This is a genomic window from uncultured Tateyamaria sp. (genome assembly GCF_947497045.1).
Taxonomy (GTDB): domain Bacteria; phylum Pseudomonadota; class Alphaproteobacteria; order Rhodobacterales; family Rhodobacteraceae; genus Tateyamaria.
Genome location: NZ_CANMEU010000009.1, coordinates 1 through 55504, shown reverse-complemented (window position 1 = coordinate 55504; position 55504 = coordinate 1). Strand labels below are relative to the sequence as shown.

Annotated in this window: 59 protein-coding genes (1 of these 59 cut by a window edge); 41 read left to right on the top strand and 18 right to left on the bottom strand. The window is 61.2% G+C overall.

Annotated features, from left to right (window positions below):
• Positions 1-312: the 3' portion of a MarR family transcriptional regulator gene (locus Q0859_RS16385; protein WP_299153147.1), read on the top strand. The gene continues 138 nt to the left of window position 1, outside the view; only the last 312 of its 450 coding nucleotides appear in the window; the start codon falls outside the window, past its left edge; the stop codon is at positions 310-312.
• Here the strand turns inward: Q0859_RS16385 and topA are convergent.
• The 3 genes from topA to tldD all read right to left on the bottom strand — a co-directional run bounded on the left by topA (position 304) and on the right by tldD (position 5802).
• Positions 304-2895, bottom strand: coding sequence for a type I DNA topoisomerase (gene topA / locus Q0859_RS16380; RefSeq protein ID WP_299153144.1), 2592 nt, complete (start codon positions 2893-2895; stop codon positions 304-306). The two genes, Q0859_RS16385 and topA, sit on opposite strands and share 9 nt — an antisense overlap.
• A gap of 100 nt (positions 2896-2995) precedes the next feature.
• Positions 2996-4144, bottom strand: coding sequence for a DNA-processing protein DprA (gene dprA / locus Q0859_RS16375; protein WP_299153141.1), 1149 nt, complete (start codon positions 4142-4144; stop codon positions 2996-2998).
• Between the two features lie 236 nt (positions 4145-4380).
• On the bottom strand, positions 4381-5802 hold the full coding sequence (gene tldD, locus Q0859_RS16370; protein WP_299153139.1) for a metalloprotease TldD: 1422 nt from the start codon (positions 5800-5802) through the stop codon (positions 4381-4383).
• A gap of 184 nt (positions 5803-5986) precedes the next feature.
• On the opposite strand from tldD, the gene coxB reads away from it, so the two are divergent.
• The 11 genes from coxB (at position 5987) to Q0859_RS16315 (ending at position 15874) form a co-directional block, all read left to right on the top strand.
• Positions 5987-6868 carry a cytochrome c oxidase subunit II gene (coxB, locus tag Q0859_RS16365; RefSeq protein WP_299153137.1) on the top strand — a complete coding sequence of 294 codons (882 nt, stop codon included), beginning with the start codon at positions 5987-5989 and terminating at the stop codon, positions 6866-6868.
• Between the two features lie 61 nt (positions 6869-6929).
• On the top strand, positions 6930-7868 hold the full coding sequence (gene cyoE / locus Q0859_RS16360) for a heme o synthase (protein WP_299153135.1): 939 nt from the start codon (positions 6930-6932) through the stop codon (positions 7866-7868).
• Positions 7865-8026 carry a cytochrome C oxidase assembly protein gene (locus tag Q0859_RS16355; RefSeq protein WP_299153133.1) on the top strand — a complete coding sequence of 54 codons (162 nt, stop codon included), beginning with the start codon at positions 7865-7867 and terminating at the stop codon, positions 8024-8026. Before cyoE ends, Q0859_RS16355 begins: the two co-directional genes overlap by 4 nt.
• Positions 8023-8619 (top strand): cytochrome c oxidase assembly protein, encoded by a 597-nt coding sequence (locus tag Q0859_RS16350; protein WP_299153131.1) that lies wholly within the window; start codon positions 8023-8025, stop codon positions 8617-8619. The genes Q0859_RS16355 and Q0859_RS16350 overlap by 4 nt, the downstream gene beginning before the upstream one ends.
• Before the next feature lie 11 nt (positions 8620-8630).
• Positions 8631-9485, top strand: a complete 855-nt coding sequence (locus tag Q0859_RS16345) for a cytochrome c oxidase subunit 3 (RefSeq protein ID WP_299153129.1) — start codon at positions 8631-8633, stop codon at positions 9483-9485.
• Positions 9486-9564: 79 nt separating this feature from the next.
• Positions 9565-10248, top strand: a complete 684-nt coding sequence (locus Q0859_RS16340; RefSeq protein WP_299153126.1) for an SURF1 family protein — start codon at positions 9565-9567, stop codon at positions 10246-10248.
• Between the two features lie 3 nt (positions 10249-10251).
• On the top strand, positions 10252-11640 hold the full coding sequence (gene thrC, locus Q0859_RS16335; RefSeq protein ID WP_299153123.1) for a threonine synthase: 1389 nt from the start codon (positions 10252-10254) through the stop codon (positions 11638-11640).
• 19 nt (positions 11641-11659) lie between these two features.
• A complete protein-coding gene (locus Q0859_RS16330) occupies positions 11660-12922 on the top strand; it encodes a pitrilysin family protein (protein WP_299153120.1) in 1263 nt (420 codons plus the stop codon).
• The gene (locus Q0859_RS16325) at positions 12922-13506 is read left to right on the top strand and encodes a GNAT family protein (RefSeq protein WP_299153118.1); all 585 of its coding nucleotides are present in this window, start codon (positions 12922-12924) and stop codon (positions 13504-13506) included. Before Q0859_RS16330 ends, Q0859_RS16325 begins: the two co-directional genes overlap by 1 nt.
• A 51-nt stretch (positions 13507-13557) precedes the next feature.
• Positions 13558-14388: an MBL fold metallo-hydrolase gene (locus Q0859_RS16320; RefSeq protein ID WP_299153115.1), complete on the top strand. Its 831-nt coding sequence runs from the start codon at positions 13558-13560 to the stop codon at positions 14386-14388.
• Between the two features lie 70 nt (positions 14389-14458).
• The gene (locus Q0859_RS16315; protein ID WP_299153113.1) at positions 14459-15874 is read left to right on the top strand and encodes an FAD-binding oxidoreductase; all 1416 of its coding nucleotides are present in this window, start codon (positions 14459-14461) and stop codon (positions 15872-15874) included.
• Here the strand turns inward: Q0859_RS16315 and Q0859_RS16310 are convergent.
• Genes Q0859_RS16310 through Q0859_RS16300 form a run of 3 tightly spaced genes read right to left on the bottom strand, consistent with a single transcriptional unit; the run spans position 15871 to position 17945 of the window.
• Positions 15871-16404: an adenine phosphoribosyltransferase gene (locus Q0859_RS16310; RefSeq protein WP_299153111.1), complete on the bottom strand. Its 534-nt coding sequence runs from the start codon at positions 16402-16404 to the stop codon at positions 15871-15873. The two genes, Q0859_RS16315 and Q0859_RS16310, sit on opposite strands and share 4 nt — an antisense overlap.
• Positions 16401-17036 carry a LysE family translocator gene (locus Q0859_RS16305; protein WP_299153108.1) on the bottom strand — a complete coding sequence of 212 codons (636 nt, stop codon included), beginning with the start codon at positions 17034-17036 and terminating at the stop codon, positions 16401-16403. Before Q0859_RS16305 ends, Q0859_RS16310 begins: the two co-directional genes overlap by 4 nt.
• 27 nt (positions 17037-17063) lie before the next feature.
• Positions 17064-17945: an S-methyl-5'-thioadenosine phosphorylase gene (locus Q0859_RS16300; protein ID WP_299153106.1), complete on the bottom strand. Its 882-nt coding sequence runs from the start codon at positions 17943-17945 to the stop codon at positions 17064-17066.
• A 416-nt stretch (positions 17946-18361) separates the two neighbouring features.
• Between Q0859_RS16300 and Q0859_RS16295 the strand changes: the two genes are divergently transcribed.
• The 3 genes from Q0859_RS16295 to Q0859_RS16285 all read left to right on the top strand — a co-directional run bounded on the left by Q0859_RS16295 (position 18362) and on the right by Q0859_RS16285 (position 20563).
• Positions 18362-18610: a hypothetical protein gene (locus Q0859_RS16295; protein WP_299153104.1), complete on the top strand. Its 249-nt coding sequence runs from the start codon at positions 18362-18364 to the stop codon at positions 18608-18610.
• On the top strand, positions 18607-18741 hold the full coding sequence (locus Q0859_RS16290) for a hypothetical protein (protein WP_299153102.1): 135 nt from the start codon (positions 18607-18609) through the stop codon (positions 18739-18741). The genes Q0859_RS16295 and Q0859_RS16290 overlap by 4 nt, the downstream gene beginning before the upstream one ends.
• A gap of 214 nt (positions 18742-18955) precedes the next feature.
• Positions 18956-20563, top strand: a complete 1608-nt coding sequence (locus Q0859_RS16285; protein ID WP_299153389.1) for a SulP family inorganic anion transporter — start codon at positions 18956-18958, stop codon at positions 20561-20563.
• Between the two features lie 47 nt (positions 20564-20610).
• Here Q0859_RS16285 and Q0859_RS16280 read toward each other — a convergent pair whose 3' ends face one another.
• The 3 genes from Q0859_RS16280 to Q0859_RS16270 all read right to left on the bottom strand — a co-directional run bounded on the left by Q0859_RS16280 (position 20611) and on the right by Q0859_RS16270 (position 22133).
• On the bottom strand, positions 20611-20796 hold the full coding sequence (locus Q0859_RS16280) for a hypothetical protein (protein ID WP_299153100.1): 186 nt from the start codon (positions 20794-20796) through the stop codon (positions 20611-20613).
• 100 nt (positions 20797-20896) lie between these two features.
• Positions 20897-21535, bottom strand: a complete 639-nt coding sequence (locus Q0859_RS16275; protein WP_299153098.1) for a CatB-related O-acetyltransferase — start codon at positions 21533-21535, stop codon at positions 20897-20899.
• Positions 21528-22133 carry a flavin reductase family protein gene (locus Q0859_RS16270; protein ID WP_299153094.1) on the bottom strand — a complete coding sequence of 202 codons (606 nt, stop codon included), beginning with the start codon at positions 22131-22133 and terminating at the stop codon, positions 21528-21530. The genes Q0859_RS16275 and Q0859_RS16270 overlap by 8 nt, the downstream gene beginning before the upstream one ends.
• Before the next feature lie 101 nt (positions 22134-22234).
• On the opposite strand from Q0859_RS16270, the gene Q0859_RS16265 reads away from it, so the two are divergent.
• Both Q0859_RS16265 and Q0859_RS16260 read left to right on the top strand, forming a co-directional pair.
• Complete coding sequence (locus tag Q0859_RS16265; RefSeq protein WP_299153092.1) at positions 22235-22720, top strand: N-acetyltransferase; 486 nt, start codon at positions 22235-22237, stop codon at positions 22718-22720.
• A gap of 31 nt (positions 22721-22751) precedes the next feature.
• Positions 22752-23510 (top strand): EcsC family protein, encoded by a 759-nt coding sequence (locus tag Q0859_RS16260; protein ID WP_299153089.1) that lies wholly within the window; start codon positions 22752-22754, stop codon positions 23508-23510.
• Here Q0859_RS16260 and modC read toward each other — a convergent pair.
• From modC to modA, 3 genes are read right to left on the bottom strand one after another with little or no spacing between them, the layout of a single operon-like run.
• Complete coding sequence (gene modC, locus Q0859_RS16255; protein WP_299153087.1) at positions 23482-24582, bottom strand: molybdenum ABC transporter ATP-binding protein; 1101 nt, start codon at positions 24580-24582, stop codon at positions 23482-23484. The genes Q0859_RS16260 and modC overlap by 29 nt on opposite strands.
• Positions 24579-25271, bottom strand: coding sequence for a molybdate ABC transporter permease subunit (modB, locus tag Q0859_RS16250; RefSeq protein ID WP_299153084.1), 693 nt, complete (start codon positions 25269-25271; stop codon positions 24579-24581). Before modB ends, modC begins: the two co-directional genes overlap by 4 nt.
• Positions 25268-25993, bottom strand: a complete 726-nt coding sequence (gene modA, locus Q0859_RS16245) for a molybdate ABC transporter substrate-binding protein (protein ID WP_299153082.1) — start codon at positions 25991-25993, stop codon at positions 25268-25270. The genes modB and modA overlap by 4 nt, the downstream gene beginning before the upstream one ends.
• Before the next feature lie 180 nt (positions 25994-26173).
• Here modA and Q0859_RS16240 point away from each other — a divergent pair, with 180 nt between their 5' ends.
• The 5 genes from Q0859_RS16240 to ptsP all read left to right on the top strand — a co-directional run bounded on the left by Q0859_RS16240 (position 26174) and on the right by ptsP (position 31642).
• Entirely contained in the window at positions 26174-26638 is a 465-nt protein-coding gene (locus Q0859_RS16240; protein ID WP_299153080.1) for an NUDIX hydrolase, read from the top strand.
• Between the two features lie 46 nt (positions 26639-26684).
• Positions 26685-27140, top strand: a complete 456-nt coding sequence (locus Q0859_RS16235) for a DUF1178 family protein (RefSeq protein ID WP_299153077.1) — start codon at positions 26685-26687, stop codon at positions 27138-27140.
• Between the two features lie 4 nt (positions 27141-27144).
• Positions 27145-27786: an SDR family NAD(P)-dependent oxidoreductase gene (locus tag Q0859_RS16230; RefSeq protein WP_299153075.1), complete on the top strand. Its 642-nt coding sequence runs from the start codon at positions 27145-27147 to the stop codon at positions 27784-27786.
• A gap of 224 nt (positions 27787-28010) precedes the next feature.
• Positions 28011-29249: an aspartate kinase gene (locus Q0859_RS16225; RefSeq protein WP_299153074.1), complete on the top strand. Its 1239-nt coding sequence runs from the start codon at positions 28011-28013 to the stop codon at positions 29247-29249.
• A 152-nt stretch (positions 29250-29401) separates the two neighbouring features.
• Entirely contained in the window at positions 29402-31642 is a 2241-nt protein-coding gene (gene ptsP / locus Q0859_RS16220) for a phosphoenolpyruvate--protein phosphotransferase (RefSeq protein WP_299153071.1), read from the top strand.
• Between the two features lie 336 nt (positions 31643-31978).
• Here ptsP and ugpC read toward each other — a convergent pair whose 3' ends face one another.
• Both ugpC and Q0859_RS16210 read right to left on the bottom strand, forming a co-directional pair.
• Positions 31979-33040: a sn-glycerol-3-phosphate ABC transporter ATP-binding protein UgpC gene (ugpC, locus tag Q0859_RS16215; RefSeq protein ID WP_299153068.1), complete on the bottom strand. Its 1062-nt coding sequence runs from the start codon at positions 33038-33040 to the stop codon at positions 31979-31981.
• Between the two features lie 31 nt (positions 33041-33071).
• Entirely contained in the window at positions 33072-33860 is a 789-nt protein-coding gene (locus tag Q0859_RS16210; protein ID WP_299153066.1) for an IclR family transcriptional regulator, read from the bottom strand.
• 200 nt (positions 33861-34060) lie between these two features.
• On the opposite strand from Q0859_RS16210, the gene Q0859_RS16205 reads away from it, so the two are divergent.
• The 11 genes from Q0859_RS16205 to arsJ all read left to right on the top strand — a co-directional run bounded on the left by Q0859_RS16205 (position 34061) and on the right by arsJ (position 46704).
• A complete protein-coding gene (locus Q0859_RS16205; protein ID WP_299153063.1) occupies positions 34061-35293 on the top strand; it encodes an extracellular solute-binding protein in 1233 nt (410 codons plus the stop codon).
• Between the two features lie 137 nt (positions 35294-35430).
• Positions 35431-36417, top strand: coding sequence for a sugar ABC transporter permease (locus Q0859_RS16200; RefSeq protein ID WP_299153061.1), 987 nt, complete (start codon positions 35431-35433; stop codon positions 36415-36417).
• Between the two features lies 1 nt (position 36418).
• Positions 36419-37267: a carbohydrate ABC transporter permease gene (locus Q0859_RS16195; protein WP_299153059.1), complete on the top strand. Its 849-nt coding sequence runs from the start codon at positions 36419-36421 to the stop codon at positions 37265-37267.
• Complete coding sequence (locus Q0859_RS16190) at positions 37264-39348, top strand: alpha-galactosidase (protein WP_299153057.1); 2085 nt, start codon at positions 37264-37266, stop codon at positions 39346-39348. Before Q0859_RS16195 ends, Q0859_RS16190 begins: the two co-directional genes overlap by 4 nt.
• A 25-nt stretch (positions 39349-39373) precedes the next feature.
• A complete protein-coding gene (locus tag Q0859_RS16185; protein ID WP_299153055.1) occupies positions 39374-40144 on the top strand; it encodes an SDR family oxidoreductase in 771 nt (256 codons plus the stop codon).
• Positions 40144-41034, top strand: coding sequence for a 2-dehydro-3-deoxygalactonokinase (locus Q0859_RS16180; protein ID WP_299153052.1), 891 nt, complete (start codon positions 40144-40146; stop codon positions 41032-41034). The genes Q0859_RS16185 and Q0859_RS16180 overlap by 1 nt, the downstream gene beginning before the upstream one ends.
• Positions 41031-41633 carry a 2-dehydro-3-deoxy-6-phosphogalactonate aldolase gene (locus Q0859_RS16175; protein ID WP_299153050.1) on the top strand — a complete coding sequence of 201 codons (603 nt, stop codon included), beginning with the start codon at positions 41031-41033 and terminating at the stop codon, positions 41631-41633. Before Q0859_RS16180 ends, Q0859_RS16175 begins: the two co-directional genes overlap by 4 nt.
• Entirely contained in the window at positions 41633-42466 is an 834-nt protein-coding gene (locus Q0859_RS16170; protein ID WP_299153048.1) for an SMP-30/gluconolactonase/LRE family protein, read from the top strand. The genes Q0859_RS16175 and Q0859_RS16170 overlap by 1 nt, the downstream gene beginning before the upstream one ends.
• Positions 42463-44394 (top strand): beta-galactosidase, encoded by a 1932-nt coding sequence (locus Q0859_RS16165; RefSeq protein ID WP_299153045.1) that lies wholly within the window; start codon positions 42463-42465, stop codon positions 44392-44394. The genes Q0859_RS16170 and Q0859_RS16165 overlap by 4 nt, the downstream gene beginning before the upstream one ends.
• Positions 44395-44452: 58 nt before the next feature.
• The gene (locus Q0859_RS16160) at positions 44453-45445 is read left to right on the top strand and encodes an ArsJ-associated glyceraldehyde-3-phosphate dehydrogenase (RefSeq protein ID WP_299153043.1); all 993 of its coding nucleotides are present in this window, start codon (positions 44453-44455) and stop codon (positions 45443-45445) included.
• The gene (gene arsJ, locus Q0859_RS16155) at positions 45442-46704 is read left to right on the top strand and encodes an organoarsenical effux MFS transporter ArsJ (protein ID WP_299153040.1); all 1263 of its coding nucleotides are present in this window, start codon (positions 45442-45444) and stop codon (positions 46702-46704) included. Before Q0859_RS16160 ends, arsJ begins: the two co-directional genes overlap by 4 nt.
• Here arsJ and Q0859_RS16150 read toward each other — a convergent pair.
• The 4 genes from Q0859_RS16150 to Q0859_RS16135 form a co-directional block, all read right to left on the bottom strand.
• Positions 46670-47428 (bottom strand): TIM barrel protein, encoded by a 759-nt coding sequence (locus tag Q0859_RS16150; RefSeq protein ID WP_299153038.1) that lies wholly within the window; start codon positions 47426-47428, stop codon positions 46670-46672. The two genes, arsJ and Q0859_RS16150, sit on opposite strands and share 35 nt — an antisense overlap.
• On the bottom strand, positions 47425-48330 hold the full coding sequence (gene ltnD / locus Q0859_RS16145) for an L-threonate dehydrogenase (RefSeq protein WP_299153036.1): 906 nt from the start codon (positions 48328-48330) through the stop codon (positions 47425-47427). The genes Q0859_RS16150 and ltnD overlap by 4 nt, the downstream gene beginning before the upstream one ends.
• Before the next feature lie 104 nt (positions 48331-48434).
• Entirely contained in the window at positions 48435-50612 is a 2178-nt protein-coding gene (locus Q0859_RS16140) for a molybdopterin cofactor-binding domain-containing protein (protein ID WP_299153034.1), read from the bottom strand.
• Between the two features lie 3 nt (positions 50613-50615).
• Positions 50616-51080: a (2Fe-2S)-binding protein gene (locus Q0859_RS16135; RefSeq protein WP_299153032.1), complete on the bottom strand. Its 465-nt coding sequence runs from the start codon at positions 51078-51080 to the stop codon at positions 50616-50618.
• Positions 51081-51278: 198 nt separating this feature from the next.
• Here Q0859_RS16135 and Q0859_RS16130 point away from each other — a divergent pair, with 198 nt between their 5' ends.
• From Q0859_RS16130 to Q0859_RS16095, 8 genes are all read left to right on the top strand, one after another.
• A complete protein-coding gene (locus Q0859_RS16130; RefSeq protein ID WP_299153029.1) occupies positions 51279-52202 on the top strand; it encodes an SMP-30/gluconolactonase/LRE family protein in 924 nt (307 codons plus the stop codon).
• A complete protein-coding gene (locus Q0859_RS16125) occupies positions 52202-52627 on the top strand; it encodes a heme-binding protein (protein ID WP_299153026.1) in 426 nt (141 codons plus the stop codon). Before Q0859_RS16130 ends, Q0859_RS16125 begins: the two co-directional genes overlap by 1 nt.
• Positions 52628-52722: 95 nt before the next feature.
• Complete coding sequence (locus tag Q0859_RS16120; RefSeq protein ID WP_299153024.1) at positions 52723-53553, top strand: formylglycine-generating enzyme family protein; 831 nt, start codon at positions 52723-52725, stop codon at positions 53551-53553.
• Between the two features lie 55 nt (positions 53554-53608).
• Positions 53609-53977, top strand: coding sequence for a hypothetical protein (locus Q0859_RS16115; protein ID WP_299153022.1), 369 nt, complete (start codon positions 53609-53611; stop codon positions 53975-53977).
• A complete protein-coding gene (locus Q0859_RS16110; protein ID WP_299153020.1) occupies positions 53958-54290 on the top strand; it encodes a hypothetical protein in 333 nt (110 codons plus the stop codon). Before Q0859_RS16115 ends, Q0859_RS16110 begins: the two co-directional genes overlap by 20 nt.
• Before the next feature lie 51 nt (positions 54291-54341).
• Positions 54342-54671, top strand: coding sequence for a type II toxin-antitoxin system RelE/ParE family toxin (locus Q0859_RS16105; RefSeq protein ID WP_299153017.1), 330 nt, complete (start codon positions 54342-54344; stop codon positions 54669-54671).
• 1 nt (position 54672) lies between these two features.
• Positions 54673-55002, top strand: a complete 330-nt coding sequence (locus Q0859_RS16100) for a transcriptional regulator (RefSeq protein ID WP_299153014.1) — start codon at positions 54673-54675, stop codon at positions 55000-55002.
• A gap of 117 nt (positions 55003-55119) precedes the next feature.
• Entirely contained in the window at positions 55120-55467 is a 348-nt protein-coding gene (locus Q0859_RS16095) for an AAA family ATPase (protein WP_299153012.1), read from the top strand.
• The last annotated feature ends 37 nt before the right edge of the window (positions 55468-55504 follow it).

Below are 55504 nucleotides of genomic sequence, written 5' to 3'. Positions count from 1 at the left end.
CCGGGTGTGCGCGCGACTGCGGTGGCCGCGCAACTGGGTGTGGCGCCCACGACAGCCAGCAGTGTGATCGCGCGTCTGGTGAGCCGCGGGTTGATCCAGCGCCAGCAATGCAGTCAGGATCGCCGGGCCTATGAGTTGGACCTGACAGATGAAGGGCGCGCGGTTGCGGATGCCATCCACACGCAGGATCTGCGCAATATGGCTCTGTTTCTGTCGGCACTGAGTGCGCGCGAACAGACCCAACTCGTCGCGTTGATGGACAAGGTCGTCGAACGGGTCGCAGCCCTTGAGGCGGGCACCCCGTCAGGCTGACTTCTTTTTCGCCGCCACTTTCTTCTTGGCCGCCGGTTTCTTGGCGGCAGCCTTCTTCTTTGCGGGCTTCTTCTTGGCCGGTGCCTTTTCCTCGATCAACTGCACCGCCATGTCCATCGTCACATTCTCGGGCTCGGTCCCTTTGGGGATGGTTGCGTTGACCTTGCCCCATTTCACATAAGGTCCGTATTTGCCCTTCATCACATTGACGGGCCCGCCCTCAGAGGGGTGCTCGCCCAACTCGTGCAGCGGTTTGGCTGCCACACCGCGCCCGCCACGGCTGGCCACTTTTTCGGCGAGCAGTTGCACGGCCCGGTTCATGCCGACGGTAAACACCTCCTCGATGCCTTCGAGGTTGGCGTTGGTGCCGCCGCGATCCGACGTGGATTCAGCGTGTTTCAAATATGGCCCATAGCGTCCGATATTGGCCCAGACCATGATCCCATCCTCGGGGTGGGGTCCAATCTGGCGGGGCAGGGACAGCAGGCGCACCGCCTGTTCCAGGTCCACCTCGGTGGGCGGCCATTCCTTGGGGATCGACTGGCGGGGCGGCTTTTTGTTGTCGTCCGTGACCTCGCCGCGCTGCACATAGGGGCCAAAACGGCCCTTGAACGCGTAAATCTTGTCATCCTCATCCTCGCCAAGCAGTTTGCCTTCGGGCGGGATGCCGCTGTCGTCTTCCTGGCCGGGCGGGCCAAAGGCGCGGGTATAGCGGCATTCGGGGTAGTTTGAGCAACCGATGAACGCCCCACCCGAGCGGGCCGTGCGCATGCTGAGCCGCCCGATCCCGCAATTGGGGCACAGGCGCGGATCGCCTCCACCGTCAAGCGGCGGAAACAGGTGCGGTTCCAGCACCTCGTTGATCTTTTCGAGCACTTCGGTGATGCGCAACTCGGAAGTTTCGGCAATCGCGGCGCTGAAATCCTGCCAGAACCGGCCCAACACATCCTTGTAGTCGCGGTCGCCTGCACTGACATCATCCAGCTCTTCTTCGAGGCTGGCGGTAAAATCATAGCCCACATAACGGCGGAAGTAGTTTTCCAGGAACGCGATGACGAGCCGCCCTTTATCCTCCGGGATCAGACGATTGCGGTCTTTGCGCACATAGCCGCGATCCTGAATGGTGGTCACGATGCTGGCATAGGTTGACGGGCGGCCAATCCCCAATTCTTCCATCCGTTTGACCAATGTCGCCTCGGTATAGCGGGGCGGGGGCTGGGTGAAATGCTGCTCGGGCGTGACCGACCGCTTGTCGGCTGGATCCCCCTCGCTCAGCTGGGGCAGGCGCTTGTCATCATCATCGACGACGTCATCATCGCGCCCTTCCTCATAGACACGCAGGAACCCGTCAAACAGCACGACTTGCCCCGTGGCGCGCAGGCCAACTTGCCCATCATCGCTGCCGATTTCGACTGTGGTGCGTTCAAGACGGGCCCCCTCCATCTGGCAGGCGAGGGTGCGTTTCCAGATCAGATCATAAAGCTTGCGCTGATCATCATCGGTGATTTTCAGGCTGGCCGCATCGCGCGCCATATCGGTGGGGCGAATACATTCGTGGGCCTCTTGGGCGTTCTTGGCCTTGTTCTTGTAAACGCGCGGCTGGCCCGGCACATATGCGTCGCCGTAGCGGTCCTTGATCGCGTCGCGCGCCATGGTGACGGCCTCAGGGGCCATGTCGATGCCATCGGTCCGCATGTAGGTGATATAACCCGCCTCATAGAGCCGCTGCGCAGAGGACATGGCCTGACGCGCGCCCATGCCGAACTTGCGGCTGGCCTCTTGTTGCAGGGTCGAGGTCATAAAGGGGGCGGATGGGTTGCGCGACGCGGGCTTGGCCTCGACCGACTGGATTTTCAGATCGCGGCTGGTGATGGCGGCTTGAGCCATGTCAGCCTGCGTCTGGTTTTCAAGGTCGAACTTGTCGAGCTTTTTGCCCGCCAATGAGGTAAGGCGCGCCTCGTATTCCTGACCCCTTGGGGAGGCGAGCACAGCCTTGACTGACCAGTATTCGCGGTTGCGAAAGGCCTCAATCTCCATCTCGCGCTCGGTCAGGATGCGCAAACATACCGACTGCACGCGACCCGCAGACTTGGCACCGGGCAGCTTGCGCCACAGCACGGGCGAGAGGTTGAAGCCTACCAGATAATCCAGTGCGCGGCGTGCCAGATAGGCTTCGACCAGGGGCATATCGACCTGGCGGGCGTTTTGCATCGCCTCGTCCACGGCGGATTTGGTGATCGCGTTGAAGGTGACGCGGCTGACGGGGGTGTCTTTCTTGATCGACTTGCGCTTGGTCAGCGCCTCTTGCAGGTGCCAACTGATCGCTTCGCCCTCGCGATCGGGGTCGGTTGCGAGGATCAGCGCGTTGTCATCCTTGAGCGCATCGGCAATCGCCTTCATGTGCTTTTTGCTGGCGCTCGCGATTTCCCAGACCATCTCGAATTCGTTGTCGGGGTCAACCGATCCGTCCTTGGGGGGCAGGTCGCGCACGTGCCCATAGCTGGCCAGAACGGTGTAATCATCCCCCAGATATTTGTTGATTGTCTTGGCTTTGGCTGGGGATTCGACAACGACGACGGGCATTTACGGGGGCTACCTCGGACGGGGACATATGTGTGCTCTATGGCGGCGCAAGATGTGGGGTGCAAGCGGCGATTGTCAACCGACCCTCAATCGGGTGCGCCTAACTGGCGCGGGTCAGCAGGCCGCCGGGGGCGCGATCAATGCTGCCATCCAGTTCCAGTTCGACCAGTGCCGGAGTGATCGTGGCCGTGGGTGCGCCAAGGTCGCGGATCAGTTGATCTTCGGCCAGCGGTGAGGGGCCCAGGCGCGACAATATCTGGCGGTGCAGGTCCGCCGTCTGGCGCAGGGATCGCGTGTCAGGCTGCGGAGCGTGTGGTGGGACCAGTGGCAATTCGGGGGCGGCAGGGGCGAGGGGCGCAAGTGCTTCGATCACGTCATTTGCATCGCGCACAAGGGTCGCGCCATCCCGGATCAGCATGTTGCATCCCGAGGCACGCGCATCCATTGGATGCCCCGGCACCGCCAGCACGTCACGGCCCAGATCAAGCGCGTCGCGCGCGGTGATCAGGCTGCCGGATTTGGCCGCGGCCTCGACCACGACCGTCGCCGCGCCAAGGCCCGAAATGATCCGGTTACGCGCCGGGAAGTGGCGCGCCATGGGTTGCAGCCCCATGGGTTGCTCGCTGATGCGCAGACCGCGCGCGCCGATGTTCTGGGCGAGTTCGGCATTTTCCGCAGGGTATATCGTATCGACGCCGCCCGCCTGCACGGCGATTGTGCCTGTGTCGAGCGCGGCCAGATGGGCCGCTGCGTCAATGCCGCGCGCAAGGCCGGACACCACAACATGACCCGCCGCCCCCAGGTCACGCGCCAGGGCGCGCGCCATCCGGGTGCCAAGAGAGGATGCGTTGCGCGCGCCCACCATGGCGATCATGGGTTTGTGCAGCAGGGCGATATCACCGATCACCCACAGGAAGGGCGGTGCATCCTTGAGGTCGTTCAGGGCAGCGGGGTAGTGGGGCGATCCTTGAGCCACAAGGCGTGCGCCTGCGGCACGGGCGGCTTTGAGTTCGCCGTGAATGACCCCTTCGGGACAAACCTGATAGGATGAAACGCCGGCGGCACGCGCTACCTCAGGTAGCGCGGCCAGCGCATTTTGCGCGGTGCCGTGTTCAATCAGCAGACGTTGATACGTCGCAATGCCGACCCGGCGTGACCGCAACAGACGAAGACGCGAAAACTGGTCGTCTTCCGAGGTGGGTGGGAGTGGGGGGTGAGTGGAAGAAGGATGGGTATCCCTTTCAGTCATCCGAGGCTCCGTCTGTTGCTGTCCCTGTTGTAGAATCAGCAAGGTTAACAACGCATGAACATAGGCGACTCAATGCGAGACAACTCTGCCTCCAGCTGATTCTAAAAGGAAAAATCCGGTCAAAAACCAACGCAGAACAAAGTGAAAACCCATGGGCACACCCGCGCCTCCCCAGATATAGCGAGGGTCTGGCACCGTTTCTGGTTCTCAACCGGACTGAAACAGAATCGCCCGCCTCAGGCGGCTGATCCGCCCACCGTCAATCCGCCGATCATCAGGGTCGGCTGGCCCACGCCCACCGGCACCCACTGACCCGCCTTGCCGCAATTGCCCATGCCGGGATCAAGCGCCATGTCGTTGCCGATGCCGTGGATGTGCTTCAGCGCCGTTGCCCCGTCCCCGATCAGGGTCGCGCCCTTGACCGGCGCGCCGACCTGGCCGTTCTCGACCCGATAGGCTTCGGTGCAGGAAAACACGAACTTGCCATTGGTGATGTCAACCTGCCCGCCACCAAAGCCCACCGCATAGATCCCGTCCCTGAGGTCGGCCACGATATCCTCGGGGGCGCTGTCACCGCCCAACATATACGTGTTTGTCATGCGCGGCATGGGCGCGTGGGCATAGCTTTGCCGCCGTCCGTTGCCGGTGGCGGGCACGCCCATCAGTCGGGCGTTCTGACGGTCCTGCATGTAACCGACCAGCACGCCGTCCTCGATCAGAGTGTTCGTGGCGGATGGTGTCCCCTCGTCATCGACCGAGATCGAGCCGCGCCGGTCGGGAATGGTGCCGTCATCCAGCACCGTGACGCCTTTTGCGGCGATCCGCTGGCCCATCAGCCCGGCAAAGGCGGAACTGCCCTTGCGGTTGAAATCCCCCTCAAGCCCGTGGCCTATGGCTTCGTGCAGCAGGATGCCGGGCCAGCCGGGGCCAAGGACCACGTCCATCACGCCTGCCGGGGCGGGGACTGCGTCAAGGTTCACGACGGCCACCCGCAGGGCCTCGCGCGCCTTGGCCTGCCAGTCAGCGGGCAGCATCAGCCCGTCAAGGCCGACCCGTCCGCCGCCGCCCGCCGTGCCGCTTTCGCGCCGTCCGTCCTGTTCCACGATGACCGAGATGTTCAGTCGGGTCATGGGGCGGATGTCGCGCACCGACAGCCCATCGGGGCGCAGAATTTCAATCTCTTGCAGGGAGGCCCCGATCGAGGCCGACACCTGCACCACCCGCGAATCAAGGTCGCGCAGGAAAGTGTCGATCTCCTTGAGGGTGTCGAGCTTGACCGCGAAGCTGGCCCCGGCAATCGGATCGTCGGCAGTATAAAGGTGGCGGTTGGTGGCTTGGGGCGCGTCTGCCAGCGTGCCGCCACCGGACCCCACAGCCAGACGTGCGGTGTCTGCCGCGCGGCGCAAAGCGGATTCAGTGATCTCTGTGGAATGCGCATACCCGGCCACTTCCCCGCGGACGGCCCGCAGACCAAAGCCTTGTGCCGCATCATAGCTGGCTGTTTTGAGCCGCCCGTCATCATATACCAGCGATTCCGAGCGGCGGCGTTCAAAGAACAACTCTCCGTCATCCGCCCCCGCCGTCGCACCGCGCAGCACGTCCAGCGCCACATCTCGGTCGATTTCGGTTTCCAGTGGCGCAAAGGGGGCGTCAGTCATCGGTGTCTCCTGTCGGCCGGGGGCCTGAAAATGCGGGTGAGCGTCCGTTTGACGCGCCTCTTAAGTCTTTATCTTGGGATAAAGATATGATTGTAAGTCGCGACAATACAACGGGTGGCAACCGGCAGTGCGTGTACGAGCCCCCATGGACCGATCAGCGATCCATCAAGATCAGGACGACCAGATGAAAAAGCTTCTTTCTATTTCGGGCGTGCTCAGCGCTCTTGCTGCTGCCCCGGCTTGGGCCCAAGACGGGCTTGAAGTGATCGGGCGCCCCGTGGATGGCGCGATGGGCTTTCAGCCTGCTGCGACCGAGGTGGCCCGCCGCCTGCAATGGCTGGACGGCATGATCTTGGTGATCATTACGGTCATCACTCTGTTCGTGACCGCGCTGATGGCATGGGTCGTGATCCGCTATAACGCGAAACGGAACCCGAACCCGGCCAACTTTACCCACAACACGCCGGTTGAGATTGCGTGGACGGTCATTCCGATCGTGATCCTTGTGTTTATCGGTGCATTCTCGCTGCCGACGCTGTTCCACCAACAGGAAATTCCCGAAGCGGATGTGACCATCAAGGCGACCGGTTACCAGTGGTTCTGGGGCTATGAATATGTGGACGAGGGCTTTGGCTTTGACAGCTACATGATCGGCGCGCCCGCCACCGGTGGGGACAACTCGCTGACCCCCGAAACCGAAGAGGCATTGGTTGAAGCGGGCTATGCGCGCGAAGACTTCCTGCTGGCCACTGACAATGCCGTTGTGATCCCGGTCAACAAGACTGTGGTTGTGCAGGTGACGGGTGCCGACGTGATCCACGCCTGGACCATCCCGGCCTTCGGGGTCAAGCAGGATGCGGTTCCCGGACGTCTGGCGGAATTGTGGTTCAAGGCCGAGAAGGAAGGCATCTATTTTGGACAGTGTTCCGAACTGTGCGGGATTGCCCACGCCTATATGCCCATCACGGTCAAGGTTGTGTCTGAAGAGGCATATGCCGCTTGGCTTGCAGAGGCCAAAGCCGAGTTTGCCGGCGTGCCGCAGTCCTTCAACGTCGCCTCGAACTGAGATGTGAGTGGGGCGGAGGACACCTCCGCCTTACCAAACCACCCCAACCCGCAGGATGCAGATGACCGACATCAGCTATCAGCCGCAACAGCAAGAGACTGAAGCGTCCCTGGGCGATTATTTTGCGTTGATGAAGCCGCGTGTGATGCAACTGGTTGTGTTCACTGCGCTGGTTGGCCTTTTGGCCGCTCCCATCAGCGTGCATCCGGTGATCGGCTTTGCGTCGATCCTGTTCGTAGCCATCGGGGCAGGGGCCTCTGGTGCGCTGAACATGTGGTGGGATGCTGATATTGATGGTGTGATGACCCGGACCGCCAAGCGTCCCGTGCCCGCGGGCAAGGTCACAGCGGACGAGGCCAAGGTGCTGGGCTTTGCCCTGTCGGGTCTGTCGGTGATGATGCTGGCGCTGAGTGCGAACCTGCTGGCTGCCGCACTGCTTGCCTTCACCATCTTCTTCTATGTGGTCATCTATTCGATGTGGCTGAAGCGCTGGACGCCGCAGAACATCGTGATCGGCGGCGCTGCGGGTGCGTTCCCGCCCGTGATCGGATGGGTCATTGCGACCGGGTCCATGTCGGTCGAGGCGTGGCTGATGTTTGCGCTGATCTTCATGTGGACGCCGCCCCATTTCTGGGCGCTGGCGCTGTTTATGAAGGAAGATTACCACAATGCGGGCGTACCCATGCTGACCGTGACCCACGGGCGCAAATCGACGCGGGCCCATGTGCTGGCCTATACGGTGCCGTTGGCGCTGCTGGCGGTGGGCACGGCGTTTACCTCAATTGGCGGGCCGGTTTATCTGGCCGTGGCTGTGGTCCTGAACGCACTGTTCCTCAAGGGGGCCTATGACATCTGGTGCCGGAACGAGGTGCAGGCCGAAGCGGATGGGTACAAGGTCGAAAAGTCGTTTTTCCGCCTGTCGCTGTGGTATCTGTTTGCGCATTTTGGCGCTATTCTGGCCGAGGCGTTGTTGCCTGCCGCATGGGGAATCTGGGCATGAGCATCAAGGCTGAACATGAAATTCACCAGCGCCGCAAAGGGCGCAATGTTGGCGTGGGCATGATGCTGGGTGGCTTTGTTGTGCTGATCCTTGCCCTGACCTTCGTGAAAATCACAGGCGGTGATTTCGAAATGCCCCGGATCGAGGAGGGCCAATGATGCGTCTGCCGGGTTTCCATAAGCTGTCCGGGCCGCAGAAAACCGTCGCTCAAACGCTGAGCCTTGTGGTCGTGATGGGCGGGCTGGCCTGGGCGTCGGTGCCATTTTACGACTGGTTCTGCCGGGTTACGGGCTTTGGTGGCACCACAGGTGTCAGTGAGGTGGCCAGCGACGAGATCCTGGATCAGACAATCAAGGTGCGTTTTGACGCCTCGCTGGAACGCAACATGCCGTGGCAGTTCACCCCCACCGTGCGCGAGATGGAATTGCGGATCGGCGAGACCGGGCTGGCTTTCTATGAGGCCTACAATCCCACCGACAAACCCGTGGCAGGGTCTGCCAGCTACAACGTGGCCCCTTACGAGGCGGGCGGGTTCTTTTCCAAGATCGACTGTTTCTGCTTCGAAGAGCAGGTTCTGGCCCCCGGCGAGCGGGTGCAGATGCCCGTAACCTTCTATGTGGACCCCGAAATAGTGACCGACCGCGACGCAAAATACGTGCACTCGATCACCTTGAGCTATACATTTTACGAAATTGACCTGCCTGACGGCTATGCCGCTGTGGCGCAGGACACAGACACCAACCTGAACTGAGGGACGCCAGCATGGCCCACGCAAAAGATCACGACTATCACATTCTGGCCCCGTCGACCTGGCCGCTGCTTGGCGCGTTGGCCGGGTTTACCATGCTGTTCGGCGCGGTGGCGTGGATGTCGGGTGGCATGACCATCTTTTTCAAATCCATCGAGTTGAGTGGCCCATGGCTGTTCCTGATGGGGTTCGTTGCGGTCCTTTACGTGATGTTCGGCTGGTGGGCTGACGTGGTGGCCGAAAGCCGCATCGGCGATCACACGCCTGTCGTGCGCATCGGCCTGCGTTACGGCTTCATCCTGTTCATCATGTCCGAAGTCATGTTCTTTGCGGCGTGGTTCTGGTCGTTCTTCAAACACGCCATGTACCCGATGAGCGAATATGTCGGTACCTCATATGTGCAGCCCGAAATCTATCATGTGGATGCGTTTCACCTGCCACTGATCAACACGCTGATCCTGCTTTTGTCGGGCTGTGCGGTCACATGGGCACACCACGCGCTTGTCCATGGCGGCGCGCGCAAGGATGTGGTCAACGGGCTGGCGCTGGCGGTTGTGCTGGGCGTGTTCTTTACGGTTCTTCAGGCCTATGAATATTCCTACCTGCTTTATCAGGGCTGGGAATTTGGCGGCGACAAGTTCTTCTCCAACTTCTTTATGGCGACGGGCTTTCACGGCGCGCATGTGATCATCGGGACCATCTTTCTGTTCGTGTGCCTGCTGCGTGCGATGAAGGGTCACTTCACCGAGGACAAGCATATCGGGTTTGAAGCCGCCGCATGGTACTGGCACTTTGTGGATGTGGTGTGGCTGTTCCTGTTCCTCGCCGTGTACATCTGGGGTGTGGGTCAGATGCCCGGAGCGCACTAAGCGGCGTGCCCTTAGATCCTCCTTCAAAGCGCGCGAGTGTCCTCGCGCGCTTTTCACGTCTTAATGCGGATATGCGGCGATGCGACGCCTGTGGTTCTTTCTGACAGTCGGGGTGATCGGGACGGGTATTCTGGTCAGCCTTGGGGTGTGGCAGGTGCAGCGCCTCGCGTGGAAACAGGACCTGCTCGCCCGGATCGAGGTGGAGATTGCTGCGCATCCTGTCCCGCTTGAGGCGGCCTTTGATCCGCAGTTTCGCCGTTATGCACCCGTCACCCTGTCGGGCACATTCGGAGAGGGGCACATCCGCATGCTGGCTTCGCGCCGCAACATCGGTCCCGTCTATCGCATCATCCGTCCTTTCACCCCCGAAGGCGCAGCGCCCGTATTGATCGACACCGGCTGGTCGCCTGTGTCCGCCCCCGTGATGGGCGCACCACAGGTACGCCTTACCCTGACTGGTAACCTTGATGCCCCGATCGAGGCGGACGGGCTGACCCCGCCGCCTGATCTGGCAGACAACACGTGGTTCGCCCGCGATGTGCCCGCAATGGCCGAGGCCTTGAACACCCGACCCGTTCTGGTTGTGCTGCGCGCGGCACCTGAAATCGACCTTGGCGTGACGCCCTGGCCCGTAGACACCGCTGGCATTCCCAACGATCACCTGCAATACGCCATCACGTGGTTTTCGCTGGCGGCGATCTGGCTGGCGATGACCACCTATTTCGTGCGCCGCTCCGTGCGCGCACCCGATCCGAAAGACTGACCGATGCGCTATATCTCGACCCGTGGCCAGGCCCCTGCGCTGACCTTTGAGGATACGATGCTGACAGGGCTCGCCCGTGACGGCGGCCTCTATGTGCCCGAGACGGTGCCGGCACTGGATCACGCCACCATCGCCGCGATGGAGGGGCAAAGCTACGAGCAGATTGCCTATACCGTCATGCGCCCCTTTATCGGCGAGACGTTCACAGATGGCGAAGTGCGCAGCTGTATCGCCCGCGCCTACGAAGGTTTCGGCCATGCGGCCCGTGCGCCTCTTGTCCAACTCGATCAGGGGCACTTCCTGCTTGAGCTGTTCCATGGGCCGACGCTGGCGTTCAAGGACTTCGCCATGCAACTCATCGGGCAGTTGTTCCAGACGGCCCTCAAGCGGCGCGGCGACCGGGTGACGATCGTGGGTGCAACCTCGGGCGACACCGGATCGGCGGCGATCGAGGCGTTCCGGGGTCTGAGCAATGTGGATGTGTTCATCCTCTACCCCCATGGCCGCATCAGCGAAGTGCAGCGCCGCCAGATGACCACCCCGATCGAGGACAATGTGCATGCCGTCGCGCTTGACGGGGATTTCGACGACTGTCAGGCCCGCCTCAAGGACATGTTCAACGATTTTGAGTTCCGCGACGGGGTTGGCCTTGCAGGTGTGAATTCGATCAACTGGGCGCGGGTGCTGGCGCAGGTGGTCTATTATTTCTCGTCCGCCGTGAGCCTTGGCACGCCGCATCGTGCGGTCAGCTTTACGGTGCCCACTGGCAATTTCGGCGACATCTTCGCAGGCTACATCGCCAAGCGGATGGGCTTGCCCATCGACCGGCTGGTGGTGGCGACGAACCAGAACGACATCCTGCATCGCTGTCTGAGCGGGCAGGGCTATCACAAGGGCGACACGATTCCGTCGATCAGCCCGTCGATGGACATTCAGGTGTCGTCGAATTTTGAGCGGGCCTTGTTTGACGCATATGACCGGGATGGCGGGGCCATCGCGCAGTTGATGGATGAGTTGAAGGCGGGCGGGTTCGACGTCAGTCAGGGTGCGATGCAGGCCTTGCAGGACCACTTTGACTCGGACCGGGTGTCCGAGACAGAAACCAGCGCGCAGATCGCAGCCTCCCTCAAGGCCAGTGGCGAATTGCTGTGCCCGCACTCTGCTGTTGGCGTGCATGTGGCCGAAGCGGTGCGCACGGCGGGGACCCCGATGATCACCCTTGCCACTGCGCACCCCGCCAAGTTCCCCGATGCGGTCGAGGCGGCTACCGGCATACGCCCCCCCCTTCCCCCGCGCATGGCGGACCTGTATGAACGCGCCGAACGGCTGACGCGAGTGCCCAACGATCTTGCCGCACTCAAGGCCCACATCATTGCGCATCGCGCATCCTGACCCAAGTTGTGAGACCGAATTGACAACACGCACACATCGCCTTTCCAACGGATTTCGTATCGTGACCGAGGATATGCCGGGGCTTGCCTCGGCCTCTGTCGGGGTGTGGGTCGGCGCAGGCGCGCGCCACGAAGCGCCCGAACAGAACGGCATCGCGCATTTTCTTGAGCATATGGCGTTCAAAGGCACCAAGCGGCGCACGGCCCTTCAGATTGCCGAGGCAATCGAGGATGTGGGAGGTTATATCAACGCCTATACCAGCCGCGAAGTGACCGCTTACTATGCACGGGTGTTGCAGAACGATGTGCCGCTGGCGATGGATGTGATTTCGGACATCCTGTTGAACCCGACCTTTGATCAGGCCGAGATCGAGACTGAGCGCGGCGTGATCCTGCAAGAGATCGGGCAGGCGCTGGACACACCGGACGATGTGATCTTTGACTGGTTGCAGGAACGCGCCTACCCCGAGCAGCCCCTCGGGCGCACCATCCTTGGCCCATCCGAACGGGTGTCGGCCTTTGGCCGCGAAGACCTGTCGCGCTTTATCGGTCAGCACTATGGCCCAGAACAGATGATCCTGTCGGCGGCAGGTGCCGTTGATCACGACGCCATTGTGCGGCTTGCCGAAGAGCAGTTCGGCCATCTCAAGCCGCGCCCCGTGTTGATTGCCGACAATGCGCGGTTCTCGGGGGGTGAAGTGCGCCAGACCAAGACGCTGGAGCAGGCCCATTTCGCGCTCGCATTTGAATCGCCGGGCTACCGCGATGACGACATCTATACCGCGCAGATTTACGCGAGCGCCTTGGGCGGCGGCATGTCGAGCCGCCTGTTTCAGGAAATCCGCGAAAACCGGGGGCTGTGTTATACGATTTTTGCCCAGGCCGGGGCCTATGCCGATACTGGCATGACGACGATCTATGCGGGCACCTCTGCGGATCAGATCAGCGATCTGGCGACGATCACCATTGACGAGATGAAGCGTGCAGCGGGCGACCTGAGCGCGGCTGAAATCGAGCGCGCCCGTGTGCAGATGAAAGCCGGGTTGCTGATGGGTCTTGAAAGCCCCTCGAACCGGGCGGAGCGGCTGGCGCGACTGGTGCAAATCTGGGATCGGGTGCCGGGGTTGGAGGAAACTGTGGCACAGATTGATGCGGTGAGCCTCGCGGACGTGCGCGGCTTTGCCGAGCAAATGGCGGGTGCGGCCCCGATGGCGATGGCGCTTTATGGCCCTGTCGATCAGGCCCCCGACCTTGGCACCTTGCAGGAGCGCCGCGCCGCCTGATGTTGCTTGCCAAACGGAAATTGCGGATCGAGACGGAGCGTATGACGTTGCGCCCGCCGACCCATTCCGATTTCCGCCCCTGGGCCGCGCTGCGCAGCGCCAGCCAGGATCACCTGACCCCGTGGGAGCCGGGCTGGGCGCAGGATCATCTGACGCGCAAGGCGTTCACCAATCGGGTTTATTGGGCGCAACGCTCGGTCACGTCGGGCACGGCGCTGCCGCTGTTCCTGTTTCGCCGCACGGACGGGGAACTGATGGGGGCGATTACGCTCGACAATATCCGGCGTGGCCCTGCACAGGCGGGCACGTTGGGGTATTGGACGGGTGCACCCTATGCCCGCCAAGGCTATATGAAAGAGGCGATCCTGTCGGTCGTGCATTACGCGTTCACCCGCCTTGACCTTAGCCGGGTCGAGGCGGCGTGCCTGCCGGAAAACGTGGCCTCGCGCGGGTTGCTCGAAAGTTGTGGCTTCAAATATGAGGGCGTCGCGCAAAGCTATCTCCAGATTGACGGGCGTTGGCGCACGCATGTTCTTTATGCAGCGCTGCGCATGGATCGGCGCGGGCGCACCGACGCGGGCTGAGAGCATGCATTAGAGCTTTGTCAAATGCGCGCGCCGCTCTAGGTTTGGATCATGCGTTTGATCGTGGTCCTTGTCCTTTTGTGTGTCGCGCCTTTGGCGGCCCTGTCGCAAACCCGAACCCCGAGCCATTGCATCGCATTGGCAGGCGACATCGACGGGGCTCAGTTCCTGCACCGTGCCAGCTATGATGTCGATGTGGCCCCTGAAACGGTAAGGTTGCATTACATCGCCCATGCCTCGTTTCTGCTGCGCACGAGCGGCGGGCTGAATATGGTCACAGATTTCACAGGCTTCACCGGATCGGCCCCGTTCATCCCAGATGTGGTCACGATGAACCACGCCCATGACACCCATTGGACGGCCTTTCCCGACCCTGCGATCCCGCATGTTCTGGAAGGGTGGGGTGCGTTCGGCCAAGGCATCGACCACCGCCTTGATCTGGGCGAGGTGCTGGTGCGCAATGTCTCGACCGATATCCGTTCGCAATGGTCGGGGGCCGAGGAAAACGGCAACTCCATCTTTATCTTCGAGGTCGCGGGGCTGTGCATCGGGCATCTGGGCCATCTGCACCACGAACCCAATGCCGAACAATATGCCGCCATTGGCCGTCTGGATGTGGTGATGGCGGCGGTGGATGGCGGCACGACCGTTGATTTGCCCACGATGATCCGCATCTTGGGGCGGCTGAAGTCCTCTATCGTCATTCCGATGCACTGGTTTGCCCAAATCACGCTGGACACCTTCATTGCGGGGATGCGTGATGATTTTGCGGTGGTGGATGTGGGCGGCCCTGCGCTCGACGTGTCCTTGGATCGGCTGCCATCCCGCCCGACGATCATGGTGCTGCGCCCGGCGTGGCTCTCTGTCGCGGCGGACGATTAGGGCCGGTTTGTCCATTGCTGCACCTGCATCTTTCATGCGACATGCCAACGCATAGCTTTTGAGGGCCATTATGCTGAATTCTCTGACACCTGACGTGGCTGAAAAATTGCGTGCGACACTGCCCGCGGATCGGTTTTCGCAGGCAGATGCGCAGCACCTGGCAGAGCCGCGTGGCCGATATGAAGGACGGGCCGGGCTGGTTGCGCGCCCGCGTGACACAAGTGAAGTCGCCGCATTGGTCCGCGCCGCTGCCGAGGCCCGCGTCCCGGTGATCCCCTACGGTGGTGGCACAGGGTTGGTGGGTGGCCAGGTCGCCCCGGAAGGTCCCGCACCGCTGGTCCTGTCGCTGGAAAAGATGTCCGCCATCCGCGCCGTCTATCCGGAGGAAAACGTGCTGGTTGCCGAGGCGGGTGCCATTCTGGCCGACGTGCAGGCCGCTGCCGAAGGCGTTGATCGCCTGTTCCCCCTGTCGCTTGCTGCCGAAGGGTCGGCGCGCATCGGCGGCAATCTGGCCACCAATGCGGGCGGCACCGGCGTGCTGCGCTATGGCAATGCGCGCGATCTGTGTCTGGGGGTCGAGGCGGTGTTGCCCTCGGGCGAGATTTATCACGGCCTCAGCCGCTTGCGCAAAGACAACACCGGCTATGATCTGCGCCACCTGCTGATCGGGGCCGAGGGGACATTGGGTGTGATCACGGCAGCGTCCTTGAAACTGTTTGCCCGCCCCGTGCACAGCGGCACGGCCCTGTTTCAGGTCGGATCACCTGCTGCTGCATTGTCGTTGCTGGCCCTGGCCCGCGATCATGTGGGCGAAAACGTCAGTGCCTTCGAGTTGATCCACCGCCAAGGCTTTGATTTTCTGGCCGAAACCCTGCCGCAAGTGCGCAACCCATGGGCGGAAACGCCCGAATGGTGCGTGCTGGTCGAGGTGGGGATGTCCGGCGGCTCTGTGCCGCAAGAGGCGCTTGAAAAGCTGTTTGAATCTGCGGTCGAGCAGGGGCTGGTCGCCGACGGGATGATCGCGCTGAACGAAACGCAGCGCGACGATTTCTGGACGATCCGCGAGAGCATCCCCGAAGCCAACCGGCGTATCGGTTCGGTCAGTTCGCATGATATTTCGGTGCCTTTAGGCGCGCTTGCCGATTTCATCGCCGAAGGGGGCAAGCGCATCGCTGCCTTGGGCCAGTTCCGCATCAACTGCTTTGGGCATGTGGGGGACGGTAACCTGCACTACAACGTCTTTCCGATGCCCGGTAAAACCCGCGCCGATCACATGGATGAACGCGATGAAATCAAGCGCATTGTGCATGATCTGGTCCATGAAATGAACGGATCAGTCAGTGCAGAACACGGGGTCGGGCGGCTCAAGGTTGGCGATCTCGAACGCTATGGCGATCCAGCCAAGCTGGCCGCGATGCGTGCGATCAAAACGGCCTTGGACCCGGTCGGGATTATGAATCCCGGTGCGGTGTTGCGCGCGCGCTAGTCGCCGTCAAAGGCACAGAGCGCCTGCACTTCCATCCCCATCCCCTCAAGCCGTTTGCGCCCACCCAGATCGGGCAGGTCGATCACGAAGGCGCAGGAAATGATCTCGCCCCCCAACTGCTCGACCAGCTTGATCCCGGCCTCGGCGGTGCCGCCTGTAGCCAGCAGATCATCGACCAGCAGGATCTTTTCGCCCGCCTTGATCGCATCGTCGTGCAGTTCCACAATCGCCTCGCCATATTCCAGCGTATAGGATTGCTCGATCGTGGCACCGGGCAGCTTGCCCTTCTTGCGGATCGGCACAAAGCCCACGGACAATTGGTGCGCAATCGCCCCGCCGAGGATGAACCCGCGCGCCTCGAGCCCCACAACCTTGTCGATTTGCAGGCCCGCATAGGGGTGCAGCATCTGGTCAATCGCCATGCGAAACCCGCGCGGATCGGCAAACAGGGTGGTCACATCGCGAAACATGATCCCCTCATGGGGAAAGTCGGGAATGGTGCGGATGTAATCCTGAACGGTCTTTTTCATGTCGCTCTCCGCAAGGTGGCTGTGAGGACGCCCATCGTGATCAATGTGGCCCCGCCCGCGCGGGTCAGCCATGCCTGAACGGTGGGTCGGGTGATGCGGCTGCGCATCGCATTTGCGGCCAGCGCAAAAATCATCGCGTTGAGCGCGGCGATGGTGACGAATGTTGCGATCAGGATGGCCGCCTGAGGCGCAAACGCCTGATCCGCCTGAATAAACTGCGGCACAAAGGCGATGAAGAACGTATTTGATTTGGGGTTCAACGCGGTCACGGTGGTCAGATCACGAAACACTTTGCCAGCACCTTGGCCTGCCGGTTTGTCCATAAGGGCTGATGGCGCATCTATCCGCGCCGCACTGCGCAGCATCTTGACCCCAAGATAGACAAGATAGGCCGCGCCCACCCATTTCAGGATCGTGAACGCGAGGGCCGAGGCCAGAAACAAAGCCCCAAGCCCGATCACTGACAGGGTCATCGCAATGAGGTCTCCGGTCGCGACCCCAAGGGCCGAGGCGACCGCGACCCGTCGCCCTTGGGTCAGTGCATAGCTCAGCACCATCATCACGGTGGGGCCAGGAATGACCAGCAAGGCGGTTGAGGCGGCGGCGAAGGCCAGCCAGATATCAAGAGGCATGTGAGGGGAATCCTTGTGAGCGACGCGTTAGGCCGAGTTGAGCACACGACCGGCAACCGCGTCCAGCTTGGCGACCATCTCGGGGTCGCGCGCCTCTGCCCGGGTGATGATCGCGTATTCCAGCGCCCGGTCGCAGCCATGCGGGCAGGGCGCGCGGACCGGGCCCAGCAGATCGGGCAGGCGGGCGACGAGGTTGCGGGCCTTATCAGCATTTCCCATCAGCGTTTCGATGATCTGGCTGACATCCACCTCGCCATGATCCGGGTGCCAGCTGTCATAGTCGGTGATCATCGCGACAGAGGCATAGCAAAGCTCGGCCTCGCGGGCGAGTTTGGCCTCGGGCATGTTCGTCATGCCGATCACATCCGCCCCCCAGCTTTCGCGGTACATCTTGGATTCCGCCAGCGTCGAGAACTGCGGCCCCTCCATCGCCAGATAGGTGCCTCCGTCATGCACGGTGATACCCGCATCCTGTGCCGCTTTCAGACACGCCTCGGACAGGCGGGCGCAGGTGGGGTGGGCGACGCTGACATGGGCCACGCACCCGGTTCCAAAGAAGGACTTTTCACGCGCAAAGGTCCGGTCGATGAACTGGTCCACGATCACAAAATCACCCGGTGCCATCTCGTCGCGAAAACTGCCGCAGGCCGAGACCGAGATCACGTCCGTCGCCCCGATCCGCTTGAGGGCGTCGATATTGGCGCGGTAGGGCACCAAGGTGGGCGAATGCACATGCCCGCGCCCATGCCGGGGCAGGAACGCCATGGGCACCCCCGCCAGCGTTCCGGTCAGGATCTGGTCCGATGGAGCCCCCCAGGGCGTGTCGACACTGACCCATTCGGCGTCTTGCAACCCGTCGATGTCATAGATGCCTGAGCCGCCGATCACGGCAATCTTGGTCTGGGTCATATGGGCCTCGTCCTGGTGTCTGTGAATGGCACCTGACACGGGTACACAACATCGGCCCGGCCTGTACACCCCCACCGCGCGCCGTATGCAATGTTGATGCAACAGATGCCCAGACCAAAGCCAAAGAAGGAGCTGCCCGCTTCCGGCCAAGATTTTCAGTCAAATAGTGCGCATGCGTTGTCTAATCGCCTCTTTTAATCAGTCGCCAACGCCCGGCCTCCACCAGATAGCTTTGCGGGGTGCAACGCTCGTGCTGTTCCTGCTGTTGGAGGCATGGCAAGTCCACCTTTTTGACAGGTTGAGCGCGCTGGATATCTCGCTGGCTGCGTTTTTCCGTGTGCACTCCCTGACGCATTTCGAACGTGCTTCGACCCGGGGTCCTTGACAATGGACCTTCCGAGGCCAAACTGAAGATCATGGTGGCGATGCTCTTCGTCGTTGCCGCTGCGGGTATCTTGGTGTGCGTGTGCTGGGGGAATGATCGTGCAGTGATGCTGCTTTATGCAGCCACCTTGTTGATTTATGACGTCGGCTTGATGTTCGCACATCAGATATTCCCCGAAGACAGCCATCATACTCCCATCTTCTGGGCAAGGTATCCGGGACGGGCGGCGCATGCTCTGCTGTTTTTGCGATGTTGGCGCTGGTTCAGGCGTTGCTGTTGATCCAGATATCCTTGCAAGACGATGCGTTACTGGCCGTGGCGTCTGTCACTCTTTTGCGGCCTGCTCTGACCAAGCTGGGGCATTGCTGCTTTCTGATGCTGATGTGGTCAAAGGATATCGACCCGCTTTGAGATGGCGATTGCCCTTATCTTGGTTGGTGTTTTGTTAACCTCCATCCCGCATGCCTATCAAAGAATATGGTGACTTTTGAGGCGCGCCTGTTAGGTGAGAGGGCGTGACGTGCATGCCCCCATGGTCATCGCTGCGATGATCCGATAGAGCGCACGCAACAATACCGCACACGAGCAGACGGAGCCTTGCATGGCGTTTTTCGATTTTTCGAGCATGAGTACCAAGACCCGTTTTGGGGATTTTTCGGTGGCACCGGGGGATGTGAAGCTGACGCCCGGCCAGATCAAGACCGAATTGCTGTCGGGGCTGACCGTGGCCCTGGCACTTGTGCCCGAGGCTGTGGCCTTCGCCTTTGTGGCGGGTGTGCACCCGTTGGTGGGCCTGTATGCGGCCTTTATGGTGGGGCTGATCACGGCACTGTTCGGGGGCCGTCCGGGGATGATTTCGGGGGCCACGGGCGCGTTGGCTGTGGTTATGGTCGCACTTGTCGCGCAGCACGGGGTTGAGTACCTGTTCGCGACCGTCGTTCTGATGGGTCTGCTCCAGATATTCGCGGGTGTCATGCAGTGGGGCAAATTCATCCGCCTTGTGCCGCATCCGGTCATGCTGGGCTTTGTGAATGGCCTTGCGATCGTGATCTTCCTTGCGCAATTGACCCAGTTCAAGGTGCCGGGCACGGCTGAGGCGTCCGGGCACGGCATGGCGGGCGGCGATTGGTTAACCGGCACGCCTCTGGCGATGATGCTGGGCCTCGTGGGCCTGACGATGCTGATCATCTGGGCCGCGCCGCGCATCACCCGCGCCATTCCTGCCCCCCTTGCGGGTATCGGGATTGTGGCGGCCATCGTGATCGGCTTTGGCCTTGATGTGCCGCGCGTCGGCGACCTTGCCAGCATCGAAGGCGGGTTACCTGCATTCCATATTCCCATGGTCCCGCTGAACTGGGAAACATTCGAGATTATCCTGCCCTATGCCGTGATCCTTGCGGCCATCGGGTTGATCGAAAGCCTGCTGACGCTGAACCTCGTGGGAGACCTCACGAACCAGCGCGGTGGGGCATCCCAGGAATGTATCGCTCAGGGTGTGGCCAACACCGCCACCGGGTTCTTTGGTGGCATGGGGGGCTGTGCGATGATCGGGCAGTCGATGATTAACGTGAAATCCGGGGGGCGCACGCGGATTGCAGGCGTTGCGGCGGCATTGTTTCTGCTCGCCTTTATCCTGGTCGGATCGAGCGTGATCGAGCTGATCCCGCTGGCCGCTCTTGTTGGTGTGATGTTCATGGTGGTGATCGGGACGTTCGCGTGGAACTCGCTCAAGATCCTGCGCAAGGTGCCCCTGACAGATGCTTTTGTCATCATTCTGGTCACGGTTGTCACGGTGATGGAAGACCTGGCTGTGGCCGTGGTTGTCGGGGTGATCGTGAGCGCTTTGGCTTATGCGTGGAACAACGCCCGCCGCATTCACGCCAAAGCCTACGAAACACCGGAAGGCGCGCGCGTTTATCAGGTGCAGGGGCCGCTGTTCTTCGGTTCTGCCTCTGGTTTTGTCGAGATGTTTGACGTGGAAAACGACCCCTCGGAGGTGATCGTGGATTTTGCCGACAGCCGCGTTGTAGATCAGTCCGCGTTGCAAGCCATCGAGGCAGTTGCGCTGAAATATGAGGATGCGGGAAAACGCGTGCAATTGCGCCACCTGACCCATGATTGCCACAGGTTGCTCACCAAGGCGGGCCACTTGATCGTCGACAGTGACGACGACCCCGACTACGAAATTGCGACGGACTATGGCGTGCGCACGGGTATTCTGGGCGGTCACTGACCGCCCTCACGCGGGACCAGGATGCCTGGCCCCGCGCGGGGTGCTGATCAGTTGGTCAGAACGCCGACCCCGGCTCCGACAACCGCGCCTTCGACGCAACGCCCGTTGGCAATGACTTCGCCCGCCGCACAGCCTATCGCACCGCCCACGGCGGCCCGTTGCAGGTTGTTGTCGCCACAGGCAGCCAGCCCGGTTGTCGCGATCACTGCCGTGATGGTGAAAAACTTACGCATGGGTCGTACTCCTAGATTGGTGGTATGATTGCACGCTATACCGGTGATCTATGCGGGCCAAGTATTTCCGGTCTATGCTTCACAATAGGCGCGTGGCTGCTCAGCATGACATCAACGCCGCCACATCGCCGGCCAAAAAGGCGGGGCGCGCAGCGGCGATCCGCTCCGTTGGCCAATCCCACCACGCGATGCGATTGAGCGTCGCGATATCGTCCGGGTCAAAGCGTATGGCGGTGACGGTGCCAGGATTGCCAGTGACGATGGCGTAGTCAGGCACGTGCCCGCGCACGACGGCCCCCGCACCCACGATCACCCCGTTGCCGACGCGCGCGCCCGGACAGACCAGCGCACCATAACCCAGCCATACGTCATGGCCGATCACGGTATCGCGGCTGTCGGGTTGGTAGCTGCCGATCTGCGTCGGGTCGAAGACCGGAAAGGGAAAGGTGGTGATCCCCTTCGTCGCATGATTGGCCCCGGAGGTCAGAAACCGCACCCCGTGGGCGATCTGGCAGAACTTGCCGATGATCAACCGCTCCGGTCCCATACCGAAAAGGTAAGGGGCCAGATGCGTGGCCCAATCCGTGGGGGGATCAAAATCCGAGGCATAGGTGAAATTCCCAACCACCCATGCCTGATGATCGATCACCTGATTGAGAAACACCGTGCCTGCATGTCCTGACCCATCCAACAATGTGACCGGATAGGCACGACCCGGATCGGGAAAGCCATCACTCACCGGGGCGCGCGAGGCTGAACTTGTCGCGCACCACCGAATAGTCGCGGTATCCCAAACGCGTCAGCGGATTGTATTGCAACACGTCGAAAATGCCATCGACAAGGCAGTCGTCGCGCAGATGCACCCCGACCACTTCGCCAAACACGACGACATTATGCGCACCCTCGATCTTCACGATCTGGGTGACCTTGCATTCCAGCGAGGCGGGCGCGGCCCCGACGCGCGCGCAATTGATCTGGTCGCATTCCGATTTCTGGATATCGGCCAGAGTGAACTCGTCCGTTGTCGCCTCCCACGTCCCCGAGGTCTGGTTCATCGCATCCTTCATCGCGTATTCCACGATATTGGCACAGAATACGCCGGTTTCGCGGATGTTGGCCACGCTGTCTTTGGTGCCATCGCGATCCGGCTTGGCCCCGGTCGAGGCAAACATGACCTGCGGCGGCACGTAAGCCACCCCGTTGAAAAACGAGTAGGGCGCAAGATTGTCCGACCCATCCGCGCCCCGTGTCGAAATCCATCCGATCGGGCGGGGAGTGACGATGGCATTGAACGGATTGTGGGGCAGGCCATGGCCATCTACGGGGCGGTAGAACATCAAAAGCTTCCTTTGGTGTGCGTTCGTTTGCGCAAGAGTTACCTCCATGCTAGGGCGGGAACCAGCCTTGATCCTCTTGAAAAGACCAAACATCCGCGCCCATGTACCATCTGACCCAAGAGACCCCGGATGACTGGTGGGAGGTCGAGGCACTGTATGATCTGTGCTTTGCGCCGGGCCGCGAGGCGCTGTCTTCCTATCGGTTGCGGGATGCTGTGCCGCCGGTTGCGGGCCTCAGCCATGTCGCGCGCGACAGCGATGGCATTCTGGCGGGGGCAATCCGGTATTGGCCCGTTGCCATAGGCCGGGATGTTGCGCTGTTGCTTGGCCCTGTGGCCGTCCACCCGACCCGGCAGGGTGAGGGGTTGGGCGGACAGCTTATTGAAACCTCGCTTGATGTGGCCGTGGCCGAGGGCTGGGCGCGGGTCATGTTGGTGGGTGATGCCCCCTACTACAGCCGCTTTGGTTTTGCCCGGCTTGGTGATGTGGTCATGCCGCCCCCGACCAACCCGGCGCGCGTTCTGGGTCGTGCCTTGCAGGCGCGCGCATGGGACGGGGTGCAGGGTCACGTTGCCCGCGTGCATTGACACTGTGCGCCGCGTCCCCACTTTGTAGGGCATGACAGAGATCATTCTTGCCCCGCCGCCCCTCGATATGGACACCGAACTTGAGCGGTTGGCCCGCCGTTACAAAGGGGCAGGGGGGGTGGGCATCCAGTTGCTCAACACCCTTGGCACCCGCGCCGATGGCTTGCTGGATCGCTTGCCTGCGCCCGTGCGCGACCAGTTGAATGGGGCTACGCAAGCGGCCCTTGCGCAGGCCATGAACGCCGCCAGCGGGTCACGCAGGGTGATGCCCGATCAGGCCGAATGGCTCAACACCGCCGTCAGCACCGCCATGGGGGCGGCGGGCGGATTTGGCGGATTGCCCACGGCGCTGGCCGAATTGCCGGTGACGACCACGCTGCTGTTGCGGGTGATCGAAGGTGTCGCCGTCGAACATGGGTTTGACGCCACCGCCGAGTCCGTTCGTTTTGATTGTGTGCAGGTGTTTGCCGCTGCGGGGCCTTTGGATCACGATGACGGGGCGGACCTTGCGTTTCTGTCGGCCCGTGTCGCGCTCAGCGGGGCGGCAGTTCAGGCGATTGTGGCGCGCGTGGCCCCGCGTCTGGCCGTGGTGATGGGTCAAAAGCTCGCAGCCCAGACTGTCCCTGTGTTGGGCGCTGTCGCGGGGGCGGCGGTGAATTACGCCTATACCAGTTACTATACGGACATGGCCCATGTGCATTTTGGACTGCGCCGCTTGGCCATTGATGCAGACCTGGACCAGGAGGCCGTGCTTGAGCGCCTCAAGGCGCAGGTGCTGGCGCTGACATAACCCCGCCCGAGATCGCATTTTGCGCAACAGACGTGGCCTTGAGGATTGCAAAGAGCTGCTGGCCTTTAACCAGCCCCATCGCCGTTACCGCCCGCGCCGTCACACGCGCCAGTAACGTATCGCCGCTGGCATCCAGCGCGATGGCCGCGCCCGGTCCGTCGCCCGTACGGATCGCGGTGATTGTCACCGGCAGGATGTTTTGTGCGCTGAGGCCCGTGGGCCGATCCAGCGACAACAGCACGTCCTGTGCCAGGACCCGCAAGCGCACCACGGTCCCGACGGGCGCGTCCACCCCCATCAGGGACAACGTACCACCCGCAACCTGCAAGGTGCTGATCCCATCCTCCCCGTGCGCCTGCACGGTGGCGCGCAGTACCGCACCTGCCTCGCGCACGCCCAGCAATGGCACCGCGGCCGGGTCCGCCATCACGTCAAACACTGGGCCCTCGCGGGCCACTTTGCCATCGGCCAGCAGCACCATGTAATCTGCCAGCCGCGCGACCTCGTCGACCGCGTGGCTGACATACAGGATCGGCACGCCGCTGTCGCGTTTCAGCCGGTCGAGATAGGGCAGGATCTCTGCCTTGCGCGGCCCATCAAGGGCGGCAAGCGGTTCGTCCATCAGCAGCACTTCGGGATCGCTGAGCAGGGCGCGCCCCAGAGCCACCCGCTGTTTTTCACCCCCTGAGAGGGTCGCGGGGCCGCGGGTCAGCAGGGCACCGATACCCAGCATCTCGATGATCTGCGCGCGTGCTTTGGCCTTTGCGCCGAACCGCGCCGCATAGTCGAGGTTTTGCGCCACGCTCAGATGCGGGAAAAGCCGCGCATCCTGAAACACATATCCGATGCGCCGTTTATGTGGGGGCGTAAAGGTTGCGGCATCGTTGAACACCCGCCCGTTCAGGGTGATGTGCGCCTGATCCGGGTGCAGCAATCCAGCCACCGCATTCACGATGGTGGTCTTGCCCGCCCCGGAACGACCGAACAGGGCCGTGACCCTCGGTCCGGCCTCGAACGCGGCATCCAGCGCAAAGGTGCCTGCGCGATGGGTCAGAGCGACCGAGAGCGTCATGTGCCCGCAATCCGTTTGGCAACGCGGCGCGCAAGCCACTCGGACAAGACCACAGCGCCAAGCGCCAGAATGCAGGCCCACAACACCAGCGTGATCGCCGCATCCTCACCCCCCGGCACTTGCAACAGTGCGTAGATGGCCGAGGGCAGGGTTTGTGTCTCTCCGGGGATGTTGGCGACAAAGGTGATGGTAGCGCCGAACTCTCCGATGGCCTTGGCAAAGCCCATGACGCCACCCGCCAGAATGCCCGGCAGGATCAGGGGCAACGTCACGGTGCGAAAGACGGCGTGGCCCGGTGCCCCGAGGGTGCGGGCGGCGTCTTCGATCTTGGGATCCACGGCCTCGATCGCCAGGCGGATGGCGCGCACCATCAAGGGAAAGCCCATGACGATGGCCGCCAGCACCGCACCCGTCCAGCGAAAGGCCAGCACGAGGCCAAAGGTGCTTTCAAGAAAGCGCCCCGCGGGCCCGGTGCGTCCGAACGCGATCAGCAGCAGGTATCCAGTCACGACAGGGGGCAGGACCAGTGGCAGATGCACGGCCGCATTGAGAGCACCCTTGCCCCAGAAGTCGCGCCGTGCCAGCAGCCACGCGATCCAGATCGCCAGCGGCAATGCGATCAACGTGGCGACCACGCCCACCAGCAGCGACAGGCGCAGCGCGTCCCAACCTGCCGGATCCAAGCTCATGGCAGAGCCTTGAAACCCGCGGCGACAAACAGGTCGGTGCGGGTGGCAAGGTGATCCAGAAACGCGGCCCCGGCGGGGGTGATGGCCAGCGCGGGATACCGGATCGGCGGATGGGTGTCCGTCGGGATGTGCCAAAGGATATCGACCCCGTCACTTGCCCCCGCATCCGAGGCATAGACGACGCCCAACGGGGCCTCGCCGCGTGCCACAAGGGCAAGAGCGGCGCGCACGTTTTCGGTTTCAGCGAGGTGCGGGCGCAATGTGGTCCAGGCGTTGATATGGCTTAGCCACGCGTGGGCATAAATCCCGGCGGGGACAGACATGTGCTGCCCCATTGCCATGCGCCCATCGCCAAGGCGGGCCATCAATGCGCCTGCATCCGGGGCCGGCAGCGGCGCAGCACCGCTCGGGCCGATAAGGACCAGCTGGTTGCTCAGGACCGGTCGTGCGGGGCCTGCGATATGTCCCTGATCCACCAGCCAGTCGGCCCACTGCGCATTCGCCAAAATCACCGCGTCTGCAGGCGCGCCAAGGCTGATCTGGCGGGCCAGTGTGCCACTGCCGCCATAGCTGACCGCCACATCCTGTGACCACTCTTTCGTGATCACATCCAGCGGCCCTTGCAGGCTGGCGGCGGCAAAAATGCGCAAGTCCGCCGCCTGCGCAGGCCATGCCAGACAGGCGGACAGTGCCAAGCCTTTGATCCATCGAAGAGTTTTCATCTGGGCCGACTATTGGACATGGGGCGGGACGGCTCAAGTGGAAATGCGTGGCCTTTTGGCCATGCACCGCATGTCCGGTTCGGGCAATTTTAGGAAATTGTTAGGTGGAATCTGGTATTTGGCGCACATCTTAGGTATGTTGCCCGCAATAAACAGGAGGTTCGGGCAGTGACCGCCCCGATGATAAAACAACTTCCGCTGCGCTTTGGAAACTCGCACAAAGCTGATGTGCGGACGCAATTTGCGGCCATGTGCTACCGGATCAAGAATGACAAGGTTCAGTTTCTTCTGGTGACATCGCGCGGCACGCGCCGTTGGATCATTCCAAAGGGCTGGCCAATGGATGGCATGACCCCCGCCGACAGCGCGGCGCAAGAAGCGTGGGAAGAAGCGGGTGTGATTGGCCGGGCCGATCCGCGCCCCATGGGCCTTTATTCCTATACCAAAACGATGAATGACGACGGCGAAGATCTGCCCTGCGTGGCGATGGTCTATGCAGTGAAAGTCAAATCGCTGGCCACGGTGTTTCCCGAAGCAGGCGAGCGCACGCGCAAGTGGGTCAGCCGCAAAAAGGCTGCTGAAATGGTGGATGAGCCGGAATTGTCGCGAATTTTGCGGGATTTTGATCCGCGCCGCACGCTTTGACGGGCGCTATTGCGTGCGGGGCCTGTGGGCTTATGTTGTACAGACGATGATCAAATATTCCCTGAAATGCGGCGACGGCCATGTGTTCGAAAGCTGGTTCGCCTCAAGCGAAGCCTATGACACGCTGCGCGCTGCCGGGCATGTGGCATGTGTGGCTTGCGGATCAAGTGATGTGTCCAAGTCCATCATGGCCCCGCGGGTGGCGACGGCCCGCTCGAAAATCGAGACAGCGGCTGCGGCTGACGAAGCCCCCGCGCCGGGTCCGTTGACCACCCCCGCAGGCAAGGCCGAGACAGCCCTGGCCAAGATGCGCGACACGGTCGAGAAAAATGCGACCTATGTGGGTGGCAACTTTGCCAGGGAAGCGCGGGATATGCACTTGGGCGACGCGCCGGACCGCCCGATCTGGGGCGAGGCGAACGCCAGGGAGGCAAAGGCCCTGATCGAAGACGGTATCCCGGTGGCACCACTGCCGTTCCTCCCGACACGCAAGGCGAACTGAAACGATGAACATTGTCATTACCGGGGCCACGCGCGGCATCGGCGCAGGTCTGGCGGCGGCTTACCGCGCGCAGGGCCATTTTGTAGTTGCCACAGGCCGCTCGGCAGGAGCCGACGTGACGCTGGATGTGACCCAGCCCGCAGATCACACCGCCATGGCCACCCATCTTGAGGGGCAGGCGATTGATCTGTTGGTCTGCAATGCCGGGGTGTTTCTTGACAAGGGCAATGATCTGGAAACCGGCTATGCGCCTGACCTTTGGGCTCAGAGTTTTGCGGCCAATGTGACGGGCGTGTTTTTGACCGTACAGGCGCTGTTGCCCAATCTGCGCGCGGGCAGGGCTCCGAAAATCGCGATCATCTCGTCGCAGATGGCCTCGCATACCCACGCGCCGGGGGGCAGTTATATCTACCGTGCCTCAAAAGCGGCGGTGTTGAATGTGGGGCGCAATCTGGCGTCTGAGCTGGCGGGCGAGATTGCCGTTGGCATCTATCATCCCGGTTGGGTGCAGACGGATATGGGGGGCGAGGCAGCCGCGATCACTGTGGATCAGTCCGTGGCCGGGTTGGTGTCCCGCTTTGCCGCGTTGTCGCACGACACATCCGGGTGTTTTGAGACATGGGACGGGCAGGCGCACCCCTACTAGGCTGATCTTTGGCGGTATCTGTTGAATGGACGCGCTGCCGCGCGACACGATTTATGTCGAAGCCGCCTTGTCAGACGGCTTTGACCCTTTTCCCCATTTCGGAGGCTACACCATCTGCCGGGAAACGGACCGGGATGCCATTTGAGCCGAGAACAATCCCCCTGCCGCTTGCACTTGGACAGGTGGGCAGATATGGGCAGGCCGACATAATTTGAGGCGCCGTGATGCCTGTTCTCGTGATGAAATTTGGTGGCACATCCGTGGCCACATTGGACCGGATCCGCCGCGCGGCCAAGCGTGTGGGGGTCGAGGTGGCCAAGGGCTATGACGTGATCGTCATCGTTTCGGCCATGTCGGGCAAGACCAATGAGCTGGTCGGCTGGGTGAATGAGACCTCGCCGATGTTTGATGCCCGCGAATATGATGCCGTCGTGTCCAGTGGCGAGAATGTGACAGCCGGATTGATGGCGCTTACCTTGCAGGAAATGGATGTGCCCGCGCGGTCCTGGCAGGGCTGGCAGGTGCCGGTGCTGACGACGTCTGCGCATTCGAGCGCCCGTATCGAAGATATCCCGCCCGAGAACATCAATGCCAAATTTGGCGAGGGCATGCGCGTCGCTGTCGTCGCAGGTTTTCAGGGAATGAGCCCGGAGGGCCGGATCACCACGTTGGGGCGGGGCGGGTCTGACACGACCGCCGTAGCCTTTGCCGCCGCCTTTGGGGCAGAGCGCTGTGATATCTATACGGATGTGGATGGCGTCTATACCACCGATCCGCGTGTAAGCGCCAAGGCGCGCAAACTGGACAGGATCTCGTTCGAAGAGATGCTGGAACTGGCCTCGCTCGGGGCCAAGGTCTTGCAGACCCGGTCGGTCGAGTTGGCGATGCGCTACAAGGTGCGTCTGCGCGTGCTGAGCAGTTTTGAAGAACAATCGGACGACGCCGGCACGTTGGTCTGTGATGAGGAGGATATCATGGAAAGCAATGCAGTGGCCGGTGTGGCCTTTTCCCGCGATGAGGCGAAGATGACCTTGCTGAGTGTGGCCGACCGCCCCGGTATCGCCGCCACCATCTTTACCGCCCTCAGCGAGGCGGGGGTCAATGTCGATATGATTGTCCAGAATATCTCGGAAGAGGGGCGCACCGACATGACCTTTTCCTGCCCCACCGATCAGGTGACACGGGCCGAAGCCGCCATGGCCGAAGCCAAAGACAAGGGCGTGATCAACTTTGCCGAACTGGTGGCGGATCGCGACGTGGCCAAGGTCAGCGTTGTGGGCATCGGGATGCGCAGTCACACAGGGGTGGCCGCCAAGATGTTCCAGTGCCTGAGTGCCGAGGGCATCAACATCAAGGTCATCACCACATCCGAGATCAAGATCAGCGTGTTGATTGATCGCAAATACACCGAGCTGGCCGTGCAGGCGTTGCATGACGCGTTTGAGCTGGACAAAACCGCCTGACCATACACCAGTGTTTGGGTGGGGTTTCGCCACCATGTCTGCAATTCGCGCTTAAGTGGAATATTGCCGGTGTGCCTTGCGCTTTGTGATTTCGCTTTGCCGACGCCTGTGATCTAAGCTGACGTTGCAAATGGTGTGGGAGACGCGCGGCGATGGCCGAACGCTTTGAATCAGAAAGCCGAAAGCTGCTTGGGCGGCTGCGCGATGCGATGGCGGGCGATGATCCCGGTCAGGCGCGGCTGGACAAGATCACCCATCTGATCGCCGACAGCATCGGCACCGAAGTGTGTTCGATCTATCTGTTTCGTGACGAGGAAACACTGGAATTGTGCGCCACCGAAGGGTTGAACCCGGACGCTGTGCACCAGACCCGGATGCGCCTTGGCGAGGGGCTGGTGGGCCGTGTGGCCCAACGTCGCCAGATCATCAACACCGCCAATGCCCCTCAGGCCAGCGGTTTTCGATACATGCCCGAAACCGGCGAAGAGGTTTTTTCCAGCTTTCTGGGTGTCCCTGTTCAGCGTCTTGGTGATGCGATGGGTGTGCTGGTTGTCCAATCCAAGGAGGCGCGCGAGTTTTCGGCTGACGAGATTTACGCACTCGAAGTCGTGGCAATGGTGCTGGCCGAAATGACCGAACTTGGCGCGTTTGTGGGCGAAGGCAGTGCGATGGGTGCGCGCCATTCTCAGCCTTCGATGTTGCGCGGCACGGTGGCACAGGAGGGTGTGGCCGAGGGCCATATCTGGCTGCATGAGCCTCGCGTTGTGGTCACCAACCCCATTGCCGACGATCCCCACCGCGAGTTTGAGCGGCTGACCGAGGCGGTCGAGGAATTGCGGGTGGGCGTGGACAAGATGTTGGCGCTGGCGGCTATCGACAAGGAACAGGCGCAGGTGCTTGAGGCGTACCGGATGTTCGCCAACTCCAAAGGCTGGATGCTCCGGATGGAGGAGGACATTTCCAACGGCCTCAGCGCCGAGGCTGCTGTGGAAAAGGAACAATCACTGGCCCGCGCCCGTATGGGACAGGCCAATGACAGCTATCTGCGCGAACGGCTGGCGGATCTGGACGATCTGTCAAACCGCCTGCTGCGCATCCTGACCGGGCAGGGATCGGACACGGGGGCCGATATGCCGGTAGATCCGATCCTTGTGGCGCGCAATATCGGCCCGGCTGAGTTGCTGGATTATGGTCGCTCGCTCAAAGGGATCATACTTGAGGCCGGGTCCGTTGGCAGTCATGCGGCCATTGTGGCGCGCGCGCTGGCGATCCCGTTGATCGTGCATACCGAACGGGCCACGCTTGAGGCGCTGAACGGCGATCATGTCATGGTCGATGGCGAACAGGGCATTGTGCATTTGCGCCCCGACGACACGGTTGTGACTGCGTTTCGCGACAAGATGGCGATGCAGGCGGCAGCTGTGGAACGCTATGCCTCGATCCGGGACAAACCGGCTATGACGCTGTGCGGATCGGCTGTGACCATGATGATGAATGCGGGTCTGATGGCCGATTTGCCCTCGCTTGAGGGGTCGGGTGCCGAAGGTGTAGGCCTGTTCCGTACCGAATTGCAGTTCCTTGTGCGCAACCAAATGCCCCGGCGGTCCGAGTTGAGCGCCCTTTACGCCCGCGTTCTGGATGCGGCGGGGGGCAAGCCGGTCGTGTTTCGCACACTTGATATCGGGTCGGACAAGGTGCTGCCCTATATGAAGCCCAATGACGAGCCGAATCCGGCCCTTGGCTGGCGCGCGATCCGTGTCGGTCTCGACAAACCCGGGGTGTTGCGCATGCAGCTACAGGCGTTGATCCGTGCCGCCAATGGCCGCCCGCTGACGGTGATGTTCCCCTTCGTGGCGCAATACGAGGAATACACCCAAGCCAAGGCCGAGATGGACAAGGCAATGGCGCGCGAGCGTCGTTTGGGTCAGGTCTTGCCCGAACGGATATCGGTGGGGGCCATGCTTGAAACGCCAAGTCTGGCTTTTGCGCCGACGAAGTTCTTTGAAGAGGTTGGGTTCCTTTCCATCGGGGGCAACGACCTCAAGCAATTCTTCTTTGCGGCGGATCGCGAGAATGAGCGGGTGCGGCGGCGGTATGATACGCTGAATGTGTCGTTCCTGTCCTTTATCGAACGGATCGTGGAACGCTGCGCGCAGACGGGCACTCCGCTGAGTTTCTGCGGCGAGGATGCGGGTCGCCCGGTCGAGGCGCTGTGCTTTGCGGCCATTGGATTGCGCAGTCTGTCGATGCGTCCGGCCTCGATTGGACCGGTAAAGTCGCTCTTGAGGCGCTCGAACCTTGATGATGTGCGTAAAGTGATCGCTGATGCGCGTCACAGGGGCGATATGAACGTGCGCCCGGCGATTATGGAATATCTGCGCCAGCAGGGCTGAGGTCTCTCTAAATTCAAATGAAATGAATGTGCTACGCGGCGTATGTGATGACAAATGTGCTGCGGCGGGTGGATGAGGTGCGACGCGATCACTTTTGAACAACGTTGTTTATCCACATTCGTGAACGTCGAGCAGGGCAGTGGATGCTTGTCTATTTTCAACTGAACGGGCAGGTTTATCCCCTGAACGGATGCATAAATTCCTGGAAATACGAGATTGGGGATGATCCGGCACACACCAAACCCCCATTTATCCACAGCGGAGAATCCGACAAGAAAAAGCCCCGCAAATCCAGATGATCTGCGGGGCCCTGACGCGTGATGAATATCGGAGCGGTTAGCGCAGGCGTGCCTCGGTCTGGGCATCAAAGAACATCGTGCGGCTGGCGTCAAAGGTCAGTGTGACTTCGGTGCCTTCCTCCATCGCCAGATCGCCTTTGGATTCGACCACGATCCGCTCGTTCGTGGGTGTCGTCAGATAGTCATAGGCGACGCCGCCCAACCGTTCGCGAATGTCGAGTTTGATCGATGAGGGGGCGGCGGTCAGTTCCATATCCTGCGGACGGATGCCCACGGTCACCTCGGTACCATCGGCAGGCAAGGCCACTGACGTCGGGATGACCTGATCGGACAGGGCAGGGACGCGCACGCCGCCGGACTGCGCCACGCCTGTCACGAAATTCATCGCAGGAGAGCCGATGAACCCGGCCACGAACTTGTTGTCGGGGTCCTGATAAAGATGCATCGGGCTGCCCACCTGTTCGATGTAGCCTGCGCGCAGCACGACGATCTTGTCAGCCAGCGTCATCGCCTCGACCTGGTCGTGGGTCACGTAAATCATGGTGGTGCCCAGTTCCTTGTGCAGGCGGGCGATCTCGACCCGCATGTCGACGCGCAATTCGGCATCGAGGTTGGACAGTGGTTCATCAAACAGGAAGACTTCGGGGCCACGCACAATCGAGCGGCCAATGGCGACCCGCTGGCGCTGACCGCCCGAAAGGGCCGCAGGTTTGCGTGACAGGTAGTCGTCCAGCTTCAGGATTTTGGAGGCCCCATCGACCTTGCGTTTGATCTCGGCCTTGTCGACGCCGTTCATCTTGAGGCCAAAGCCCATGTTTTCCTCGACCGTCATATGCGGATAAAGCGCATAGGTCTGGAACACCATCGCCACGCCGCGCTCGGCCGGGTCCATGTGGGTCACATCCCGCGCACCGATGTTGATCTGGCCATCCGAGGTCTCCTCGAGTCCCGCAATCATGCGCAGCAATGTGGACTTGCCGCACCCCGAAGGGCCCACAAAGACACAAAATTCGCCATCATCAATTGTCAGGTCCACACCGTGAATGACTTGGGTGGCACCATATCGTTTGACTGCTTTTTGAAGGGTTACGCCGGTCATGGTAGGATCCTTATGTCGTGATGCGAGGTGGTTATTGGCTGGGAAACTGCCAGTTGGCAGCACTGTGGGCGATGTCGGACGCACAGGATTGAAGATGCGGGGCAAGGGCGGCCAGATCGGCCAGCGATTTGCGCGATGTGGTGGTTGTGACCGACAGCGCCCCGATGGCGCGGCGGGTGTCCGACAGGATCGGTGCGGCGACGCAGATGATGCCGGGTTCATGTTCTTCACGGTCATAGGCGATGCCGTCACGCCCGATTTCGGCCAGCTCGGCCTCAAGCGATTCGCGCCCTGTATGGGTGTGGGCCGTGTGGGCGAACCATGCCTGCTGTGACAGTGCGGTTTCGCGGGCCTCGTCACTCAGGAATGCGAGCATCGCCTTGCCCACGCCGGTGCAGTATCCGGGGCCGACCTTGCCCGCCTGGGAAAACATCTCGATCGGGTCGGCGGCGTTACGTTTGTCCACATAGAGGACCTGACCGCCATCGAGTTGGGCCAGGTGCACGGTTTCGCCCAAGGTCTCGCTGAGGGCGTCAATATGGGGGCGGGCGATAGGGGCGAGGCTGCTTTGCCGCCACGCCGCATGGGCCAAGGACACAAGGCGCAAACCGGGCGCATAGGTCTGGCGGTCTACGTCATATTTCAGCATGCCAAGGTTCGTGAGCGTCTGGACCAGCCGATACAGCGTCGCCTTGGGATGGGACGACAGGGCCAGCAATTCCGAAAACCGCACGGGCCGCTCAAACCCTGCCACAAGGTCCAGCACCTGCAGTGCTTTGCCAATGGTTCCGTCCCCGGACTGGGGGGCAGCGGTGTTCATGTGGTCCTCCCAAACCTCGCCGCAGGAAACTGTTGACCTGCGGGATGCTCCACCGCATAGTTCCAATAGTTGGGATGCGGTTTCACTATGTGGAACTTGCCACCAAGCAAGACTGTAAGTCAAAACAAATCTGACTTTCCGTTTCCGGGGCGATGATACAAGGTCTGGGAACGCAAGAAACGGAACTAAGGGAGGAAACCATGTTCCTGAATGTTAAAACGGCCGTTGCGGCGATTGCCCTGACAGCTATGGCTGGCAGCGCGTTTGCGCGCGATCTGGTTATCAACTTTGACGACCTCAACCCTGGCCCCAAAAAGGGCTTTGAAGATGCGGTTGAATTGTTCAAATCCGAAAACCCCGACATCAACGTGATCGTCAACATCAACGACCGCGAAGCGCACAAGACCGCGATTCGGAACTTCCTCACAGCGGACGCGCCCGACGTGACCAGCTGGTATCCCGGCAACCGCATGGCACCTTTTGTCGATGCGGGCCTGTTCCAGCCCATCGATGATGTGTGGGAAGAAAACGGTTTTGTCGAAGACCTCGCAGCCATCAAGCCCACCATGTCGCGCGACGGCAAGATCTGGGGCGTGCCCTATTCCTACTATCAGTGGGGCATCTACTATCGCAAAGACATCTTTGACCTGCTGGAGCTGGAAGAACCCCAGACATGGGACGAGTTGCTTGCCGCCTGTGGCAAGATGAAAGAGAACGGCGTCACGCCCTTCACCATCGGCACGAAGTTCCTGTGGACCGCAGCGGGCGTCTTTGACTACCTGAACCTGCGCACAAACGGCTATGACGTGCACAACGCGCTGACCGCTGGTGAAATCAAGTACACCGACGACCGCATCCGCGCCACGTTTGCCAACTGGGAAACACTGATCAGCGAGTGTGGGTTTGTCGAAAACCACGCAAGCATGAGCTGGCAGGACGCCATTGCCCCCTTCGCCAACGGTGATGCGGCGATGTACGTGATGGGCAACTTCTCGGTGGATGGATACAAGAACGCCGGTCTGACCGAAGATCAGATCGACTTCATGCCGTTCCCGACAATTGATGCGTCCATTCCCGGTGCCGAAGAAGCACCGGCAGATGCGTTCTTTATCCCGGCCAACGCGAAAAACGTCGAAGATGCCAAGAAATTCCTGGCCTTCGTCGCGCGTCCTGATGTGCAGACCGAGTGGAACAAGACCATTGGTCAGCTGCCCATCAACTCCAAGGCGGGTATCTCGGATGACAAGTTCATTCAGGAAGGCTTTGCACTGTTGAACGGCGCGGCGGGTCTGGCCCAGTTCTATGACCGTGACGCCCCTGCGGCCATGGCCAAGGCAGGTATGGAAGGTTTCCAAGAATTCATGCTGGACCCCTCCAAAGTCGACGCAATCCTTGAGCGCCTCGATACGGTTCAAGAAGAAGTCTATAAATAAGCGACATTGGGGTGGGCATCCGTGCCCGCCCCTTTCTTTCAGGTGATCATTTGTGAACGCATCTTGTTTCGCGTTTTCATGTGGTTGCTTATTACCCCCAAAGGGTATCCCAAATTCCAGATCAGGAGCGCAATTCCATGACTGATGCCGTAAACGTGCCAAGCGCGAAGCCAAGCTGGCTCAAGCGCAACAAACTGGCGGTTGCGCCGTGGATATTCCTGATCCCGGCCTTGATTTTTTTCGCGATCTACGTGGTCTTCCCGATCTTCGAATCTCTTTGGCTGAGCCTTTACGAGTGGAACGGGCTTTATGATGTGGATGGCAATTCAACGGCTGTCTGGGTGGGGTTCGATAACTACGTCAAGCTCTGGGATGACCCGAATTTCTGGGTGTCTCTACGCAACAATATCGCGTGGCTGATCCTGTATATGCTCGCGGTGCCATTGGGGTTGTTCATCGCGCTGTTCCTGAACCAGACGGTCACGGGCATGCGGTTTTACAAATCCATGTTCTTCTTTCCGTTCGTGATTTCGCAGGTCGTCGTGGGCCTGATTTTCGGTTGGTTCTACAACCCGGATTTCGGGGTCGTAGGCACCATCTGGAAGGCGATCTTCTGTGAGGAAACGGTTAACATCGTCGGCAATGTGGCGTTCAGCTGTTCACGCCCCGCGCCCGATATCCTGTCGAGCCCGGAATGGGCGACCTATGGCATTATCGCGGCGGGCCTGTGGCCCCAGATCGCCTATTGCATGATCCTGTACCTCACGGGCTTGAACAATGTCGCCGCTGACCAGATCGAGGCGGCGCGCCTTGATGGGGCGAAGGGGTGGAAAATGCTGTGGTACGTGGTTGTGCCGCAACTGAAACCGGCCACGTTCATTGCGGTTGTGGTGACTGTCATCGGCGCGCTGAGATCCTTTGACATGATCGCGATTATGACCCAAGGCGGGCCGTTCGGGTCCACAAACGTGCTGTCACACTACATGTACGAAGTTGCGATTTCGGAATATGGCGAGCGCTATGGCTATGGGTCATCGGTGGCGACCGTATTGTTTGGCATCATGCTGTTTTTCATCAGCTATTTCCTGTGGCGCATGTACCAGGACGAAAGAGGGGGGCGTTAAGATGTTTCCAAGACCTATTGAGAAATCGACTCCTGCCGTGCGCACGGCCTACCAGGCCTTTCTGCCTTTCGCATTGGTGCTGTGGCTGCTGCCCTTGCTGGCGATCTTCCTGACCTCGATCCGCTCGGCCGCCGACATCAACTCGGGCAATGTGTTTGGTTGGCCGTCTGAATTTGCGATCATCGAAAACTACACGGCTGTTTTCACCCAGTCGGCGGCGGCGCAGTACATGTGGAACTCGGTGCTGATCACTGTGCCAACGGTGATCATTTCGGTGGCGCTGGCATGCCTTGCCGGGTACGCGCTGGCGATCTACCGGTTCCGAGTTGCGCTGCCGCTGTTCTTCCTTTTTGTGGCGGGCAATTTCATTCCCTTCCAGATCCTCATGGTGCCGGTGCGCGACATGTCGGTGCAGACGGGGCTCTATGACACCATTGCGGGGCAATTCCTGTTCCATGCTGCATTCCAGACGGGTTTTTGTACCTTGTTCATGCGCAATTTCATCAAAGCGCTGCCCTTTGATCTGGTGGAATCGGCGCGCATCGAAGGCGTCGCGGAATGGAAGATTTTCTGGTACGTGGTGCTGCCCCTCGTCCGCCCCGCGATTGCGGCCCTCGCCGTGCTGATCTTCACTTTCGTGTGGAACGACTTTTTCTGGGCCAACGTGCTGACGCAGGGTGAGACGGCCAAGCCCATCACCGCAGGCGTGCGCGCGTTGAATGGTCAATTCGTTAACAACTGGCATCTCGTGTCAGCGGCGTCCCTGCTTGCGGCGATCCCACCGGTTGCGTGTTTCTTCCTGATGCAGAGACATTTCATCGCCGGCCTGACCCTGGGGGCGGTAAAGTGATACGCTGTTGGCGCCTGGACGATGGGCGTCAGACTTTGGTGCTTGGCTCTGACCGGGGCCGACTGGCCGAGGTGGTCTATTGGGGCCCAAGCCTGCCGGATACCGAAGATCTGACAACACTTTACAAGGCCTATACGCTGGATGTGACGGGTGGCATGCTGGATGCCAACCCGGAACTCAGCATTTGCCCCGAGGCCACCCGGTCCTTTCCTGGCCAGCCCGGTCTGATCATCCGAAATGGGGATGGCACCCCGTTTTTGCCCAAGTTCTGTCTGGAACAGGCCGATCTGGGTGAGAATGTGCTGATCCTGACTTATCTCGATCAAGACCGGGTGCTGACCTACCGCGCCCGTTTTGCGCTTGATCCCGAAACCCACATCATCGAGGCCAGCGCCGAGGTCGAAGCTGACAATCCCATGCATCTGCATTGGCTCAGCGCCCCGGTCTTTCCGGCCCCGCAATTGTCTGACGAGATGATTGATTTCGCGGGGCGCTGGTGTGGCGAGTTCCAGATGAACCGCACGCCATGGTCCGCTGGTATGCGCTACCGCGAGAACCGCACGGGGCGGACGGGGCACGAACACTTTCCGGGTTTGATCGTGCCGACACGCGGGGCCAGCAACGCCTCCGGGCATACCTATGCGTTCCACTATGGCTGGTCGGGCGGTCACCGTATGGTCGCCGAGGAATTGCCTGATGGTCGACGCCAGATCCAGTTCGGCCACGCCGCGCGGGTCGAGGGCAGCGCGCAGACCAAATTCGCCACGGGCAAGCTTTATGCAGTGTTTTCCGATGATGGGCTGAATGGGTGCGCTGTCGCCTTCCAACGCCACCTGCGCGACCGGGTCGTGACCTTTCCGCGCCCTGAAGTGCCACGACCCGTGCATTACAATTGCTGGGAAGCGGTCTATTTTGATCACAACCTTGATGAGTTGAAGGACATTGCAGGCCGCGCCGCCGATCTGGGGGCCGAGCGGTTTGTGCTGGACGATGGCTGGTTCGGCAGCCGCGATGATGACACGCAGGCCCTGTCTGATTGGGAGGTTGATCCGCGCAAGTACCCTGATGGCCTGACGCCACTGATCGACCATGTGAAGTCGCTCGGCATGACCTTTGGCATCTGGTTCGAACCCGAGATGATCAACCCGAACTCCGACATTTTCCGTGCCCATCCCGATTGGGCCCTGGGGGGCGAGGATCAGATCATGGGGCGTCAGCAGATGGCGCTGAACATGGCCTTGCCTGCGGTCCAATCCTTCCTGTTTGCGCGGATCAGCGACATTCTGGCCCGCCACGATATCGAATACGTCAAATGGGATCACAACCGGGTGCTGCCGATGCCCGATGCGGCGCAGACGCGTGGATCCTATGCGCTGCTTGATCGGTTGCGCCGTGAATTTCCGCATGTGGAGATCGAGAGCTGTGCAAGCGGGGGCGGGCGCATCGATTTCGGGATCATGGAACGCACACAGCGGGTCTGGCTCAGCGACAGCAATGATGCGGTTGAACGGCTGCGCATTCAGCACAATGCCTCGATTTTTCTGCCCATGGCCGTCACGGGCAGCCATGTGGGGCCGCGCACCTGCCATACCTCGGGGCGCACGCTTGATATCCGGTTCCGCGCATGGGTCGCGGCGCAGCGGCATATGGGGTTCGAAATGGACCCGCGTGAGTTGACCGAGGACGAGGCCGGTGTGTTGCGCAACGTCACCAACTGGTGGAAACACAACCGCAGCTGGATGTATGGGGCTGACATTCTGCGGCTGGACAGTGCGGACCCGGCTGTGATGGCCGAACAGCATCTTGAAGAGGGCGGCGCGCAATTCGTGGTCTTTGCGGGCAAGGCGGCGACGTCTGATCAGATTGCGCCGCGCCCCTTGCGCCTCACCCGGCTTTCCCCCGATGCCAAGTACCGCATCGAGCTGGTGAACCGGGATGAGATCGGCCAACTGTCACGTGGCGCCAACGCGCTGAAATCCGGCCCCCTCGTGGTGAGCGGAGCCTATCTGATGTATCATGGGCTGACCCTGCCATGGAGCTTTCCCGAACGGATGTGGGTCATCAAAGGCGACGTGGCCTGAGCCCGCGCCAGAAAAGAGTTGAGTGATGAAAGAGACAGCGACATTTCACGACCTCGCCGGGGCATCGGTGTTCATCACGGGCGGCGGGTCGGGGATCGGTGCGTCCCTTACCGAAGGGTTTCTGGAACAGGGGGCAAAGGTTGCTTTCGTCCAACGCTCTGATTCTACGGAATTTTGTGATGAGATGGAGCGGAAGTATGCCAGCCGCCCGCTGTTCATGCCCTGCGATATCACCAATGTTGACGCCCTGCGCGCCTGCATTGATCAGGCGGCCGCCGCCCATGGCCCCGTCCGCGTCCTGGTCAACAACGCCGCCAATGACAGACGTCATGCGACGGCAGATGTGGACGAAGAATTTTTTGACTGGATGATCGCGATCAACCTCAAGGCCTATTTCTTTGCCTGTCAGGCGGTGATCCCGGGCATGAAAGCGGCCGGCGGCGGGTCGATCATCAACTTCTCGTCGATCAGCTACATGATGGGGAATGCGGGCTATCCGCTGTATACCGGCGCGAATTCGGGCATCAATGGCATGACCCGCAGCCTTGCGCGCGAGTTTGGACCCGACAAGATCCGGGTCAACGCGCTGGCACCGGGCTGGGTGCTGACCCAAAAACAACTTGATAAATGGGCCACCCCCGAAGGGTTGGCCGCCCATATTGAACGTCAATGCCTTAAGGAACATCTTGAGCCCCGCGATATCGTGGGAGCAACGCTGTTCATGGCCTCGGACACCAGCCGCATGATGACGGGGCAAGCGATGGTCATTGACGGCGGTGTGGTGGTGACAGGCTGATGGGGGATGTGGCGTGGATCGCGGTTGATTGGGGCACCTCGCACCTGCGTGCGTGGCTGATGGGCCAGAGTGGCGCGGTGATCGAGGCGCGCAGCTCTGCCGCTGGCATGGGCACGCTTGAGCGGGGCGGGTTTGAACCCGCCTTACGGGCGCTGGTAGGTGATGCGTTGCCTGTCCCGGTGCTGGCCTGTGGCATGGTCGGTTCGCGACAGGGCTGGGCCGAAGCCCCCTATACCTCGGTGCCTTGTGCGCCCCCCGGTGCGGATCAGGCGGTGCGGGTCCCTGGCGATGCGCTGAACGTGCGCATCCTGCCCGGTGTCAAACAAACCAAACCAGCCGACGTGATGCGCGGGGAAGAGACGCAGATCGCAGGCTTTATCGCCACCCATCCGGGCTTTGACGGGGTGATCTGCCTGCCCGGAACCCATACCAAATGGGTGCACATCAGCGCGGGCGAGATCGTGAGTTTCCGCACCGCCATGACAGGCGAGATGTTTGCGCTGTTGTCATCTCAATCCGTGTTGCGCCACTCAATGGCTGACGGCTGGGATGATGTGGCCTTCATGGAAGGTGTCAATCAAACTCTGTCGCGCCCCGAAGGCCTCGCCGCCTCGCTGTTTTCCCTGCGCGCCGAAGGGTTGCTGGACGGACTGCCCGGGGAGGCCGCCCGCGCGCGCCTGTCCGGCCTGCTGATCGGGGCGGAACTGGCCGCGATGCGCCCTTATTGGCTGGGCCAGCAGGTGGCGATGATCGGGGCCGAAACGCTGAACGGGGCCTATGTCGCCGCTCTCACGACCCAAGGCGTGCCTTGCCAATCGGCCAAAGCAGACGACATGACGCTGGCGGGCCTGACCGCCGCCTACGCCCAAATCTATGGAGAGGCCGCATGAGCCGAGAGATTATCGCAATCCTGCGGGGTATCACCCCGGACGAAGCACTGCCTGTGGCCGACGCGCTGATCAACGCCGGGATCACCCGGATCGAGGTGCCGCTGAATTCACCGGATGCCTTTGACAGCATTGGGCAAATGCTTGGCAAACACGGAGATGCGGTGATGATTGGCGCAGGCACCGTGCTTGAGGTGTCAGCGGTTGAACGTCTGCACGAGATGGGCGCGCATATGGTGGTCTCGCCCGATGCGAATGCGTCCGTCATCGTGGCCACGAAACAGGCGGGCATGCTGTCCTTTCCGGGTGTGATGACACCGACCGAGTGCTTTGCCGCATTACACGCGGGCGCGGACGGGCTGAAGCTGTTTCCGGCGTCCTTGTTGGGGGTGGACGGATTGAAGGCGATCGGTGCAGTGCTGCCGAAGGGCACCAAGACTTATGCCGTGGGTGGGGTGGGCCCGGCCAATTTCGCCGAATGGTTCGCTGCAGGCATCACCGGGTTCGGCATCGGCTCGGCGCTTTACAAGCCGGGGATGAGTGTTGCGGATGTGGCTAGTCGCGCGGCGGACATGGTGGCCGCCTATGATGCGGGCGTTTGATGGATGTCTTTGACGATCATGCCTGCGCCCTGGGTGAGGGGGGGATGTGGCATCCGACCCGCAACTGCCTGTTCTGGTTCGATATTCTGGGAAAGCGGCTGTTCTGCAAAGGAGATGAACGCCTTGAGTGGGCATTTGATGAACATGTCTCGGCTGCGGGGTGGGTCGATCACGACACGCTGCTGATCGCCTCCGCTTCAGGCCTGTGGCGGTTCGACATCAACACCGGTGCGCGCGGGCTGGTTGTGGCACTTGAGGCGGATAACCCGGTGACACGGTCCAATGATGGCCGGGCGGACCCTTACGGCGGTTTCTGGATTGGAACGATGGGACTGAATGCCGAACCCTTTGCCGGGGCGATCTATCGCTACTACAACGGCGCGCTGCGCCAGCTGTTTGACAAGATCACCATCTCCAACGCGATCTGCTTTGCGCCGGGTGGGGAGGTCGCCTATTTCGCCGACACGTTCTCTCAACAAATCCAAAGGGTTGCGCTGGACAGTGAAGGTTGGCCCACAGGCGCGCCGGAGACCTTTGTTGACCTGCGCCCGGATGATCTGAACCCGGACGGGGCAGTTGTGGATGCGGATGGCAATCTCTGGAACGCACAATGGGGGGCGGGCCGCGTGGCCTGTTATGGCCCCGATGGCGGACTTGTGCGTACGCTGGATGCACCCGCAACCCAGACCACGTGCCCGGCCTTTGGTGGCCCGGGCGGCACGACCCTGTTTGTGACCTCTGCGGCGCAGGGCGTGGATGAAGCCCAGGGCGGCATGACATTTTCCCAAGACGTTGGCGTCAAAGGCCAGCGCGAGCATCAGGTGATCCTATGACGCGCACACTTGGCGTTTGCTACTACCCCGAACACTGGCCCGAAGCGCAGTGGGCCGAGGACGCTGCGCGCATGGCTGATCTGGGCCTCACATGGGTGCGGATCGGGGAATTTGCGTGGAAACGGATGGAGCCGGTCGAGGGGCAGTATGACTGGGCCTGGCTGGACCGTGCGATTGAAACGCTTGGTGCGGCGGGGCTGCGCGTGGTCCTGGGCACGCCGACCGCAACGCCGCCAGCCTGGGTGGTTGCCAAATATCCGGGCATGTTGCCTGTCGATGCCGAAGGGCGCGTGCGCGGCTATGGATCGCGCCGTCACTACTGTTTTTCGCATGCCGGATACCTTGCGGAATGCCGCAAGATCGTCACTGCGCTGGCGCGCCGATATGGACCTAACCCGCATGTGGCTGCGTGGCAGACGGACAATGAATACAGCTGTCACGATACGGTTCTCAGCTATTCGGATGCTGCGCGGGATGGCTTTCGCGACTGGTTGCGTGGGCAGTTTCCGGGCCGTGGAAATGACGGGGATATCGATGCGCTCAATGCGGCGTGGGGCAATGTGTTCTGGTCGATGGACTATGACGACTTTGACCAGATCGGCCTGCCTAACCTGACGGTGACCGAAGTGAACCCGGCCCACGCCCATGCGTTTCGTCGGTTTTCCTCTGATCAGGTGGTGGCCTTCAATCGCGCGCAGGTCGATATCATCCGCGCCCATTCGGATGCGCCGATTGCGCACAACTATATGGGGCGGGTCACGGATTTTGATCACTTCAGGGTTGGTGCCGACCTCGATATCGCGTCATGGGACAGCTATCCGCTTGGGTTTCTTGAGGACCGCTCTGGCGGCGATGACGACCATAAGCGGGCTTATGTGCGGCAGGGCGACCCGGATTTTCAGGCCTTTCATCACGACCTTTACCGCGCGGTGGGCCGCGATGGGCGCTGGTGGGTGATGGAACAGCAACCCGGGCCGGTGAACTGGGCCCCCTACAATCCCGCACCGCTGCCCGGCATGGTGCGCCTGTGGACATGGGAGGCCTTTGCCCACGGGGCCGAGGCGGTGTGCTATTTCCGCTGGCGGCAGGCCCCATTCGCGCAGGAACAGATGCACGCGGGCCTTCTGCGCCCCGATTCAGCCGAGGCCGAAGCCTTTGGTGAGGCTGCCGCTGTGATGGCCGAGCTCAAGGACGCGCCAGAGGTTGCGATGACGCAAGCGCCCGTCGCGATCATGTTCGACTATGACGCAGATGCGGCCTGGGCGGTGCAGCCCCATGGTGCTGGCCTCGACTATTTCGGGTTGGTGTTTGCGTGGTATCGGGCCTGTCGTAAGTTGGGGTTGTCCGTGGACATTCTGCCCCCCACGACGCGGGATTTTGCGGGTTATGCGCTGGTGATGGTGCCGGGGATGATGCACATGCCCGCCGATCTGAAGGGGGCGCTGAACACAGCCGAGGGGCAGGTTATCCTTGGCCCGCGCACAGGCGCACGGGACGCGCATTTCACGATCCCAACGCCGTTGCCGCCTGCATGGCCTGACAGCGATCTGGTTGTGTCACGGGTGCAATCCATCCGGCCCGATCTGCCCATTGAGGTGGCGGGGGGCGGCCATATCCAGGGATATCTGGAACAGATCGAAGGCGGTGGCCGGGTCGTCTTGCGTACTGCGGATGATACGCCCGTGGCTGTGCAGTGCGGCGCGCGTGTGACCTATATGGCCGGGTGGGGGGATGACGCGGCGCATATGGCGCTGGTCCGGGCCGTCGCGCCTGATCTCGCGACGACAGATATGCCCGAAGGGGTGCGATGCCGTACCACAGGTTCCGAGGTGTTTTGGTTCAATTACGCCGCGCAGCCCATTGAAATCGAAGGGCAAGTCTTGCTACCAGCGGGCGTCTTGCGCCAGACGCAATCCTTGGTGTCATAGAACTGTCATACGCAGCTGACATAGGGCGGGTAAGTCTGTTCCCCACGAGAGTCTGCCCATGACCACCTATGCTATCAACGGCCTTGGCCGCATCGGAAAAATCGCGTTGCGCCCCTTGTTGGAGCGCGGCTGTGACATCGCATTTGTGAACGATGCGGTGGGTGATCCGGCCATGCATGCGCACCTGCTGGAGTTTGATACGGTCCATGGGCGCTGGCCTGCGGAATTTGGTGCGGATGAGGCCTCGATCAGTGTTGATGGCACGCGTATTCCGGCGCTCAACGTCACCCGGATCGAGGATTTGCCGCTCGACGGGGTAGATGTGGTGATCGACTGTACGGGTGTGTTCAAGACCGAGGCCAAGCTTGCCCCATACTTTGCAGCAGACGTGAAGAAGGTGGTGGTGTCAGCTCCGGTCAGGGATGGGGATACGGCGAACATCGTTTTTGGGGTCAATGATGAGGCCTATGTGGATCAACCGATTGTAACGGCAGCATCATGTACAACCAATTGCTTAGCGCCCGTTGTTAAAGTGATGCACGAAGGACTGGGGATCAAACACGGGTCGATCACCACGATCCATGACGTCACCAACACACAGACCATCGTGGACCGGCCCGCCAAGGATTTGCGCCGCGCCCGCTCCGCGCTCAATTCGCTGATCCCGACGACCACAGGGTCCGCTACGGCGATCACGCTGATCTATCCCGAGCTTACGGGCAAGTTGAACGGGCATGCGGTCCGGGTGCCGTTGCTGAATGCCTCGCTCACGGACTGCGTGTTCGAAGTGGCGCGCGAAACTACCGTGGAGGAGGTGAATGCGCTGTTCAAGGCCGCGGCCGAAGGACCGCTGCAAGGCATCCTCGGCTACGAGACCCGCCCACTGGTGTCCACCGATTATACCAACGACCCGCGCTCGTGCATCATCGACGCGCCCTCGAGCATGGTGGTGAATGGCACGCAGGTGAAGATTTATGCGTGGTATGACAACGAATGGGGCTATGCGCACAGGCTGGTTGATGTGGCGCAGATGGTGGGCGCGCGTTTGTGAGCCGCCCGGCGGGATTTGCCGCCTATGTGGCGGTGACGGCGGCCTATTGGGCCTTCATGCTGACGGACGGTGCGCTGCGCATGCTGGTGCTGCTGCATTTCAACGGGCTTGGCTTTTCACCCGTCCAGCTTGCCTATCTCTTCGTGCTTTATGAAGTTGCAGGCGTCGTCACCAACCTCTCGGCGGGGTGGATCGCGGCACGGTTCGGGCTGACGGTGACGCTTTATGCGGGCCTCGGTTTGCAAGTTGTGGCGCTGATTGCATTGGCGCAGCTTGATCCGGGCTGGTCGGTAGCGGCCTCGGTGGTGTTCGTGATGGCGGTACAGGGGCTGTCGGGTGTGGCCAAGGATTTGGCCAAGATGTCGTCGAAATCTGCCGTGAAAGTGCTGGCCCCAGAAGGCGATGGGCTGTTCCGGTGGGTGGCCTTGCTGACCGGCTCCAAGAACGCGGTCAAGGGCCTCGGCTTTCTGCTGGGGGCAGGTGCGCTGGCCATGTTCGGGTTCGTGCCAAGCGTCCTTGGCATGGCTGCGGCCCTTGGGCTGATTTTGCTGGTGGTGGCCTTGCGCATGCCGCCCGGCCTTCCGATGGGGCGCAAGGGTGCAAAATTCTCCGAAGTTTTTTCTAAAAACCCCCGTGTCAACTGGCTGAGCGCGGCGCGGGTGTTTCTGTTCGGGGCGCGCGACGTGTGGTTCGTGGTCGGCATCCCGATCTATTTCTACGGCGTGCTGAGCGATGGCACGCCAGAGGGCCAGCGGGCTGCATTCTTTCTGATCGGAAGTTTCATGGCGCTGTGGGTGATCTTTTATGGTGCGGTGCAGGCCAGGGCCCCGGCGATTTTACGCAGCGCCGGGCGGGATGAGGCGGACCTTGCCGCCAGCGCCCGGTTCTGGATTGCAACACTGGCTGTCGTGCCCGCGACGCTGGCGTTGATTGTGTGGGGTGTCGGCGCACCGACCCCGTGGCTGACGGGCATTGTGGTGCTGGGGTTGTTGGTCTTTGGCGTGCTGTTCGCGCTCAATTCCAGCCTGCATTCCTATCTGATCCTCGCCTTCACTAACGCAGAGCGGGTCACGATGGATGTCGGGTTCTACTATATGGCAAACGCGGCGGGGCGGCTGATCGGCACGGTCCTGTCGGGGCTGACCTATCAGATCGGTGGGCTGCCTCTGTGCCTTGGGACAGCGGCGGGGATGATTATGCTCAGCTGGGGCGCGATTGGCCGGATCAATCCCGATAGCGCGCCAGCCAGCCCAGGGTAGCGTCCGTATCGCCGCCGGGTTTGTACTCCGCACCAAGCGGCGCGGGCCAGTCGGCAAGGGCGGCAAAGATGTGATCATAATTCAACTCGCCATGATCCGGTGCCCCCCGGTCGGGGACCGAGGCGAACTGGATATGCCCGATGATGTCGCGCAGATCAGCGTAGCGGGTGGTGATATCCCCCTCGGTTCGACCCACATGGTAGCAATCGAACATCAGCTTGAGGTTGGGTTTGTCCACCTCCGCGATGATGGCGCGGGCCTGATCGGTGGTTTGCAGAAAATAGCCGGGCGCGTCGTGGCGGTTGAGCGGTTCGATCAGGATGGTCAGCCCATGGGTTTCGGCGCTGGAACAGGCAAAGCGCAGGTTCGACACGAAGGTCTCGTGGGCCAGCGGGCCGTGCGCGAACCCGGCCATGACGTGGACTGATCCGGCCTCGATTCGCAGAGCGTATTCAATCGCCTGGGTGATTGAAGCACGGGCCTGACTGCTGCGCCCCATCAGTGCGCACAGCCCGTTTTCGCCTGCCCCCACGTCGCCCCTGTCCGTGTTCAGCCCCAGCATCGTCAGACCGGTCGCGACGAGTGCCGCTTTGACTTCTTGGGCGGGGGTGGCATAGGGCCAATGGCATTCCACCGCGTCAAATCCGGCAGCACTGGCGGCGTAGATCGCATCGGGCAGGGGGCGGTCATTCCATAAAAAACCGAGATTGGCAGAAAACTTCACGACTTTCCCCCCGGCAGGGTCAGCCCGGCATTGCGCGCATAGACCTTGGCAACGGCGGCATCATCCTCGCCCCCCAATCCCATACCTGCCGCAGCCACGAACTGTTGCAGGGCGGCGGCGGTGATGGGGGCGCTGAATTGCGCGGATTTCGCGATGTCGAGCACAATGCCCAGATCTTTGGGCCAGATGTTGACCGAGGAATGCGGGGTGTAGTCTCCGGCCACGATATGGGGTGCGCGGTTCTCCAGCATCCAGCTTGAACCGGCGCATTTGCTGATCACCTCGACGAATTGATCGGGTGCGACGCCTTGGGTCATGCCAAAGGTCAGCGCCTCGGCCATGGTCGCGATGTGGACCCCGGCAAGCAATTGGTTCACCGCCTTCATGGCCGATCCGGGGCCGGCCGCGTCGCCAAGCCGGAATACGGTTTCGGCCATGGCGTCGAGCGTGGTTTGCGCCGCATCGAAAGCGGCGGGCGTGCCCGAGGCCATGATCGTCAATGCGCCCTGGGCCGCCTTGATCGACCCACCCGAGATGGGCGCATCAAGGTAGTGCAGGGCGTGGTCCGCGCAGTGCGCTGCCATATCCTTGGCAAAGTCGGGGGCGACCGTGGCGCAGGCGATCACCACGCTGCCGGGGGCAAGATGGCGGGCGATCCCGTCGGGGCCGAACAGGACCTCTTCGGTTTGTGCGGCATTGAGGACGGCGATGACGACCGAGCCAAGTGTCGGCGCGACCTCCGCCAAAATGCCTTGCGCGCCGCTTTCCGTTTGAAACCGGGTGGTGACTTCGGGGCGCACATCGAACCCGTAGGTTATCAGCCCGGCGGCCACACAGGACTGCGCGATCCCATAGCCCATTGAGCCGAGGCCGATCACGGCCGTGTTTTTGGTATCTGTCATGGATGCGTCCTAAGTCATTGCCATGTCGGGCATCATCGCGATGAGCGCGCAAATCACAAGGGGGGCCGCATCCCAAATCCATACGGACCCGGAGGCGGCTTGGTTCAGGCGAAGCGGATGCCGTTGTCAGCCAGCGGCAGGCTTCCGATCCGCACGTTACTTGCAGCCGCAATCGCGTTGGCGAGGGCGGCGGCGGCAGGGGGCGTGCCCGGCTCACCCACGCCAGTGGGTGGCTCAGCAGAGGGAACGATATGGACGTCAATCGCGCCGATATCGCTGATCCGCAGCGGTTCGTAGTCGGGGAAGTTGAACTGATCCACGACCCCGCCCGTCAACGTGATCTTGTCGCGCATGTTGTGCCCGATGCCATAGCCGATGCTGCCCTCTATCTGCGCCCTGATCACGTCAGGATTGACCGCAAGGCCGCAATCGACAGCGCATGTGACCTTTTCAATCTTCACCCCGTCGCGCGCATTACCAGAGATTTCAACGACTTCAGCCACATAGCTGGCAAAGCTCTTGTGGACCGCGATCCCTTGAGTGTGACCCGCAGGGGCGTTGCCCCATCCCGCCTTTTCAGCGGCCAGACGCAGAACGCCTGCCTTTCGCTGCTGATCCACACCATCCCCGGCGAGGTATTTCAGCCGATATTCGACCGGATCGACGCCCGCCGCCCTCGCGGCTTTGTCCATCATGGTTTCCATCACATAGGCAGTATGCGTGTGGCCGACCGAACGCCACCATAGCGTGCTTGTCGCCTTTTCGGTGTCCGTCAGACCGAAATGCGCGCCCGGGATTTGATAGGGCGTGTCCGACGCCCCCTCGACCGAGCTGTGATCGATGCCGTCATGGACAAGGAACGCCTCGAACGGGGTGCCTTTCATGATCGACTGGCCTGCGATGCGGTGGTCCCATCCGACGATGTTGCCCGCATCATCCAGACCCACGCGCACCTTGTGCCCGAAGGCCGGGCGGTAATAGCCCGAGCGCAGATCATCCTCGCGCGACCATACCAGCTTGACGGGTCGGCTGCGATCCGTGGTGGCAAAGGCCAGCGCCGCCTCGACCTGATAATCCGCCTCTGGTGTGGCGCGTCGCCCGAACGAGCCGCCCGCCAGTATCGTCTTGATCTGGATTTTTTCCATCGGCAGATCAAAGATCTGCGCCATCGCCCCGTGAGGCAAGGTCGGGATCTGGGCGGCATCGTGCATTAGAATGCCGCCATCTGCGGTGGCCTCGATCGTGCAATTCAACGGTTCCATCGGGGCGTGGGCAAGCAGGGGGAAATAGAACGTCTCTTCGATGACCATGGCCGCACCATCAAGCGCCACCTTGGTTGCGCCCGCATCGGTCTTGTTGACGTTATAGGCGGGTTCGGCGTCCAAAGCGGCGCGTATCTCGGCCTCGATCTCGTCCGAGCTGCGGGTTTCGGCGGTGCTTGTGTCCCACGTCACGTCCAGTGCGTCGCGCGCCTGCATTGCCGCCCATGTGTGTTCGGCAAAGACCGCGACGCCCGCGTTGTTGGGCAGGGTGGCGGCGCGGATAAACCCCTTGATTTGTTGCGCGCCACTGTCGTCAAAGCTGACGACTGTGGCGCGTTGCTGTTCGGGTCGCGCGATCATTGTGACCATCTGGTCAGGCAGGTGCAGGTCCATGCCGTACATCGCAGTGCCGTTGCCCTTGACCGCGCTGTCGGGGCGGCGCACGTCGCTGTTGCCGATCAGGCGAAACTCGGACGGGTCCTTGAGCCGTGGCTCGGTGGGTGCATCAAGAGTCGCCGCCTTGGCTACGAACTCGCCCAAGGGGGCGGAGTTGCCGGCACCCGACACCACACCGTCTTCGATCCTGAGCGTGCCTGCATCCACGCCCCAGGTCTCGGCAGCCGCGGTAATCAGCATTTCGCGCGCGGCAGCTCCGGCTTGACGATACTGGGCATAGGCATTGGCCATGGCAGTTGAGCCACCTGTGCCCTGAATGGGCCCGAGCAGGGTGTTGGCATAGACCTCGGGGTTGGAGGGCGCAAAGTCATAGTCGATCTGATCCATGCTCAGGCCCAGTTCCTCGGCAACCAGGGTGGTGAGGCCCGTGACAGGGCCCTGGCCCATCTCGAAATGTTTGACGATGGCGGTGACCGACCCGTCGGACGTGATCCGCACAAAAGGGTTCAGCATCGTGTCTGCATTGGCGGCAAGTGCGCCATCGGGGCGGATGCCCACGACCAGAACGGTGCCAATGGCGGCGGCCCCGGCAAGGAAGGCGCGGCGGGATGTGTCGAGTGTCATGTCTTAACCCTCCAGAATGTCGGCTGCGCGCCGGATACCAGCACGGATGCGTTGATAGGTGGCGCAGCGGCAGGCATTGCCCCACATGTAGTCGTCGATTTCCTGTGCGGTGGGCTTGGGGTTCTCGCTCAGTAAACCCACGGCGGACATGATTTGACCCGACTGGCAGTACCCACATTGCACCACGTCCAGCTCGACCCAAGCCTGCTGGACGGCGGCCCCGATCCTGGTGTCTTCCATGGCCTCGATGGTCGTGACTTCGGCCCCTTCGATGTCCTCGATATAAGTCTGGCAAGACCGGATAGGCTGGCCGTTCAGATGGACGGTGCAAGCCCCGCAGGAGGCCACCCCGCAACCGAATTTGGTGCCAGTCATTTTCAGCTCATCCCGGATCACCCACAGCAGGGGCGTGCCGGGTTCGGCTTTGATGGTTTGATCCTTGCCGTTCAATTTCAGTGAAATTGCCATATTGAACTCTCCTGTGGCGCGCGGCTGCATTCGATAAAGGGCTTTCTATCTAGGGTAGATCGAACGACGTGGCAGGCAAGGGGCAGGGTTGTAAGGCCGGGGCGTTCGGCGTGCCTTGGCCTGCGCGCCGGTGGCCCTTGCCAACCGTGGGGTGACCGGGGCAGGTTGCGTGACAACAAAGGTGAAGGGGGATGCGGTGTGTACGGTGTGATTGAGGGGACAGGGTTTGAGGTTTTGAACCCTGCGTTCGAGGCCTGCTTTATCGGCCATGCGCGGGTGGAACGACTGGCCTCGGGCGGGCGCTGGCACGAAGGGCCTGCGTGGTTCGCGCCGGGGCGCTATGTGGTCTGGTCCGACATTCCCAACAACCGGATGATGCGATGGGACGAGACGGACGGGTCGGTGTCAGAGTTCCGCGTGCCCGCCAACAACACCAACGGACATACCGTGGATGGACAGGGCCGACTCGTGTCCTGCGAACATCTGACACGTCGGGTGACCCGGACTGAACATGACGGGTCCATCAAGGTCATTGCGGACCGGTTCGAGGGCAAGCGCCTCAATTCCCCCAACGATGTGGTTGTGAAATCGGATGGTTCGATCTGGTTCACCGATCCCAGCTATGGGATTATGATGGACTATGAGGGGGATCGCGCCGAAAGCGAAATCGGGGCCTGTTATGTCTATCGGTGGGATCCCGCCAGCGAAGAGATCGCGGCTGTCAACAAGGACTATGTCAAACCCAACGGGCTTGCCTTTTCACCGGGCGAATCCGAGTTGTTTATCGCCGACACGGGCGGCACGCATGAACCGGGCGGTCCCGCCCATATCCGGCGTCACGTGGTCGAGGCGGATGGCAAAACGCTTGGGCCTGCGGTGCATTTCGCGGATTGCACCAATGGATTTTTCGACGGCTTCCGCTTTGATCGCGACGGGCGCATCTGGACCTCGGCGGCGGACGGGGTACATTGTCTGGACAGATCCGGCGCGCTGATTGGCAAGATCCATATTCCCGAGATCGTCTCGAACGTCTGTTTTGGAGGCCCCAAGTTGAACCGGCTTTTCATCACGGCCACGTCTTCGCTCTATTCCGTGTTCCTGAACGTGAACGGAGCGCGCTGATGGAGGTGACGAAACCCACCCACGTGTTGACCCATACGGCTGTCATGGCGATGCTTGAGGCTGCAATCGGGGCTGCGGAACAGATGGGCCAGCCCCAATGTATCGTGATCGTAGATGCCAGCGGTGAAGTGCTGGGTGAAATCCGCATGACGGGGGCCAAGTATCTTAGCCGCAAAAGTGCCGCCACCAAGGCGCGCACCGCCGCCTCCATCGGGGCACCAACCACGGCAATCCCCGAGGCCGTGCGCCCCCATATTGCAGCTGCCACCCAGAACGGGGTGACGGGGCTGCCCGGCGGATTGCCGATCTATGTGGGCCGCGACCTTGTGGGCGGGATCGGTGTCGGGTCAGGCACGGGTGATCAGGACATTGCGGTGGGGCAGGCGGCCCTCGCCGCGATTTCAGCCACGGTGACGCCCGCGTGAGTGACGGCAAGGCCTGTTGTCAGCCTGCAAGGGGTGGCCGTGGGCTTGCGCATTCTGATACTGACGTTGGCCGCGGTGCAGACACTTCGGACCGCGTGACCATTCCCGGGGGCCGCGCCCTTGTCGGCACAGGCACACCCGGGATCGCGGTCGATGGCGAAGGTCCGGTGCGCCGCGTTACCCTCAAACCCTTTGCGATGGACGTCACGACCGTCACCAACGCGCGGTTTGCGGCCTTTGTGTCGGCCACAAACTATGTCACCGAAGCCGAGCGGTTCGGGGATTCCTTTGTGTTTGAAGGGTTCTTGCCCAAATCTGCGCCCCCAAGCCCGGTGGTCGAGGCCGCCCCATGGTGGCGCATCGTCAAAGGGGCGCATTGGCGCGCGATCAACGGACCGGACGCGGACGACACTTGGCAGGCTGATCACCCGGTTGTGCATGTCACTTGGAACGACGCGCGGGCCTTTGCGACATGGGCCGGGGGGCGCTTGCCACGCGAGGCCGAGTGGGAACATGCCGCGCGCGGGGGCTTGGACGACGTTCCTTTCCCCTGGGGGGAGGCCGCCCCGAACGATCACGACCATTTCCCCTGCAATATCTGGCAAGGCCCGTTTCCGCAAGCTGATCTGGGGCGCGACGGATTTATCGGCACAGCCCCCGCGCGCTGTTTCGAACCCAACGGCTATGGGCTTTACAATATGGTCGGAAATGTCTGGGAATGGACCAGCCAGCCCTTTCAGGTGAAGTCCCTGAAAAAGGCGGTGCAGGCGGCCCATGCGGGCAAGGCGGGGTACAAGCTGAACAAGGGGGGGTCGTATTTGTGCCACGCCTCTTATTGTTTTCGCTACAGGATTGCGGCGCGCAGCGGCTCGTCTCCGGACAGTTCAACCGGGCATCAAGGGTTCCGGCTGGTCTATGATATTTGAGGACCTGGCACCTTGACGGCCTCCGATAGGTTCAGGATTGCCGTCATCCCCTACGATGGGATCGGTACGGAAACGACGCCTGAAAGAGGGTGTGTACTGCCATTGTGTCGATGATTGGGCTGTACTGGTCGCACCCCTGATCTGGGGGGCGGATGGCCTTGTTGGACAGACCTATGAGGTGGTGTATGCACGGCGTGAAAAGGCGGACGACGTCACCGGGCGCGCGTTGCCCTGCGGTGATGTAATCGGCGAAGATATACACGCATCTGGTCAGCCTCTAGAACGTGATGTCCTGGATAAACTGGAGGACCTAACTGTAGAAGAATCGAACCGCCTGTTCGACGCTCTACAGGATTGGGAACGTCAGCTCGCACAATTCGATCTTGATGATCTGAGGTGCGACAATGACAATTTTGCATCATGATTTCAATAAGATAGCATCTTCTAGCGTTCAGCCAAAGAAAAAATGGCAAGCCCCATTTTCGCTGCGTCTGAGCTTCGAAGAAAAGGCCGCTCTGAAGAAAATCGCCGGAGATGAGCCTCTGCGTGTCAGTGCTCATTCAATCGCAAACGGCGTCCGTGGCTGCGTTGCACGGCTTGCTGAACGAGGGGCGGAGTTACGGGACGCTGCGCACGCAACTCGAGACCAGCTTGAAATTAGTGAAGGCCGCCGAGACGCAGTTGAAGCAGAACTAGAGACGCGGGAGTTAGAAATGGATCGAGGGATGACGCACTGATGATGCAACACTGATTGACAAATGGTAACGTATATGTCACCAATACCTCCAATGAATAAGTTTGTTGTCTATGTCACCGAAGCGGGGAAAACGCCGTTTGAAGATTGGTTTAACGATCTCGACACTGCGGCTGCCCTGAAGGTCAGAACGGCCCTTGCGCGGATCGAGACCGGAAACCTTGGCGACGTGAAGCCAGTCGGACAAGGGGTGTCTGAACGGCGCATTACCTTTGGTCCGGGCTACCGCGTCTATTTTGGCAAAGATGGCGATACGCTTGTGATCTTGCTCTGCGGCGGCACGAAAAAGCGCCAGTCGAAAGACATCGAGCAGGCCAAAGCATATTGGGACGACTATAAGTCTCGCAAAGAGAAAGGCGACTGACATGCCACTGACCAAAGACTTCAAAGACACGATCAAAGCACGCGCCGAGCGCGATCCTGAGTTTCGTGCGGGGCTGTTTCGCGAAGCCATCGAGGCCATGCTCAGCGACGATCTGGAGACCGGTAAGGTGCTGCTGCGCGACTACGTCAACGCCACGGTGGGGTTTGAGGCCTTGGCGCAAGATATGGACAAGGACCCCAAGAGCCTTATGCGGATGCTCAGCGCGAAGGGTAATCCGCGTGCCGACAATTTGCTGGCGATGGTGTCGCGGTTGCAGCAGCGTGAGGGCATTTCTTTTTCGCTGACCCAAGACAATGGAGCTCACGCTTAGGGCTTGGTTCAACGCTCTGACCTCCCATCCCTGCGATTGATATGCAACACGTGGCTTGGTCCATAGAAGGTAGCGTACAATTGCAGCAGTATTCTTCAACTCGACAGAAAGTCATAGATGCTTATCAAGTTTTTTGAGATCGCAAATTTCCGTAAGCTTCTATCGGTCCGAGTTGACCTTTCAGAAAAACAGACCCTCTTTGTAGGGGCGAACAACAGCGGTAAGAGCTCAGCGATGCTGGCGCTTAACGAGGTTGCTGGCAAGGACACCAGCATCGACCGCACCCGCCGACTTTTCTACGTCACCTGCAGTCGGGCGGAAGAAAGCTTGGCGGTCATTTATTATTCAGATGACCCAACAGCGGCCCGCACAGCAGTCCTTGAGCAGGGTTGGTTTGCCGAGGAAGAAATTGAAATTTTGACCGCCTGTCCGTCATCAAATGGTTTGAGACAGATGGCGGTTTGACTTTGAGGAGTCGTCGCTCATCTGGGCTTAGTTAAGC

What these genes read in the sequence shown, in the direction of transcription:
- topA (WP_299153144.1), bottom strand. Translation starts at nt 2,895, where the DNA reads ATGCCCGTCGTCGTTGTCGAATCCCCAGCCAAAGCCAAGACAATCAAC.
- dprA (WP_299153141.1), bottom strand. Translation starts at nt 4,144, where the DNA reads ATGACTGAAAGGGATACCCATCCTTCTTCCACTCACCCCCCACTCCCA.
- tldD (WP_299153139.1), bottom strand. Translation starts at nt 5,802, where the DNA reads ATGACTGACGCCCCCTTTGCGCCACTGGAAACCGAAATCGACCGAGAT.
- coxB (WP_299153137.1), top strand. Translation starts at nt 5,987, where the DNA reads ATGAAAAAGCTTCTTTCTATTTCGGGCGTGCTCAGCGCTCTTGCTGCT.
- cyoE (WP_299153135.1), top strand. Translation starts at nt 6,930, where the DNA reads ATGACCGACATCAGCTATCAGCCGCAACAGCAAGAGACTGAAGCGTCC.
- Q0859_RS16355 (WP_299153133.1), top strand. Translation starts at nt 7,865, where the DNA reads ATGAGCATCAAGGCTGAACATGAAATTCACCAGCGCCGCAAAGGGCGC.
- Q0859_RS16350 (WP_299153131.1), top strand. Translation starts at nt 8,023, where the DNA reads ATGATGCGTCTGCCGGGTTTCCATAAGCTGTCCGGGCCGCAGAAAACC.
- Q0859_RS16345 (WP_299153129.1), top strand. Translation starts at nt 8,631, where the DNA reads ATGGCCCACGCAAAAGATCACGACTATCACATTCTGGCCCCGTCGACC.
- Q0859_RS16340 (WP_299153126.1), top strand. Translation starts at nt 9,565, where the DNA reads ATGCGACGCCTGTGGTTCTTTCTGACAGTCGGGGTGATCGGGACGGGT.
- thrC (WP_299153123.1), top strand. Translation starts at nt 10,252, where the DNA reads ATGCGCTATATCTCGACCCGTGGCCAGGCCCCTGCGCTGACCTTTGAG.
- Q0859_RS16325 (WP_299153118.1), top strand. Translation starts at nt 12,922, where the DNA reads ATGTTGCTTGCCAAACGGAAATTGCGGATCGAGACGGAGCGTATGACG.
- Q0859_RS16320 (WP_299153115.1), top strand. Translation starts at nt 13,558, where the DNA reads ATGCGTTTGATCGTGGTCCTTGTCCTTTTGTGTGTCGCGCCTTTGGCG.
- Q0859_RS16315 (WP_299153113.1), top strand. Translation starts at nt 14,459, where the DNA reads ATGCTGAATTCTCTGACACCTGACGTGGCTGAAAAATTGCGTGCGACA.
- Q0859_RS16310 (WP_299153111.1), bottom strand. Translation starts at nt 16,404, where the DNA reads ATGAAAAAGACCGTTCAGGATTACATCCGCACCATTCCCGACTTTCCC.
- Q0859_RS16305 (WP_299153108.1), bottom strand. Translation starts at nt 17,036, where the DNA reads ATGCCTCTTGATATCTGGCTGGCCTTCGCCGCCGCCTCAACCGCCTTG.
- Q0859_RS16300 (WP_299153106.1), bottom strand. Translation starts at nt 17,945, where the DNA reads ATGACCCAGACCAAGATTGCCGTGATCGGCGGCTCAGGCATCTATGAC.
- Q0859_RS16295 (WP_299153104.1), top strand. Translation starts at nt 18,362, where the DNA reads ATGGTGGCGATGCTCTTCGTCGTTGCCGCTGCGGGTATCTTGGTGTGC.
- Q0859_RS16285 (WP_299153389.1), top strand. Translation starts at nt 18,956, where the DNA reads ATGAGTACCAAGACCCGTTTTGGGGATTTTTCGGTGGCACCGGGGGAT.
- Q0859_RS16280 (WP_299153100.1), bottom strand. Translation starts at nt 20,796, where the DNA reads ATGCGTAAGTTTTTCACCATCACGGCAGTGATCGCGACAACCGGGCTG.
- Q0859_RS16270 (WP_299153094.1), bottom strand. Translation starts at nt 22,133, where the DNA reads ATGTTCTACCGCCCCGTAGATGGCCATGGCCTGCCCCACAATCCGTTC.
- Q0859_RS16265 (WP_299153092.1), top strand. Translation starts at nt 22,235, where the DNA reads ATGTACCATCTGACCCAAGAGACCCCGGATGACTGGTGGGAGGTCGAG.
- Q0859_RS16260 (WP_299153089.1), top strand. Translation starts at nt 22,752, where the DNA reads ATGACAGAGATCATTCTTGCCCCGCCGCCCCTCGATATGGACACCGAA.
- modC (WP_299153087.1), bottom strand. Translation starts at nt 24,582, where the DNA reads ATGACGCTCTCGGTCGCTCTGACCCATCGCGCAGGCACCTTTGCGCTG.
- modB (WP_299153084.1), bottom strand. Translation starts at nt 25,271, where the DNA reads ATGAGCTTGGATCCGGCAGGTTGGGACGCGCTGCGCCTGTCGCTGCTG.
- modA (WP_299153082.1), bottom strand. Translation starts at nt 25,993, where the DNA reads ATGAAAACTCTTCGATGGATCAAAGGCTTGGCACTGTCCGCCTGTCTG.
- Q0859_RS16240 (WP_299153080.1), top strand. Translation starts at nt 26,174, where the DNA reads ATGATAAAACAACTTCCGCTGCGCTTTGGAAACTCGCACAAAGCTGAT.
- Q0859_RS16235 (WP_299153077.1), top strand. Translation starts at nt 26,685, where the DNA reads ATGATCAAATATTCCCTGAAATGCGGCGACGGCCATGTGTTCGAAAGC.
- Q0859_RS16230 (WP_299153075.1), top strand. Translation starts at nt 27,145, where the DNA reads ATGAACATTGTCATTACCGGGGCCACGCGCGGCATCGGCGCAGGTCTG.
- Q0859_RS16225 (WP_299153074.1), top strand. Translation starts at nt 28,011, where the DNA reads ATGCCTGTTCTCGTGATGAAATTTGGTGGCACATCCGTGGCCACATTG.
- ptsP (WP_299153071.1), top strand. Translation starts at nt 29,402, where the DNA reads ATGGCCGAACGCTTTGAATCAGAAAGCCGAAAGCTGCTTGGGCGGCTG.
- ugpC (WP_299153068.1), bottom strand. Translation starts at nt 33,040, where the DNA reads ATGACCGGCGTAACCCTTCAAAAAGCAGTCAAACGATATGGTGCCACC.
- Q0859_RS16210 (WP_299153066.1), bottom strand. Translation starts at nt 33,860, where the DNA reads ATGAACACCGCTGCCCCCCAGTCCGGGGACGGAACCATTGGCAAAGCA.
- Q0859_RS16205 (WP_299153063.1), top strand. Translation starts at nt 34,061, where the DNA reads ATGTTCCTGAATGTTAAAACGGCCGTTGCGGCGATTGCCCTGACAGCT.
- Q0859_RS16200 (WP_299153061.1), top strand. Translation starts at nt 35,431, where the DNA reads ATGACTGATGCCGTAAACGTGCCAAGCGCGAAGCCAAGCTGGCTCAAG.
- Q0859_RS16195 (WP_299153059.1), top strand. Translation starts at nt 36,419, where the DNA reads ATGTTTCCAAGACCTATTGAGAAATCGACTCCTGCCGTGCGCACGGCC.
- Q0859_RS16185 (WP_299153055.1), top strand. Translation starts at nt 39,374, where the DNA reads ATGAAAGAGACAGCGACATTTCACGACCTCGCCGGGGCATCGGTGTTC.
- Q0859_RS16180 (WP_299153052.1), top strand. Translation starts at nt 40,144, where the DNA reads ATGGGGGATGTGGCGTGGATCGCGGTTGATTGGGGCACCTCGCACCTG.
- Q0859_RS16175 (WP_299153050.1), top strand. Translation starts at nt 41,031, where the DNA reads ATGAGCCGAGAGATTATCGCAATCCTGCGGGGTATCACCCCGGACGAA.
- Q0859_RS16170 (WP_299153048.1), top strand. Translation starts at nt 41,633, where the DNA reads ATGGATGTCTTTGACGATCATGCCTGCGCCCTGGGTGAGGGGGGGATG.
- Q0859_RS16165 (WP_299153045.1), top strand. Translation starts at nt 42,463, where the DNA reads ATGACGCGCACACTTGGCGTTTGCTACTACCCCGAACACTGGCCCGAA.
- Q0859_RS16160 (WP_299153043.1), top strand. Translation starts at nt 44,453, where the DNA reads ATGACCACCTATGCTATCAACGGCCTTGGCCGCATCGGAAAAATCGCG.
- ltnD (WP_299153036.1), bottom strand. Translation starts at nt 48,330, where the DNA reads ATGACAGATACCAAAAACACGGCCGTGATCGGCCTCGGCTCAATGGGC.
- Q0859_RS16140 (WP_299153034.1), bottom strand. Translation starts at nt 50,612, where the DNA reads ATGACACTCGACACATCCCGCCGCGCCTTCCTTGCCGGGGCCGCCGCC.
- Q0859_RS16135 (WP_299153032.1), bottom strand. Translation starts at nt 51,080, where the DNA reads ATGGCAATTTCACTGAAATTGAACGGCAAGGATCAAACCATCAAAGCC.
- Q0859_RS16125 (WP_299153026.1), top strand. Translation starts at nt 52,202, where the DNA reads ATGGAGGTGACGAAACCCACCCACGTGTTGACCCATACGGCTGTCATG.
- Q0859_RS16115 (WP_299153022.1), top strand. Translation starts at nt 53,609, where the DNA reads ATGGGATCGGTACGGAAACGACGCCTGAAAGAGGGTGTGTACTGCCAT.
- Q0859_RS16110 (WP_299153020.1), top strand. Translation starts at nt 53,958, where the DNA reads ATGACAATTTTGCATCATGATTTCAATAAGATAGCATCTTCTAGCGTT.
- Q0859_RS16105 (WP_299153017.1), top strand. Translation starts at nt 54,342, where the DNA reads ATGAATAAGTTTGTTGTCTATGTCACCGAAGCGGGGAAAACGCCGTTT.
- Q0859_RS16100 (WP_299153014.1), top strand. Translation starts at nt 54,673, where the DNA reads ATGCCACTGACCAAAGACTTCAAAGACACGATCAAAGCACGCGCCGAG.
- Q0859_RS16095 (WP_299153012.1), top strand. Translation starts at nt 55,120, where the DNA reads ATGCTTATCAAGTTTTTTGAGATCGCAAATTTCCGTAAGCTTCTATCG.